A 56,307-nucleotide genomic window follows, 5' to 3' on the forward strand; every position below is an offset into this window, starting at 1 on the left:
TCGCGCGTCGGCGGCCGGTCGTTTCCCGATCAAGTACTACCTCGTGGCGATGACCTTCATCGTCTTCGACATCGAGATCATCTTCCTCGTGCCGTGGGCGATCGCGTTCGGAGAGCTCGCGATGTTCGGACTCATCGCCTCGCTCTCCTTCATCGCGATCATTCTCGTGCCGTTCGTCTACGAGTGGCGCCGCGGCGCCCTCGAGTGGGATTGAGGTGTAGACCATGGGTCTCGAAGAGAAGCTCCCCGCCGGGTTCATGCTGACGACGGTCGAGAAGGCCGTCGGGCTGGCGCGCAAGGGATCGATGTGGCCGGTGACGATGGGCCTGGCTTGCTGCGCCATCGAGATGATGGCGGCCGGCACGCCCCGGTTCGACATCTCGCGCTTCGGCATGGAGGTGTTCCGCGCCTCGCCGCGCCACGCCGACCTCATGATCGTCTCCGGACGGGTGAGCCAGAAGATGGCACCCGTCGTCCGGCAGATCTACGACCAGATGCCCGAGCCCAAGTGGGTCATCTCCATGGGTGTCTGCGCCTCGAGCGGCGGCATGTTCAACAACTACGCCATCGTCCAGGGCGTGGACCACATCGTGCCGGTGGACATCTACCTGCCGGGCTGCCCGCCGCGGCCGGAGATGCTCATCAACTCGATCATGGCGCTGCACGACCAGGTCAAGAACGCACCTCTCGGCGTCAACCGTGAGGCTGCTGCTCGCGCCGCCGAGGAGGCGGCCCTGGCCGCGACGCCGACCCACCAGATGAAGGGGCTGCTCGCGTGACCGACCGTGACGACGAGAAGCAGGCGGCCGCCGACGCCGCCACGCCCGGCGCTGCCGGCACCGGCGCGCAGGCGACCAGCGAGACGGCCCTCGAGGCCGGCTCGCAGAACCTCCCCGCCGGGCCGCTGGGCGGCCGCACGACCCTCGAGGTCGTCGACGTCCGCCGCGGCCAGTTCGGCGTGCACGGCACCGGCGACACCTCCGGCTTCGGTGGCCTGGTGACCACCGTGGCGACGCCCCCCGCGTCCGAGCGTCCCTACGGCAGCTGGTTCGACGAGGTCGTCGACGTCCTCTCCGAGCTGCTCGAGGCTGCCGGCACCACGCCGGCGGACGCCCTCGAGAAGGTCGTTGTCGACCGCGGCGAGCTGACCGTCCATGTCGCCCGCGAGCACCTGCGCGCCATCGCCACCTGGCTGCGGGACGACCAGGACCTGCGCTTCGAGCTGTGCCTCGGCGTCTCCGGCGTGCACTACCCCCACAGCACCGACCGTGAGCTGCACGCGGTCTACCACTTCCTCTCCCTCACCCACAACCGCCAGCTGCGGCTCGAGGTGTCAGTGGCCGACGGCGATCCGCACGTGCCGTCGATCGTCGACATCTACCCGGGCAACGACTGGCACGAGCGCGAGACCTGGGACCTCATGGGGATCGTGTTCGACGGGCATCCCTCCCTCGCGCGGATCGCGATGCCCGACGACTGGGTCGGCCACCCCCAGCGCAAGGACTACCCGCTCGGCGGGATCCCGGTGGAGTACAAGGGTGCCACCATCCCGCCGCCCGACACCCGGAGGTCGTACAGCTGATGTCCGCCAACCCGAACCTGCACGCCACCGGGCCCGCGCTCGACTCGCACACCGGGCCGGAGTTCACCGCCGAGGGCGGTGACTGGGCGTCCATCGCCGCCGAGGCGGAGCGCCTCGGCGAGGAGCGCATCATCGTCAACATGGGCCCCGTGCACCCCTCCACCCACGGCGTGCTGCGCCTCATCCTCGACATCGAGGGTGAGACGATCAACGAGCTGCGCGTCGGCACCGGCTACCTCCACACCGGTATCGAGAAGAACATGGAGTACCGCACCTGGACCCAGGGCGTGACGTTCTGCACCCGGATGGACTACGTCGCCCCGCTGTTCCAGGAGGCCGCCTACTGCCTCGCGGTGGAGAAGCTCCTCGGTATCACCGACGACATCCCCGAGCGCGCCTCGATCATCCGGGTGCTCGTCATGGAGCTCAACCGGATCGCGTCGCACATCGTGGCGATCGCCACCGCCGGTAACGAGCTCGGCGCGACGACCATGATGACCATCGGTTTCCGTGCTCGCGAGGAGATCCTGCGGATCCTCGAGCACATCACCGGGCTGCGGATGAACCACGCCTACATCCGGCCCGGCGGCGTCGTCCAGGACCTGCCCGCCGACACCGTCGCGATGATCCGCGAGCTGCTGCCCAAGGTCCGCCGCGACATCGGCGAGCTGCAGGACCTGACGATGGCCAACCCGATCTACAAGATGCGCCACGTCGACGTCGGCTACATCTCGCTGTCGGCAGCCATGGCGCTGGGACTCACCGGGCCCTCGGTCCGGGCGGCCGGCTACCCGCTGGACATCCGCAAGAGCAACCCCTACTGCGGCTACGAGACCTACGACTTCGAGGTCCCCACGACCGACGAGTCCGACGCCTTCAACCGCGTCGTCGTCCGTTGGGCGGAGTGCTACGAGTCGATGAAGATCGTCGACCAGGCGCTCGAGCGCCTCGAGCGCACCCCCGGCCCGGTGATGGTCGAGGACAAGAAGATCGCCTGGCCCGCGCAGCTGTCGATCGGCAGCGACGGCCAGGGCAACTCCCTCGACCACATCCGCGAGATCATGGGCACCTCGATGGAGGCGCTCATCCACCACTTCAAGCTGGTGACCGAGGGTTTCCGGGTGCCGGCCGGCCAGGTGTACCAGACCATCGAGCACCCCAAGGGCGTCATGGGCGTCCATCTCGTCTCCGACGGCGGGACGCGCCCCTACCGGGCGCACTTCCGTGACCCGTCGTTCTCCAACCTGCAGTCAACCTCGATGATCTGCGAGGGCGGGCAGCTGGCCGATGTCGTCGTGTCACTGGCGTCGCTGGACCCGGTGCTGGGAGGGGTGGACCGCTGATGAGCGTCATCGGATACGAGCCGCAGGTCGAGGAGCGCCTGCGCGGCGAGGCCGCGCAGATCATCTCCCGCTACCCGCAGGCACGCTCGGCGCTGCTGCCCATGCTGCACCTCGTGCAGTCCCAGGACGGCTACGTCAGTGCCTCGGGGATCGCGCTGTGCGCCGACGTCCTAGGCATCACCCGGGCCGAGGTGTCGGCGGTCGCGACCTTCTACACCCAGTACAAGCGCCACCCCAACGGTGAGTACACCGTGGGCGTGTGCACCAACGCGCTGTGCGCGGTCATGGGTGGCGACATCATCTTCGACCAGGTCTCCGAGCACCTCGGCGTCGGCCACGACGAGACCACCGACGACGGCAAGATCACCCTCGAGCGGGTCGAGTGCAACGCGGCGTGCGACTACGCGCCCGTCGTCGTCGTCAACTGGGAGTTCTTCGACAACCAGACCCCGGGCTCGACCATCGAGCTCGTCGACCAGATCCGGGCGGGCCGGCCGGTGGCTCCCACGCGTGGGGCCTCGAGCGTCGGCACGTTCAAGGAGATCGCTCACGTGCTCGCCGGGTTCGAGGACGGCCGGGCGGACGAGGGCGTGGCCGCCGGCCCCGCCACGCTCGTCGGCCTCGAGCTGGCCCGCGAGAAGGGGTGGCGGGCCCCGTCGGGCTCCGACCGGTCGCACGACGACGACGGCGCCGCGCCGCAGGCGGGCACCGAGGCCGTGGGCCACAAGCAGTCGAGCGCCGAGCGCAAGCCGGCGACACCGGACGACACCGACCCGGCGGGCAAGCGAGGCCCTGCCGGCGAGGGCGCCACCGCGGAGAAGGGCAAGGACGCATGAGCACGCAGCTGACGCCGGTCCTCTCGGACAACTGGGACGCCGACCGACCCTGGACGCTGGACAGCTACCGCGCGGGCGGCGGCTACCAGGCGCTGTCCCGGGCGCTGACCATGGCCCCGGCCGACATCATCGAGACCGTCAAGGCCTCCGGGCTGCGCGGCCGCGGTGGTGCCGGCTTCCCCACCGGGCTCAAGTGGTCGTTCCTGCCCGCTCCCGACGGCGGGCCGCGGTACCTCGTGGTCAACGCCGACGAGTCCGAGCCGGGAGCCTGCAAGGACATCCCGATGATGATGGCCAACCCGCACGTGCTCATCGAGGGCGTGGCCATCACCTCCTACGCCATCGGCGGCCACCACGCCTTCATCTACCTGCGCGGCGAGACGGTGCACGTCTACCGCCGCCTGCTGGCGGCGGTCCGCGACGCGCGCGAGGCCGGGCTCATCGGCACCGGCGTCGGTCCGGACGGGGACTTCGACCTCGAGATCACCGTCCACGCCGGCGCCGGCGCCTACATCTGCGGGGAGGAGACCGCGCTGCTGGACTCCCTCGAGGGCCTGCGTGGCCAGCCCCGCCTCAAGCCGCCGTTCCCCGCCGTCGCCGGGCTGTACGCCCGCCCGACCGTGGTGAACAACGTCGAGTCGATCGCCTCGGTCCCCGGGATCCTGCGCGACGGAGCGGACTGGTTCACCTCGATGGGGACCGAGAAGTCCGCTGGCCACGGCCTGTTCTCGCTGTCTGGGCACGTGACCCGACCGGGCCAGTACGAGGCGCCGCTCGGTGTGACGATGCGTGAGCTCATCGACATGGCCGGCGGGATGCGCGCCGGTCACCGGTTGAAGTTCTGGACCCCGGGTGGCTCCTCGAGCCCCATCCTCACCGAGGAGCACCTCGACGTGCCGCTCGACTACGACTCGGTGGGTGCCGCCGGCTCGATGCTCGGCACCCGCTCGCTCATGGTGTTCGACGAGACCGTCTCGGTCGTGCGGGTGGTCTCCCGGTGGACCGACTTCTACCAGCACGAGTCCTGCGGCAAGTGCACCCCCTGCCGCGAGGGCACGTACTGGATGAAGCAGGTCATGCACCGGCTCGAGGCCGGCAAGGGCATGCCCTCGGACATCGACCTGCTGCTCGACGTGTCCGCCAACATCGCCGGCCGGTCGTTCTGTGCGCTCGGTGACGCCTCGGCGGTCCCGGTCCAGAGCGGCATCAAGTATTTCCGTGCCGAGTTCGAGGCCGGCACCCATACCCCGGCCGCCGAGCTCTTCCCCTACGAGGCCTCCGCCCTGTTCTCCGAAGTAGGTGCCCGATGACGACGACCACGCCCGACACGAGCAAGGTTGCCGAGGACCTCCTCACCGTCAGCATCGACGGCCTCGAGGTGGACGTGCCCAAGGGCACCCTCGTCATCCGCGCCGCCGAGCGCGCCGGGATCAACATCCCGCGGTTCTGCGACCACCCGCTGCTCAAGCCGGCCGGCGCCTGCCGGCAGTGCCTCGTCGAGGTCTCCACCCCGGACCGCGAGGGCAACCTGCGGGCGATGCCCAAGCCGCAGACCTCCTGCACGCTCGAGGCGACGCCGGGGATGGTGGTGGGCACCCAGCACACCTCCGCCGTGGCGGACAAGGCCCAGCACGGGATGATCGAGTTCCTGCTCATCAACCACCCGCTGGACTGCCCGACCTGCGACAAGGGTGGCGAGTGCCCGCTGCAGAACCAGGCGATGAGCAACGGCAACGCCACCAGCCGCTTCGTCGACGTCAAGCGGACCTTCCCCAAGCCGCTGAAGATCTCGAGCGAGATCATGCTCGACCGCGACCGCTGCATCCTGTGCCAGCGCTGCACCCGCTTCTCCGACGAGATCGCCGGCGACGCGTTCATCGCGCTGCAGGGCCGCGGTGGCGGTAGCCCGGGCCGCGAGGTCCACGGCACCCACGGCTCGCAGGTCGGCACCTTCGACGCCGACGTCCTCGACTTCGCCTACGACGACGACGGTGCCCCGCTCGCGGTCGACGCGACCGTCAGCGGCCCGCTCGAGGGCGAGCCCGGCATCCGGGTGGGTCTGGCTGCCGGCCCGATGGGCGCGGCGGAGACCGACACCTCCGGGCGGCCGTTCTCCTCCTACTTCTCGGGCAACACCATCCAGATCTGCCCGGTCGGGGCGCTCACCTCGGCGACCTACCGGTTCCGGGCGCGGCCCTTCGACCTCGTCTCGACCGAGTCGGTCGCCGAGCACGACGCCGGTGGCTCCGCCATCCGCGTGGACCACCGCCGTGGCGTCGTGCTGCGCCGGCTGGCCGGTGACGACCCCGAGGTCAACGAGGAGTGGATCACCGACAAGGACCGCTTCGCGTTCACCTGGCAGAGCGGTAGCGACCGCCTCGAGCTGCCGCTCGTGCGCGACGAGGACACCGGCGAGCTCGTCGAGACCAGCTGGTCCGAGGCGCTCCACCTGGCGGCCCGGGGCCTGACCGCGGCGCGCGACGCCGGCGGCGTCGGCGTGCTGCCCGGCGGCCGGCTCACCGTCGAGGACAGCTATGCGTGGTCCCGGTTCGCCCGCACCGCGCTGGGCACCAACGACGTCGACCACCGCGCCCGGCCCTCCTCCGACGAGGAGGCGTCCTTCCTCGCCCGCCGGGTCGCCGGCCGTGGCATCGAGGTCAGCTACACCGACCTCGAGCACGCCCCGCACGTCCTGCTCGTGGCACTCGAGCCCGAGGACGAGTGCGGCACGATGTTCCTGCGGCTGCGCAAGGGCATGCTCGCCGGCCGGGTGAAGGTCACCACCGTCGCCCCGTTCGCGAGCCGTGGCACCACCAAGATGCGCGCCCAGCTGCTCACCGCCGCCCCCGGCGCGGAGCCGGGCGTCCTCGACTCGATCGTCGCGGACTCCGACGACGACGCCGCCGCCGCGGTCGCGACCGCGCTGGCACAGCCCGGCGCCGTCGTCCTCGTCGGCGAGCGGGCCGGGGCACTGCCTGGCCTGCTCGGCGCCGTCGAGCGGCTGGTCGACCGGACCTCGGCACGCCTCGCCTGGGTGCCGCGCCGCGCCGGTGAGCGCGGCGCCGTCGAGGCCGGGCTGCTGCCGGGCCTGCTGCCCGGCGCCCGGCCCGTTGGCGACGCCGAGGCACGCGTCGACCTCGCCGCGGTGTGGGGCGTCGACCGGCTGCCCGACGCCGCGGGACGCGACCTCACCGCCATCCTCGAGGCCGCCCGCGACGGCGACCTCGCCGGCCTGCTCGTCGGCGGCGTCGACCTGCGCGACCTTCCCGAGCCCGACCTCGCACGCGAGGCGCTCACCGCCGACACCTTCGTGGTCCAGCTCGAGGTCCGACGCAGCGAGGTCACCGAGCACGCCGACGTCGTGCTGCCGGTCGCCCCGCCCGTCGAGCGCGGCGGCACGTATCTCAACTGGGAGGGGCGCCCCCGGCCGTTCGGCCAGGTGCTCGTCTCGCACTTCCAGCCCGACCACGAGGTGCTCGACGCCCTCGCCGCGGAGATGGGCGTGACGCTGGACGCCGGCTCGCTCACCGCGATCCACGGCCAGCTCGACGAGCTCGCCGGCTGGCAGGGCGCCAGCGCAGCACCGGTGACCGTGCCGACGCCCACCGCGCCGCAGCCGACCGCCTCGCAGGCGGTGCTCGCCACCTGGAAGCCCCAGCTCGACGACGGCCGCGGCCAGCACGGCGAGCCGCACCTCGCGGGCACCGCGCACCGTCCGGTCGCACGACTCTCGGCCACCGGGGCGGCCCGGCTGGGCCTCGCCGACGGCGCGCCGCTCACCGTGCGCGGCCCGGCCGGTACCATCACCCTGCCGCTCGCGATCGCGACGATGCCCGATGGTGTCGTCTGGCTCCCGGAGAACTCTCCGGGATCGCACGTGCACGAGATGCTCGGCGTCAGCGCCGGTGTCGTCGTCGACCTGGAGGTTCCGTGATGCTGTCCGTGCCCATGCTGACCGGTACGCCGGCCGGGCCGAGCGCCGACTTCAGCAACGACACCTGGTGGATCTGGGTGATCAAGGCGGTCGCGATCGTCGTCATGCTGCTGGTCTTCGTGCTCATCGCCATCTGGGCGGAGCGCAAGATCCTCGCGCGCATGCAGACCCGGCCCGGACCCAACGTCCACGGCCCGATGGGGCTGCTGCAGTCGACCGCCGACGCGATCAAGCTGCTGCTCAAGGAGGACATCAACCTCAAGGGCGCCGACCGCTTCGTCTACCTGCTGGCGCCCTTCATCGCGGCGCTGTGCGCGTTCCTCATCTACGCGGTCATCCCGTTCGGCCCCGAGGTGACGATCTTCGGCGTCGAGACCCCGCTGCAGCTCGCGGACACCTCCGTAGCGGTGCTGTACATCCTCGGCATCACCGCGCTGGGCGTCTACGGCATCGTGCTCGGTGGCTGGTCCTCGAACTCGACCTTCCCGCTGCTCGGCGCGGTGCGCTCGTCGGCGCAGGTCATCTCCTACGAGCTGGCCATGGGCATCGCCCTGGTCACCGTGTTCCTCGTCTCCGGCTCCGCCTCGACCTCCCAGATCGTGGACTCCCAGGAACGGATGTGGTGGGCGATCGTGCTCGCCCCGGCCTTCCTCGTCTACCTGGTCTCGATGGTCGGTGAGGTCAACCGGCTGCCGTTCGACCTGCCCGAGGCCGAGGGCGAGCTCGTCGCCGGCCACATGGTCGAGTACTCCTCGATGAAGTTCGCCTGGTTCTTCCTCGCCGAGTACGTCAACATGCTCAACGTCTCCGCCGTCGCCGCCACGCTCTTCCTCGGCGGCTGGCGAGCACCCTGGGGCATCGAGCTCATCAACGACGGCATGTTCAACGAGGGCTGGTGGCCGCTGCTGTGGATGGTCGCCAAGATCTGGCTCGTCATGCTGTTCATGTTCTGGCTGCGGGCGACGCTGCTGCGGTTCCGCTACGACCAGTTCATGAACCTCGGCTGGAAGATCCTCATCCCGGTCGCGCTCGGCTGGCTCGTCGCCGTCGCCGTCGTCCAGGGCCTGCTGCAGTTCACCGACGTCGACCTGCGCTCCCTGCTGTTCGTGCTCGCCGGGGTGTTCGTCGTCGTCCTGCTCGCCACGCTGTTCCTGCCGGAGAAGAAGCAGCCGGCCGAGGAGGAGGACGACGCGACCGCAGCGCCTCGCGGGGAGGGCGGCGAGCTCGTCATCGAGCCCGAGCACTTCGACGCCCTGGCGGGCGGCTTCCCGGTCCCGCCACTACCCGGCCAGCAGCTGCCGCCGTCGCCGCGCAAGCGGCTGCGGGAGACCCAGGCCGCAACCGGCACCCAGACCATTTCGGCACCGTCACAGGAGGCCACCGATGACTAAGCGTCAGGACCACGAGCCCGGCAAGGAGCGGCTGCGCAAGCAGCTGGCGAAGCCGGACCAGGGCCGGGCCGCGGTCGGCAAGCCGCTGCCGATGGCCTACGAGCCGGACAAGAAGGGACCGATCGGCGAGCTGCTCGCCCCGATCGCCGGTTTCGGCGTCACGCTGTCCTCGTTCTTCCGCCCGGACGTCACCGAGCAGTACCCGTTCGAGAAGGTGCCGACCGAGCCGCGCTACCACGGCCGCCACCAGCTCAACCGGTACGCCGACGGCCTGGAGAAGTGCATCGGCTGCGAGCTGTGCGCGTGGGCCTGCCCCGCGGACGCCATCTACGTCGAGGGCGGCGACAACTCGGCCGACGAGCGGTACGCCCCCGGCGAGCGGTACGGCCGCGTCTACCAGATCAACTACCTGCGGTGCATCTTCTGCGCGCTGTGCATCGAGGCGTGCCCCACCCGGGCGTTGACGATGACCAACGAGTACGAGCTCACCGGCCCCACCCGCGAGGGGCAGATCTACGAGAAGCAGGACCTCCTCGCACCGATGGCCGACGGCATGCTCGCCGCCCCTCACCCGATGGTCGAGGGCACCACCGACGTCGAGTACTACCGCGGCGAGGTCACCGGACCCACCGACGCGCAGGTCGACTGGGTGCGCGAGAACCGTCCGGACGAGCCGACGTTGGCAACCGTGCGGACCGTGGCCGCCAAGGGGGCAGGGGCATGATGCTGCCGATGACCCTCGCCGAGACCGGTGTCACCAGCACCGGCGAGGCGGTGTTCTTCTGGATCGCCGGGCCGCTGGCGGTGCTCGCCGCGCTCAGCCTGCTGTTCGCCCGCAAGGCGGTCTACGCCGCCATGGGCGTGGTGTTCGTGATGATCGCGCTGGCCGGGTTCTACATCGCGCAGGAGGCACTGTTCCTCGGCGTCGCGCAGATCATCGTCTACACCGGCGCGATCATGATGCTGTTCCTCTTCGTGCTCATGCTCGTGGGCGTGGACGCCGCCGACTCGGTCGTCGAGACCCTCAAGGGGCAGCGGTGGATCGCCGTGCTCTTCGGCCTCGCGCTCGTCGTTGCGCTGGCCGGCATCATCCGCAGCGCCACCATGCCCGCCCCGCAGGGGCTGGCGGGCGCGAACGCCGACAGCAACCCGGTGGGCGTGGCCCGACTGCTGTTCTCCGACTACGTCTTCACGATGGAAGTCACCGCGATCATGCTCGTCACGGCCGCGGTCGGCGCCGTCGTCCTCACCCGTGGCGAGCGGCTGCACGCCAAGCTCAGCCAGCGCGACGTCGTCGAGGCCAAGATGGCCGGCTTCGCCGCCGGTGGCCGCGTGCGCGGCCTGCCCGCCCCCGGTGTCTACGCGCGCCACAACGCCGCCGACGTCCCGGCGCTGGGTGCCGACGGCAAGGCGATCGACGAGTCCGTGCCCCGCGTGCTGCGCATCCGTGGCCAGCAGCGGTCGATCGAGTCGGTCAGCCCCGAGCTCGTCGCGGCGCTCAGCGCCCCTGAGACCCGCCACCCCGGCGACCTCGGCGCGCGTACAGTGCAGCAGTCCGGCGAGCCCGGCATGCCCGGCACCGAGCCCGCGCCCGGCGGGCAGCGGTCCGTCACCGGCGAGAAGCCGACGAGCACGAGCACCGAGGACACCCCGGACGCCCCGCGCGAGGAGCCGCAGTCGTGAGCCTGACCAACTACATCGTGCTGTCGGGGATCCTGTTCTCCATCGGCGCCGTCGCGGTCCTGCTGCGACGCAACAGCATCATCGCCCTCATGGGCGTCGAGCTCATGCTCAACGCCGCCAACCTCACCTTCATCACCTTCGCGCGCTGGCACGGCAACCTCCACGGTGAGGTCTTCGCGTTCTTCGTCATGGTGGTGGCGGCCGCTGAGGTCGTCGTCGGGCTGGCGATCGTCATTTCCATCTTCCGAACCCGCAGGTCGGCGTCTATCGACGACGTCAACCTGCTCAAGAACTGACGGGGGGTCCGCGTGCTCGCCTCTGTGCTGGGAACGCCGGCGCTGACCGTGCCCACCGCGGTAGCCGACGCCACCGCTGCTAGCGGTGCGGCCGGCTACGCCTGGTTGCTCGTCGCCATTCCACTGCTCGGTGCCGGCATCCTGCTGGTCGCCGGCCGTCGCTCGAACGCCTGGGGCCACTGGCTCGGCGTGCTCGCCTCGGTCGGCGCCTTCGCCGTCGCGGTCGCGGTGCTGATCGAGATGGTCGGGCGCGAGGCCGGGGACCGGGTGATGGACATCCACCTCTACTCCTGGCTGCCCGCCGGTGAGCTCTCGGTGGACGCCGGGCTGCGGGTGGACCCGTTGTCGATGTCGTTCGTGCTGCTGGTGACCTTCGTCGGTTCCCTCATCCACATCTACTCCGTGGCCTACATGGACAAGGACGTCGACCGGCGCAGGTTCTTCGCCTACCTCAACCTGTTCATCGCCGCGATGCTGCTGCTCGTGCTCGCCGACTCCTACCTCCTGCTGTTCGTCGGCTGGGAAGGTGTGGGACTGGCGTCCTACCTGCTCATCGGCTTCTGGAACCACGTGCCGCAGTACGCGACCGCCGCCAAGAAGGCGTTCGTGATGAACCGCGTCGGTGACGTCGGCCTGCTCCTCGCGATGATGGCGATGTTCGCGGCGTTCGGCGCCGTCGACTTCGACACCGTGTTCGCCGGGGCGGGGGGCGCCAGCACCGGTGTGCTCACCGCGATCGGGCTGTTCCTGCTGCTCGCGGCCTGCGGAAAGTCCGCGCAGTTCCCGCTGCAGGCCTGGCTCGGTGACGCGATGGCCGGCCCCACGCCGGTCTCCGCGCTCATCCACGCGGCCACCATGGTCACCGCCGGGGTCTACCTCATCGTGCGGTCCGGCCCGCTCTTCGACCTCGCGCCCGCCGCGCAGCTCGTCGTCGCCATCGTCGGTGCGGTGACGCTGATCTTCGGTGCCGTCGTCGGGATGGCCAAGGACGACATCAAGAAGGTGCTCGCCGCCTCGACGATGTCCCAGATCGGCTACATGATGCTCGCCGCCGGGCTCGGCCCGGTCGGGTACGCGTTCGCGATCTTCCACCTCATCACCCACGGCTTCTTCAAGGCCGGGATGTTCCTCGGCGCCGGGTCGGTCATGCACGGCATGGACGACCAGGTCGACATGCGCCGCTTCGGCGGGCTGTCGAAGTACATGAAGATCACCTGGGTCACGTTCGCCGCCGGCTGGCTGGCGATCCTCGGGATCCCGCCGTTCTCCGGCTTCTGGAGCAAGGACAAGATCATCGAGGCAGCGTTCGTCGGAGACGGCTGGCAGCCCTGGGTGTTCGGCTCGGTGGCGCTCATCGGCGCCGGGCTCACCTCCTTCTACATGTCGCGGCTGTTCTTCATGACCTTCCACGGCAAGAAGCGCTGGGCGCCCACCTCTGAGGGCAAGGCGCAGACGCCGCACGAGTCGCCGGCGCTGATGACGATCCCGATGATCATCCTCGCGGTCGGGTCGGTGGCACTCGGTGGCCTGATGGCCCTCGGCGGTGGCTTCGCCGCCTGGCTCGAGCCGGTCACCGGCCACGTCGAGCACCACGAGCCGGTCATCGCCATCCCGGTGATCATGGGCCTGACCATCGCGCTCGTGCTCATCGGCGCGGTCCTCGCCTGGCGCCAGTACGGCGCCGCCGCGGTGCCGGTCACCGCGCCGCGGGGCTCGGTCCTCACCCGGGCGGCTCGCGCCGACCTCCACCAGGACGCCGTCAACGAAGGAGTGTTCATGCGGCCGGGGCAGTACCTCACCCGGGCACTGGTCTACAGCGACTCCGCCGTCGTCGACGGCGCGGTCATGGGCCTGGCCCGGGGGACGTCCGGATCGGGGAGCTGGCTGCGACGGTTGCAGACCGGGTACATCCGTTCCTACGCCGCCGTCATGCTCGTCGGTGTTGTAGTTGCCCTTGTCGTCGTCCTCGCCTCGCGCGCGTAAGAGGAAGAGGTAGCGAACATGAATGCTCTGAGCAACCTGCCCTGGCTGACGATCCTCATCGTCGTGCCCCTCGTGGCAGCAGCCGTCATCTGGCTGGTGCCGCCGCTGCACCGCATCGCGCGGCCGCTCGGCCTGGCGGTGTCCCTCATCGTCCTCGTCGGGTTCGTCGTCATGGCGTCCGGCTTCGACATGGGCGCGGCCGGCGAGCAGCAGCTCGTCGAGCAGGCCGCATGGATCCCGCAGCTGGGAGTCTCCTACGCGCTCGGCGTCAACGGGCTCGGCCTGGCGATGGTGGGCCTGGCGGTCTTCCTCGTCCCGCTGGCCCTGCTGGCCGGCTGGCGCGAGCAGCTCGTCGTGCCCGACGGCGCCGACATCGCGCGCCGGCAGATGGGCTTCGTCGCCCTCGTGCTGGTGCTGGAGGCACTCATGGTGGCGGTCTTCGCCGCCCGTGACGTGTTCTTGTTCTACGTGGTGTTCGAGGCGATGCTCGTCCCGGTGTACTTCCTCATCGGGAACTACGGCGGGCCCAAGCGTCGTCACGCCGCGGTGAAGTTCCTCATCTACTCGCTGGCGTCGGGCCTGATCATGCTCGTCGGCGTCATCGCCGTCGGCATCTTCGGCCCCGGCGGCTCCGAGGGCTACCTCATCGACACGCTCGCCGGCGCCGACTTCGGGGTGTGGGCCGAGCGCTGGATCTTCATCTCGTTCTTCATCGCGTTCGCGGTGAAGGCGCCGATGTGGCCGGTGCACACCTGGCTGCCCGACGCCGCCCAGCAGGGCTCACCGGGCACCTCCACCCTGCTGGTCAGCGTGCTGGACAAGGTGGGCACCTTCGGCATGATCGCGCTGTGCCTGCCGCTGTTCCCGGCGGCCTCGCAGTGGGCCGCGCCGGTGATCATCGTGCTCGCCGTCATCTCGATCCTCTACGGTGCCCTGCTCGCCCTCGGGCAGCGCGACATCATGCGGCTCATCGCCTTCACCTCGGTCTCCCACTTCGGCTTCATCGTGCTGGGGATCTTCGTCCGCGAGGAGCTCGCGCTCACCGGCGCGATGCTCTACATGGTCGCGCACGGCGTCTCGACCGCCGCGCTGTTCCTCATCACCGGGTTCCTCACCCAGCGCGGCGGGAGCCAGGAGATCCCGGCCTACGGCGGGATGCAGCGGGTCACCCCGGTGCTCGCCGGCACCTGGCTCGTCGCCGGGCTGGCGACCATCGCGCTGCCCGGCCTCTCCGGCTTCCTGCCGGAGTACCTCGTGCTGCTGGGCACCTTCCGGGTGAACATCGTCGCCGCGTCCTTCGCGGTGATCGCGGTGATCATCGCCGCCATCTACATCTTGCTGCCGTACCAGCGGATGTTCACCGGCGCCCCCAACCCCGCCCTCGCGAAGCTGCCGGACCTCGACGCCCGCGAGAGGTGGGTCGTGGCGCCGCTCGTCGTCGCGATGCTCGCGCTGGGCCTCGTCCCGGGCCCGGTGCTCGACGTCGTGCGCCCGGTCGCCGAGCAGGCGGCCATCGAGCAACCGAGCTCCCTGGGCTCGGCCGCCTCCGATGACAGCAACGACGCCGGCACGCAGGGCGGTGCCGACTCCGGCACCGGCACCGCGTCCGGACCCGCCGATTGGAGCAACGTGACGGCAGCGACCGTGCTGGCAGAGGGGAGCGCGAAGTGACCTTCACGCCACCGATCATCGACTGGGGGGCACTGACCCCCGTCCTCATCGTGCTCGGCGCCGGGCTGCTCGGCGTTCTCGTCGCCGCCTTCGTGCCTCGCCCGGCCCGCCGACCCACCCAGGTGGTGCTGGCGTTGCTCGCCGTCGCCGCCTCGCTCGTCGCCATCGTGTGGCGGTGGACGGTGCTCGAGGCCAACGGCCCCAGCGTGCTCGTCGGCGGCGCCCTCATCGAGGACGGCCCAGCGCTGCTCGCGCAGGGCCTGATCGCGCTCGTCTCGCTCATCGGCCTGCTCGTCATCGCCGACCGCTCCGAGTGGGGCGAGGACGCCTTCGCCTCCCAGGTGGCCAACCGCCCCGGCAGCCCCGAGGAGGCCGAGTCGGACCGCGCCGGCCAGTCGCAGACCGAGGTGTTCCCGCTCGTGCTGTTCGCGATCGGCGGCATGCTGCTGTTCCCGGCGTCCGGCGATCTCCTCATGATGTTCATCGCCCTCGAGGTGCTGTCGCTGCCGCTGTACCTGCTTTCCGGCATGGCACGCCGTCGTCGGCTGCTGTCGCAGGAGGCCGCGCTGAAGTACTTCGTGCTCGGCGCGTTCTCCTCGGCGTTCTTCCTCATGGGTGCCGCGCTGCTCTACGGCTTCTCGGGCAGCGTCCGGCTCTCCGAGCTCGCCACCGCGGTGCCCGCCACCGTGGGCATGGACGGGTTGCTGCTCGCCGGCAGCGTGCTGGTGATCATCGGCCTGCTGTTCAAGGTCGGCGCCGTGCCGTTCCACATGTGGACCCCCGACGTCTACCAGGGCGCGCCGACCCCGATCACCGGGTTCATGGCGGCCGCCACCAAGATCGCCGCTTTCGGCGCGCTGCTGCGCTTCGTCTACGTCGTGACGCCGGGCCTCGAGTGGGACCTGGAGCCGCTGCTGTGGGGGATCGCGCTGGTGACCATGATCGTCGGCACCGCGATCGCCATCGTGCAGACCGACATGAAGCGGATGCTCGCGTACTCCTCGATCGCGCACGCGGGTTTCGTCCTCGTCGGCGTCATCTCCTTCGAGCAGGACGGCATCTCCTCGGTGCTCTTCTACCTGCTCGCCTACGGCCTGGCGACCGTCGGTGCCTTCGCGATCGTGTCCGTCGTGCGGGAGCGAGCCGCGGACGGCACCGTGACCGCCGAGGCCTCGCACCTGTCGCAGTGGGCGGGCCTCGGTCGGCGCAGCCCCGCGCTGGCACTGGCGATGACGGTCTTCCTGCTGTCCTTCGCCGGGATCCCGCTCACCGCGGGCTTCGTCGGGAAGTTTGCGGTGTTCGCCGCCGCGGTCCAGGGCGGCGCCGTCGTGCTCGTCGTGCTCGCCGTGCTGGCCAGCGCGGCGGCGGCGTTCGTCTACATCCGGATCATCGTGCTCATGTTCTTCACCGAGCCGGACGGGGAGTCGACCACCGTGGTCCGCACCGAGGGCCTGACGACGATCGCGGTGGCGCTCTGCGCTGCCGGCACCGTGCTGCTGGGGGTGCTGCCCGGGCCGGTGCTCGACCTCGTCGCCCAGGCGGCCGTCTTCCTGCCATGACCTCCACCATGCTGCCGCTGGGCAACGACGGGCTCGTCGAACGGCTGACCCCTGCGATGGCTGAGGTCGAGGACCGGCTGATGGTCGCCGTCGCAGGCGCCGACGAGCTCGTCGACGGCCCGTCCCGGCACCTCGCCGCCGCTGGCGGCAAGCGGCTCCGCCCGGCGCTGACGTTGCTGGCGGCCGAGCTCGGCGACCCGGCGGGCCGTGAGGACGTGCTGCGCGCGGCGGTGGCCGTCGAGCTCACCCACCTGGCGACGCTCTACCACGACGACGTCATGGATTCCGCGCCGCTGCGCCGCGGAGCTCCCAGCGCCCACGCGGTGTGGGACAACTCTGTCGCCATCCTCACCGGTGACCTGCTGTTCGCCCGGGCCTCGCGCCTGGTCGCCTCGCTCGGCGCGGACGCGGTCCGGGTGCACGCGGAGACCTTCGAGCGGCTCTGCCTCGGCCAGCTCCACGAGACGCTGGGGCCGCGTGACGGTGAGGACGCCATCGAGCACTACCTCCAGGTGCTCGCGGACAAGACCGGGTCCCTCATCGCGACCTCGGCGCTCTACGGCGCGCGGTTCAGCGGTGCCCCCGAGTCGGTGGGGGAGGTGCTCCAGCGCTACGGCGAGAAGGTCGGCGTCGCCTTCCAGCTCGCCGACGACGTCATCGACCTCTCCTCCGACGCCGAGACCACTGGCAAGACCCCCGGCACCGACCTGCGCGAGGGCGTGGCGACCATGCCGGTGCTGCTGCTGCGCCGCCGGGCCGCCGAGGGCCGGCTGGACGACGCCGGCGCCGCGGTGCTCGACCAGCTGGCCGCGGACCTGGGCCCGGACGACGCGCTGCGGCGGGTGGTCGAGCTGTTGAGCGGTCACGACGTCGTCGAGGAGGCCCGCGAGCTCGCCAACGCCTGGGCTCGCGACGCCGTCGCCGAGCTGGACGCGCTGCCCGACGGCGAGGTGAAGGAGGCGCTGCGCGCCTTCGCCACCATCATGGTCGACCGCCTCGCCTAACCCCTCGTCCCCGACAGCACACTTCTCGCCGACAGCAGACTGGTCAGCGAGAGCAGGATTGTCGCCGACAGCAGACTTCTCGCCGAGAGCGGGATTGTCGCCGACAGCAGACTTCTCGCCGAGAGCGGGATTGTCGACGGCGCCGGCAGGGTGGCGCGGGCCACAGCCGAGGTGCGCACCGGGCACAGCAACTAGACTGGTTCGCGGACATCCCACCCGCACCTGACCAGACGAGGCTTTGTGACCAGCTCCTCCCCGCTGCGCGTCGCGATCATCGGCGCCGGCCCCGCCGGCATCTACGCCGCCGACATCCTGTCGAAGACCGACCTCGACGTGTCGATCGACCTCATCGAGCGTCTCCCGGTGCCGTTCGGCCTGGTGCGCTACGGCGTCGCCCCGGACCACCCGCGGATCAAGCAGATCATCGTCGCGCTGCAGAAGATCCTCGCGCGCGGTGACATCCGCTTCGTCGGCAACGTCGACGTCGGTACCGACGTGACCATCGAGGAGATGCGCGAGCACTACGACGCCGTCGTCATCTCCACCGGCGCGGACACCGACGCGCCGCTGCCGATCCCGGGCATCGACCTGCCCGGCAGCTACGGCGCGGCCGACTTCGTCTCGTGGTACGACGGCCACCCCGATGTACCGCGGAGCTGGCCGCTGGAGGCCAGCAGCGTCGCGGTGCTCGGCGTCGGCAACGTCGCCCTGGACGTCGCGCGCATCCTGGCCAAGCACGTCGAGGACCTGCTGCCCACCGACGTCCCCGCCAACGTCGTCGAAGGCCTGCGGCAGAGCCCGGTGACCGACGTCCACATCTTCGGCCGGCGTGGCCCCGCGCAGGTGAAGTTCACCCCGCTGGAGCTGCGTGAGCTCGGCAAGGTGCCCGACGTCGACGTCGTCGTCTACCCGGAGGACTTCGAGTTCGACGAGGGCTCGATGGCGGCCATCCGGTCGACCAACCAGACCAAGCAGGTCGTCAAGACCCTCACCGACTGGACGCTGCGCGATCCCGAGGAGCTGACCGCCTCCCGCCGCATCCACCTGCACTTCCTCCACCGGCCGGTGGAGATCGTCGGGGACGACGCCGTCACGGCCATCCGTACCGAGCGCACCGAGCTCGTCGGCGACGGCACGGCACGGGGGACCGGGGAGATCGTGGAGACGCCGGTGCAGGCCGTCTACCGCGCCGTCGGCTACTTCAGCTCGCCGATCCCCGGCGTGCCGTTCGACGCCGTCGGCGGGGTCGTGCCCAACGACGAGGGCCGGGTGCTGGACGAGGACGGCGAGCGGATCCCCGGGCTGTACGCGACCGGCTGGATCAAGCGCGGGCCCGTCGGCCTCATCGGCTCGACCAAGTCCGACGCCCAGCAGACCATCGGCCACCTCGTGACAGACGTCGCCGAAGGCCTCGTCGCCGGCCGGGTGCCTGGGTCCCCGGACGGGCTGCTCGCCGCGCTCGAGGAGCGCCACTCGCGGCTGACGTCCTGGTCCGGCTGGGAACTGCTGGACGCCTACGAGCGTTCACTGGGTGAGGCCGAGGGACGCGAGCGCGTCAAGGTCGTCCCCCGCGAGGAGATGACCTCGGTGAGTCGAGGCGAGGAGCAGTAACCGGTGGGCGCTGGTAGACGACACTTCAACGGGGTGAAGACGGCGGCACTCTTCGGGGTGCTGTGGGTCGTCCTGCTCGGTATCGGCGCCCTCATCGCCAACAGCACCGGCTCCGGTGGGTTCATCTGGGTGTTCGCCCTCATCGGGCTCGCCACGACCGCTTACAGCTACTGGAACTCGGACAAGATCGCGATCCGTGCGATGGGCGCCCGGCCGGTGTCCGAGGCGGAGGCCCCGGCGATGTACCGGATCGTCCGCGAGCTGTCGACGACGGCGCACCAGCCGATGCCGCGCCTGTACATCTCCCCGACGGCGCAGCCGAACGCCTTCGCCACCGGCCGCAACCCGCGCAACGCCGCGGTGTGCTGCACCGCCGGCATCCTGCAGATCCTCGACGAGCGTGAGCTGCGCGGGGTCCTGGGTCACGAGCTCATGCACGTGTACAACCGCGACATCCTCACGTCGTCGGTGGCCGCGGCGGTCGCCGGCCTCATCACATCGGTGGCGCAGTTCCTGCTGTTCTTCGGCGGCGGCCGAGGCCGTCAGGGCAACCCGCTGGCGATGATCGCGGTCGCGCTGCTGGCGCCGATCGCGGCCTCGCTCATCCAGGTGGCGATCTCCCGGACCCGGGAGTACGACGCCGACGAGGACGGCGCGCTGCTCACCGGCGACCCGATGGCGCTGGCCTCGGCACTGGCGAAGCTCGAGCGCGGCACCGTCGCGGCGCCGCTCGCCCCGGAGCCGAAGCTCGAGGGCGTCTCGCACATGATGATCGCCAACCCGTTCCGCGGCTCGAAGGTGGCACGGATGTTCGCCACCCACCCGCCGATGGCCGACCGCATCGCCCGCCTCGAGACGATGGCTGGCTACCGCCGCTGAGCGGCCGGCCCCGCAGCCTCAGCGGTAGTTGATGAACTGCAGGGCGGCGTCGATGTCCTCGGCGCCCTTGAGCAGCGCGATGATCTCCTGGAGGTCGTCGCGCTTCTTGGAGGACACGCGCACCTCGTCCCCGGTGATCTGGGTCTTGACGCCCTTGGGGCCTTCGTCGCGGATGAGCTTGGTGATCTTCTTCGCGTTCTCCGAGCTCAGGCCCTCCTTGAGGGTCCCCACGAGCCGGTACTCCTTGCCCGAGGCCTGCGGCTCGTTCTCGCCGGTGTCCAGCGCCTTGAGGGACACACCCCGGCGGATGAGCTTGGTCTGCAGCACGTCGAGGATCGCCAGTACCCGCTCGTCGGAGTTGGCCGTCATGACGATGGCGTCCTCGCCGCTCCACTCGATCGACCCGCCGACCCCCTTGAAGTCGTAGCGCTGGGCGATCTCCTTGGAGGCCTGGTTGAGGGCGTTGTCGACTTCCTGCCGGTCGATCTTGCTCACGACGTCGAAGGACGAGTCGGCTGCCATGGGTGCTCCTAGGGTCGGGGTGCGGGGCCGGTCGGCCGGTGTGAGAATGCCGACAGTGCCCGGTTAGGTCCACTCGCGTCTGGTTGGTATTCTTCCATCCGCGTCCTTCATGGACCATACGGCGGGTTGCCCGAGCGGCCAAAGGGAGCTGACTGTAAATCAGCCGCGCAAGCTACGAAGGTTCGAATCCTTCACTCGCCACGGACCGGCCCGTCACCTGAGGTGGCGGGCCGCTCGTGTCTCCGGCCTCCGGCACGCCGCTGCGCGCAGTGGTGACGAAGGCCACGTCGGACCGATTTCCTCCGGGCGGCCAGGAGCGGGTAGGCTCGTCGGCGTTGCCCCGATAGCTCAGTCGGCAGAGCGTCTCCATGGTAAGGAGAAGGTCAAGGGTTCGATTCCCTTTCGGGGCTCAGATCGACGTCGCGTCGTCCGTCACGGTAGTGTGGCGAGCCGTCCATGGCGGAGGATCATGGCGGGGTAGCTCAGGTGGTTAGAGCACACGGCTCATAATCGTGGTGTCGCGGGTTCAAGTCCCGCCCCCGCTACTGAACGACTACGGCTCCGGGTTCCGGTGCCCCGATGAACGCGAGGAAACACGTGGCCAGCAAGTCAAGCGACGTTCGCCCCAAGATCACGCTCGCCTGCGAGCAGTGCAAGGAGCGCAACTACATCACCAAGAAGAACCGTCGGAACAACCCCGACCGGCTCGAGATGAAGAAGTTCTGCCCGCGCGACAACGCTCACACGGTCCACCGCGAGACCCGCTGATCGGTCTCCTGGCCTAGGCTTGTCAGGTGACTGACAACGCCCCCCGCCCCACCAGCGTCAACCTGACGCTCGTGGGGCGTGTTTTTTCCCCGAGCGAGACCTACCGGGTCAGCGCCGCGAAGATCGCCGAGATGGCCGCGGCGACCGGCAGCGAGCATCCCGCGCACACCGACCCCGCCGCGGCGAGGGCGTTGGGCTACGACGACGTCGTCGCGCCCCCGACCTTCGCGGTGGTGCTGGCGCAGCGGGCTGAGCAGGCCTACATCGCCGACCCGGAGTCGGGTATCGACTTCTCTCGCGTCGTCCACGCCGAGGAGCGGTTCACCCACCACCGCCCGATCATCGCGGGGGACCGGCTGCGCACCACGGTGCACGTCGACTCGTTGACCGAGCGGGCCGGGATCGCGATGGTTGCCACCCGCGCCGAGATCGCCGACGAGGCCGGTGAGCCGGTCGCCACCGTCCGGTCCACGCTGGCCGTACGCGGAGAGGGACGCTGATGGCCCGCGACGAGCTCACCGTGGGTGAGGAGCTGTTCGCCCGGACCTACCCGATCGACCGTGCCCGGCTGGTCCGCTACGCGGGCGCCTCCGGGGACTTCAACCCGATCCACTACAACGAGCGCTTCGCCCGCGAGGTCGGCCTCGACGGGGTCATCGCCCACGGCATGGCCACCATGGGGCTTGCGGCGGCCGCTGTCGCCGACTGGGCGGGCGACCCGGGCGCCGTCGTCGACTACGGCGTGCGCTTCACCCGCCCGATCGTCGTGCCCGACCCGGGCAGCGTCGATGTCGAGGTCCGGGGCAAGGTCGGCGCGCTCGACGACGACGGCGTGGTGCGGGTAGACCTGACCGTCACCGTGGCGGGCAAGAGCGTGCTGGCCAAGGCGCAGGCCCGGGTCCGACGGCGGTGACCGGGGCGCGAGCCCCGGGTATCGGCCGCCGCGCGACGGTCGCGGTCCTGGTCACCTTCGCGCTCAACGGCTTCCTCTTCGCCAACTGGGTCTCCCGGCTGCCGGCCGTACGAGACCTGCTCGGGCTGGGGCCGGGCCAGATGGGGCTGCTGCTGCTCATCGGCTCCGCCGGCTCGCTGCTCGCGCTGCCGCTCACCGGCGGCGTCGCCCAGCGGTTCGGCACCGCCCGCACGGTGCTCGGTGCGAGCACGGTGTCCGCCGCGGGCTTCGGCGTCATGGTCCTCGGGCTGCACGCCGGCATCGTGGGCGTGCTCGCTGCCGGGCTGCTCCTCGCGATGGTGGGGGTTGCCGGCTGGGACGTGGCGATGAACCTCGAGGGCGGCGCCGTCGAGCACGTCGTCGAGCGCCAGATCATGCCGCGGTTCCACGCTGCCTTCTCGATGGGCACGGTGGCCGGCGCGGGCGTGGGGGCACTGACCGCGCTCGGGCACGTACCGGTGACCGTCCACCTCGCCGTCGTCGCCCTCGTCGTCGCGCTGGGGGTGGCGGTCGCCGTCCGCGGGTTCCTGCCGTTCGCCCCGGCCACAACGGCGGCCGGCCACGGTCGGCGCCGGCAGCTCGCCGCGGCGCTCGGCGGCTGGCGGGAGGGGCGCACCGTGCTGCTCGGCGTCATGGTGCTCGCCTTCGCGCTCACCGAGGGCGCCGCCAACGACTGGCTGGCGCTGAGCGTCGTCGACGGCTTCGGTACGTCCGACGCCGTCGGTGCGGTCGGCTTCGGGGTGTTCGTGACCGCGATGACCCTCATGCGGCTGGCGGGGGAGCGGCTGCTCGCCCGGTTCGGCCGGGTGCTCGTGCTGCGGGGCACCACCGTGCTCGCCCTGTGCGGCCTGCTGCTGTTCGGGCTCTCCCCGTGGCTGTGGCTCTCGCTCGCCGGCGCGGTGCTGTGGGGCCTCGGCGCGGCCCTCGGCTTCCCGGTGGGGATGAGCGCCGCCGGCGACGAGCCGCTCAAGGCGGCGATGCGGGTCTCGGTGGTCTCGACCGTCGGGTACACCGCGTTCCTCACCGGACCGCCGCTGCTCGGGCTGCTCGCCGACCACGTGGGGTATCGCCACGCGCTGCTGGCGATCGCCGTCCCGCTCGTCGTCGGCTTCTGCCTCAGCGGCGTGGCACGGCCGGCGGCAGCGCGACCGGCGCGACCGGCGGGCTGACCCAGCGCGGTGCCGGCCGGCGCGCACCCAGGTCGTCGCCGCCCGGTTAGATTGGTCCGGTGAGCACGCCCCCCACCGACGCCCGCGACCCGCGGCCCGCTGCCGCCGTCGACGCCACGACGCTGGCTCAGCTGACCACCCTGCGCGTCGGAGGGCCGACGGCGAGCCTCGTCGAGGCCGAGACCGAGCAGGACCTGATCGACGCCGTCGCGGCGGCCGACGCCGATGGCGCGCCGCTGCTGGTGCTCGGGGGCGGCTCCAACCTGCTCGCCTCGGACGACGCCTTCGACGGCGTCGTCCTGCGGGACCTGCGGCGCGGGATCAGCGGCGGCTCGGAGGGGGCGTGCGCCGGTGCCTCCATCACAGTGCCCGCCGGGCAGCCGTGGGACGAGGTGGTCGCCACCGCGGTGGCCGAGGACTGGACGGGCCTGGAGGCGCTGTCGGGCATCCCCGGCTCGACCGGGGCCACACCCGTGCAGAACGTCGGCGCCTACGGCCAGGAGGTGGCCGAGACGCTGGCCATGGTCCGGCTCTACGACCGGCTGGACCGCCGGGTGCGGACGCTGGCCGTCGGTGAGCTCGGTCTGGGCTATCGCACGAGCATCCTCAAGCGCTCCCGCACGGAGACGACCGACGCTCATGGCCGCCCCTGGGGCCCCACCGGCCGGTACGTCGTGCTGGCGGTGACCTTCCAGCTGCGGCTGGCCTCGCTGTCCGCACCGGTGCGCTACGCCGAGCTGGCGCGGGTGCTCGACGTCGAGCTGGGGACCCGCGTGCCGCAGCGAGAGGTGCGCGAGGCGGTGCTCGGGCTGCGCGGCGGCAAGGGCATGGTGCTCGACGACGCCGACCACGACACGTGGTCGGCCGGGTCGTTCTTCACCAACCCCGTGCTCACCGAGCAGCAGGCTGCCGAGCAGCTGCCCCCGGACGCCCCCCGCTTCCCGGTCGAGGACCACACCAAGATCGGCCAGATCGGGGGCGCCGCGCCGGTAGTGCCCGGCCTGGTGAAGACCTCCGCGGCGTGGCTCATCTCCCAGGCCGGCTTCGAGCGTGGCCACGGCGACCCGCGGCGGGCGTCGCTGTCGACGAAGCACGTGCTGGCGCTGACGAACCGCGGCGCCGCCTCGGCCGCGGACCTGCTGGCGCTGGCCCGCACTGTCCGCGACGGGGTCCGCGACCGGTTCGGGGTCGAGCTCGTCCCCGAACCCGTCCTCGTCGGCCTCGAGCTCTAGCGACCTCGAGCTCGAGCGACGCCGACGCTCAGCCGGTCCGGTCAGCCGGCCCGGCGGCCGGCACAGTCAGCCGGGAGCCGCGAGCCAGGCGTCGATCTCGCCGAGCCACTGGCGCTTCGACCCGTCGCCGGCGAGGCTCGCCCGGACCGAGCCACGCGCCAGCTCCGCCAGGGCGGCGTCGTCGAGCCCGTGCTCGTCACGCGCGATGGCGTACTGGTCGACGAGGCGGTCGACGAACAGCAGCGGGTCGTCGGCGCTGAGCGCGATCTGCGCCCCGGAGTCGACCAGGGCACGCAGCGGCACGTCAGCGGCGGTGGGGTACACCCCGAGCGCGACGTTGCTCGCCGGTGCCACCTCCAACGAGATGCCGGCGTCGACCACCTTCGCGAGCAGGTCGAGGTCCTCCGCGAGCCTGACGCCGTGGCCGAGCCGGGTAGGACCGAGGTGGGCGAGGACGTCACGGACGTGGTCGGGCCCCAGCAGCTCGCCGCCGTGCGGCACGCTCGCCAGGCCGGCGCGGCGGGCGATCGAGAACGCCCCGGCCCAGTCGCTGGTGGTGCCGCGCCGCTCGTCGTTGCTCAGCCCGAACCCGACGACCTCCCCGGGCCCGTCACCGGAGTGCTTGACCGCGAGCCGCGCCAGCGTGCGGGCGTCCAGCGGGTGGCGGGTGCGGGAGCCGGCGACGATGACGCCGACCTCCACGCCGGTGGCACGGCTCGACTCACGCGCCTCGTCGAGGACGATCTCCAGCGCGGGGGTGAGCCCACCGACGAAGGGGGCGTAGGAGGTCGGATCGACCTGGATCTCCAGCCGGCGGGAGCCTTCGGCCGCGTCGTCCTCGGCGGCCTCCCGCACGATGCGGCGCATCGCGGACTCGCCGCGGACGACGGCGCGCGCCGAGTCGTACAGCCGCTGGAACCGGAACCAGCCGCGCTCACTGGCCGGCACCCGCAACGCCACGCCGTCGAGCAGCGCCGGTGGCAGCCGGACCCCGGCCTCGTCGGCGAGGTCGGCGAGCGTGCTCGGGCGCATCGACCCCGTGAAGTGAAGATGCAGATGGGTCTTGGGCAGTGTTGAGAGGTCCCGCACGCCGCGAGTCTGCCATGCCTTCGGCGGTCGGTCGCCGCGCAGACGTGATGGACTGGGGCCATGGACGAGGCGCTGTCGCAGATCGAGCGGGCCGATGTCGGCCTGCTCACCGGCCCGGAGGCGGGTGAGATCCTGCAGGCGGCGCTCGCGGTCGACGGTCACGAGCTGGGGCAGTGGCGGGTGCACACCGTCCACCACCGCCCCGGTGCGGGCGTCACCGTCGGCTACACGGTGCGCGCGGCGCCCGACGGCCCGGAGGACTACCTCTGCGCGACGACGGCGCGGCTCACCGCCGCTGCCGGCGCCGGGCTGGTGCGCCTGGAGAGCGGCTCGACGGTCATCCACGTGTGGCGCCACCCGGCCGACCCGGAGCTGCCGGCGCTCGGCGCCGCGTGCTCCCCGGACCAGCTGGCCGACCGGCTCGGGCTGTCGACGAGGCCGGAGGTGGACCTGCTGGCCTACCGGCCGCTGCGCCGTGCCGTGCTGCGGGTGCGCGGCGAGCAGGTGCCCGACGGCGAGGTGTTCGTCAAGGTGGTGCGGCCGCGGGTGTTCGACGACTTCGTCGCCAGGCACCGGGTCCTCACCGACGCCGGGGTGCCCGCGCCCCGGGTGCTGCACGCCGAGGAGGGCGGGCTCGTCGTCCTCGGGGCGGGGCGCGGCACCTCGCTGGCGAACCTCCTCGCGGCGGGGCTGGACGAGCAGCAGGCCACCCAAGTGCTGGAGAACGTCGTCGCCGCGCTGGACCAGCTGCCGGCGGCGGTGCTCGACCTGCCGCGTCGGCAGGCCTGGTCCGAGCGGGCCGGCCACTACGGGCACGCCGCCAGCGTGGTGCTGCCCGAGCACGGCGAGCGGATCGCCCGGCTCGCTGAGGGAGTCACCGCGGCGCTCGAGGCCACCGACCCTGGGCCGCTGGTGCCCAGCCACGGTGACCTCTACGAGGCGAACCTGCTGATGACCGACCTCGACGTCAGTGCCGTGCTCGACGTCGACGCCGTCGGGCCGGGACGCCGCGTCGACGATCTCGCGTGCCTGCTCGCCCACGTGAGCGTGCTGCCCCACCTGGCACCGTCGACCTACCCCGGGGTGCCGGCGACCCTCGCCACCTGGACCGCGCTGTGCGAGCGGCTCGTCGACCCCGGCGCGCTGCGGGCCCGCGCCGCCGGGGTGGTGCTGTCGCTCGTCGCCGGCGCCAAGCGTGGTGGCGGTGACGGCTGGCGGCGTGACGCCGAGGGACGGCTGGCCGAGGCCGAGCGGTGGCTGCGGGCGGTCGGCAGCTGACCAGCGCAGATGAGAGGCCTCTCATCTGACCCTCCTGGTCGTCTCATCTGCCAGTGATGGCATGAGGGTTGATGCCGGCACGATGCGCGGCACACCGATACTGGAGGACAGATGAACCCGCGACGTACGTGGATCGCCACCGGGGTGCTCGGTGTCATGGGCCTGGCCGGTGCCGGCATGGCAACCGCCGCTCTCTCCCAGCCGCCGTCGGCGCAGGAGCAGCCGGGCGTCATCGTCGAGAGCGCTGCCGCAAGCACGGGGTCGGGTGTCACCACCATCGACTCGGGCGACGGCGAGAGTCCCTCGCCGAGCCCCGCGGCCACCGAGGCACCGGTCCCGCCGACGGCGCCCAGCGCGCCGACGGCGAGCCCGAGCGCCGCCCCGCAGCCCTCGCCGAGCGCCGAGGCGCCGGCGCCGGCGCCGGCACGCACCCAGCAGGCGGCGCCCCGCGCCCAGCAGACGGCCAAGCCCGCACCGAAGCAGTCCGCGAGCACCACCACCCGAGTCTCTGCGCCGAGCCCGGTGAGCGCGCAGACCCCGGTGTCCGCGGACTCACCCGACTCGCCCGACTCGCCGGAGTCCGCCGACTCCGCCGACTGACGATGAGACCGCCCTCATCACCGACTCCTCGCCGTCTCACCTGCAGCGGGTTGACTCAAGGGTATTGACGAGGTCCGCAGGAGCGGGCAGCAGACGAGGGAGAAACTGATGAGCGTTCGTAAGTCGTGGGTCGTGACCGGTGCACTGGGCGTGGCGGCGATCGCTGCCGGCTCGCTGACGTCGGCGATGGCCGGGGACGACAGCACCAGCGGTGGCCCCGGGGTGAACATCGACGCCCACGCGCAGCAGGCGGCCACGGAGAGCGAGCGCACCGCTGCCAGCGCCACGCCGACCGCCGATGCCCGGGCAACTGACCCCGCCTCGATCAGTGCGGGATCGTCGGTCACCGCGCAGACGGCGATGTCGGCGAAGAGTGCGATCTCGGCGAAGACGGCGGTCTCGCCCAACACCCCCAACAGCCCGGCCAGCGCGCAGAGCCCGCAGAGCCCGAACAGCCCGAACAGCCCCGCGAGCCCGGCCTCGCCGGCCAGCCCGAACACCCCCGACAGCCCCGCCTCGCCGGCCAGCCCGCCGAGCCCGCCGTCGCCGGCCAGCCCGAACACCCCTGACAGCCCCAACACGCCGAACAGCCCGAACAGCCCGGCCTCCGCCGACTCGGCGGACTGACCGGCAGAGCCCGCGGCACCGGGCGCTTTCGAGCATGACGCGACGACCGGCACGTGGACACACCGCGTGCCGGTCGTCGCGTCGTGCCGCACCGGGGCGCGAGGGCGGTGCTGCGTCAGCGGGTGGTGTCGACCAGCCGGTAGCCCATGCCGCGGACCGTGACGATCCGTTCGGCGCCGATCTTTTTGCGCAGGTAGCGCACGTAGACGTCGACGACGTTCGAGCCGGGGTCGAAGTCGTAGCCCCACACCCGGTCGAGCAGCTGTTCGCGGCTGAGGACCTGCCCGGGGTGGGCCAGGAAGGTCTCCGCCAGCCCGAACTCCCGGGACGAGAGCTCGACCTCGACGCCGGCGACGGTGGCGTGGCGGGTGCGCAGGTCGAGGCTGAGGTCGCCGTGCGAGAGCACCGTGGTGGCGGTGCCGCTGCTCTCCACGCGCAGCCGCAGCCGGATGCGGGCGAGCAGCTCCTCGAAGCGGAACGGTTTGGGCATGTAGTCGTCGGCGCCGCCCTCGAGGCCGGCGACGGTGTCGTCGACCGAGCTGCGGGCGGTGAGGATGATGACCGGCATGGTGGACCCGATCTCCCGGAGCCGGCGCAGTACCGAGAAGCCGTCGATGTCGGGCAAGCCGATGTCGAGCACGAGCAGCTGGAAGTCGCCGCCCTGGGCGAGGACCAGTGCCTCGCGCCCGGTGGTCACCGCGGTGGACGCGTAGCCGGCGGCTCGCAGCCCCTTGGTGATGAACGAGGAGATGCCGATCTCGTCCTCGGCGATAAGAATTTGCGACATGCCTAGGGGGCTCCCTCGTCGGTTCGGTGGGCGCCACGGGCGGCGCCGGTGTGCGGGGCGGAGCCGGCGTCGACGGCAGGCGTGGTCCCGGCGATCTCGAGGTTATCGTCGTCGACGACGATCTCGTCGTCGGGGGACTCGTCCAGCTCGGCGTCGCTGGCCGGCAGCCACAGCGTGAACCGCGCGCCGAGCCCCGGCGCGGAGTCGACCCGGACCTGCCCGCCGTGGCTCTCGGTGATGGCGGCCACGATGGACAGCCCGAGGCCGGAGCCCTCGATCTGCGACCCGGACGCCGTGGTGCCGCGGGTGAACCGCTCGAAGATGGTTGCCTGCTCGTCGACCGGGATCCCGGTGCCCTCGTCACGGACCCACAGGGCGAGCGTGCCGTCCTCGATCCGGGAGCCGATGGTGACGGTTGAGCCGGCCGGGGAGAACTTCACTGCGTTGGCGGCGAGCTGGAGCATCGCCTGGGTGATGCGCTGCGGGTCGAGGTTCGCGGTGGCCTCCACCCGCTCGTTGATCCGCCAGCGCCGCGGCCCGAGCCGGCGGGCCTGGTCGAGCACGTTGTCGAGGAGGGTCCCCACCTCGGTGCGCACCGGCTGCACGAAGCCGGGGGCATCGGCCTTGGCGAGCATGACGAGGTCGTCGGCGAGCCGGTGCATCCGGTCCAGCTCGCTCAGCGTCAGCTCCCGGGTGGCGGCCGCGTCCTGCGGGTCGCTGGGGTCCATCAGCTCGAGGTGGCCGCGGACGATGGTGATGGGGGTGCGCAGCTCGTGGCCGGCGTCGTCCAGCAGCCGGCGCTGGGAGCTGAAGGAGATCTCCAGCCGGGTGAGCATGTCGTTGAAGGTGCGCGCGAGGTCGGAGATGTCGTCGTCGCCGTCGGCCGGGATCCGGCGCGACAGGTCCGAGTCGGTGATCTGCTCGGCGGTCTCCCGCAGCGCGCGCAGCGGCCGCAGCAACCGGCCGGCGATCACCCACCCGACGACGGCCAGCACCAGCAGCGCACCGCCGGCGACGATGCCGTAGGTGACGAAGGTGCTGGTCAGCGCGCCCTGCTCCAGGCCGCGGTCGTGAGCAACGACGAGCGCGCCCGGGGGCGTGTCGCCCACCTGCACGGGGATGGCGGCGTACCGGTACTCCGCCACCGGCGTGGTGACCGACTTGAGCCAGCTCCGGTCCTGTTGCCAGGTACCGGCTACCTCGGCGACGAACTCAGGGTCGTCGGCGAGCGGCAGGCCGATATCCGCCGTCTCGAAGCGCAGGTGATCGCCGACGAAGGCGATCATGCCCTCGGTGGTGCCAGGGGCCTTGCGGCTCATCATCGTGTGGAGCAGCCGGTCGGCATCGACGAACGGCTCGCCAGTCTCGGGGTCGATACCGGTCGTCGCGAGCGTGTTGAGCTCGGCGATGGTCTGCCGCAGCTCGACGTCGATCGAGTTGTCCACCCGTTCCCGCTGGAAGTACCAGGCGGTGCCGCCGGAGGCGATCAGCGCCAGCGCCGTCATGACGAGCACGGCCGCGAGGATGCGGTCGCGGACCGTCAGTCGAAAGCGTCGCCGTGTACTCACGCCAACCAGTATCGACGCCGATCATGACAGCAGCATGAGAACGCGGACGACGACGGCGCCCGGGTGGCGCCGTCGTCGTCCGCGTTTGGTCGTGACCTCAGCCGAGGAGGCGCTGGATCCGGCCGAGCCCCTCGACGAGGTCGTCCATGCCCAGCGCGTAGCTCAGTCGCAGGTAGCCGCTGGGGCCGAAGGCCTCACCGGGCACCACCGCGACCTCCGCCTCCTCGAGGATGAGTGCCGCCAGCTCGGCCGACGTCGTCGGCGTCCGGCCGGCGAAGGTCCGGCCGAGCAGACCCTCGACGTTCGGGTAGGCGTAGAACGCCCCCCGCGGGGTCGGGACGCTGACGCCGTCGATCTCCCGCAGCATCGCGACCATGGTCTGCCGGCGCTCGTCGAAGGCGGCGCGCATGGTGTCCACCGCGGAGAGGTCACCGGCGACCGCGGCGAGCGCCGCCCGCTGGGAGACGTTCGCGACGTTCGAGGTCAGGTGGGACTGCAGGTTGGTGGCGGCCTTGATGACGTCGGCGGGGCCGATCATCCAGCCGACCCGCCAGCCGGTCATCGCATAGGTCTTGGCCACGCCGTTGAGCACGATCGAGGTGTCGACGAGCTCGGGCACGACGCGCTGGATCGGGGTGAACACGGCGTCGTCGTAGACGAGGTGCTCGTAGATCTCGTCGGTGATGACCCAGATGCCGTGCTCCAGCGCCCAACGGCCGATCGCCTCGGTCTGCTCGGCGGAGTAGACGGCGCCGGTGGGGTTGGACGGCGAGCAGAACAGCAGCACCTTGGTCCGCGGCGTGCGGGCCGCCTCGAGCTGCTCGACCGTCACGAGGTAGTCCTGGTCGCTGCCGGCGAACACCTCGACGGCGGAGCCGCCGGCCAGCGCGATGGCCTCGGGGTAGGTGGTCCAGTACGGGGCGGGCAGCAGCACCTCGTCGCCGGGGTCGATGATCGCCGCGAACGCCTGGTAGACGGCCTGCTTGCCGCCGTTGGTCACGAGCACCGCGTTCGGGTCGACGGCGTAGCCGGAGTCACGCAGCGTCTTGGCAGCGATGGCCTCGCGCAGCACCGGCAGCCCCTTGGCGGGGGAGTAGCGGTGGTTGACGGGGTCGGCGGCCGCGGCGATGGCGGCGTCGACGATGTATCCCGGCGTCGGGAAGTCGGGCTCGCCGGCGCCGAAGCCGATGACCGGGCGGCCGGCAGCCTTGAGGGCCTTGGCCTTCGCGTCCACCGCCAGCGTCGCCGACTCGGAGATCGCAGCCAGCCGGGCAGAGACCCGGGTCGCGGAGGGATTGGGGCGGGGAGTCGTTGATTCGCTCACAGGGCCTATGGTGTCACGGTGCACCGTGGCCGAACAGCGACGGTGCACCCGTGTGGACCGCCACAGGCCGCCGAGTTCGACCCAGCGCGCGCTGAGGCGTACACTCGACGACTGGTGGTTGACATCCGCCAGGCTCGACCGTGCTCTCCCGCTCATCCAGGGGTGGCGCACGTGGGCCAGGCGGGCAAGATCCCCGAAGGGCAGTGGCGCAATTGGTAGCGCACCGGTCTCCAAAACCGGCGGTTGTGGGTTCGAGTCCCTCCTGCCCTGCAGAACGGCGTCGAATCTCGACGCCCGTGATCACCCGAGAGCAGTGAGGAAAACCTAGTGAGCGAGTCCGCGAGCGCGACATCGGGCAGCCCCGAGCGCGCAGGCCGGTCGGCCAAGTCCGGCGGGACCAAGAAGCGTGGCCTCTTCGCGAGGATCGTGCTGTTCGTCAAGCAGGTGATCGGCGAGCTGAAGAAGGTCGTTCGCCCGACCCGCTCCGAGCTGTTCACGTTCTTTGTCGTGGTCATTGTGTTCGTGCTCGCGATCATGGCCTATGTCGGGGTCATCGACCTCGGCATCAAGGCGCTCGTGGACCTCGTCTTCGGCGCCTGAGCCCTCGCACGCACTGAACACTGAATTACGACCCAGAAAGTTGGTGACCCGTGGCTGAGGAGACTGACCAGCCCACGGTCTCGGAAGAGGCCATCGAGCAGACCGATGAGACGCAGGCGGCCGAGCAGGCCGCCGCCGAGGCTGCCGAGGTCGAGCAGACCGACGAGGTCGAGGTCGAGGAGACCGTCGAGGAGCCCGTCGACCCGGAGGAGGAGTTCCGGCGCGAGCTGCGGGTCCTGCCGGGCGAGTGGTACGTCATCCACTCCTACGCGGGCTACGAGAAGCGTGTGAAGGCCAACCTGGAGAACCGCATCCAGAGCCTGAACATGGAGGACTACATCTACGGCGTCGAGGTCCCGATGGAGGACGTCGTCGAGATCAAGAACGCTCAGCGCAAGGTCGTCAACCGGGTCCGTATCCCGGGCTACGTGCTCGTGCGGATGGACCTGACCGACGAGTCGTGGGGCGCCGTGCGCCACACCCCCGGGGTCACCGGGTTCGTCGGCCACACCCACTCCCCGGTGCCGCTGACGGAGGACGAGGTCTTCTCGATGCTCGCGCCGACGCTCGCCGTCAAGGAGACTCCCGGGTCCGAGAGCCGCGGTGGCGCCGCACCGGCCACGCCGATCGAGGTCGAGTTCACCGTGGGCGAGTCGGTCACCGTCACCGACGGCCCGTTCGAGACGCTGCCGGCGACCATCTCCGAGATCACCCCCGAGTCGCAGAAGCTCCAGGTGCTCGTGTCGATCTTCGGCCGGGAGACCCCGGTCGAGCTGTCGTTCTCGCAGGTCGCCAAGATCTGAGGAACGCACCACCGGCGCACGCCATCGCTGCGCCGGCCCGTTAGTCGGGTGCCGGCGGTCACCGGTGCCCAGGAACCGAAGGACCCGATATGCCCCCCAAGAAGAAGGTCGCAGGCCTGATCAAGCTCCAGATCCAGGCCGGTGCCGCGACCCCCGCGCCGCCGATCGGCCCCGCGCTCGGTCAGCACGGCGTCAACATCATGGAGTTCTGCAAGGCGTACAACGCCGCGACCGAGTCGCAGCGCGGCAACGTCGTGCCGGTGGAGATCACGGTCTACGAGGACCGCTCCTTCACCTTCATCACCAAGACCCCGCCCGCCGCTGAGCTGATCAAGAAGGCCGCCGGCGTCGCCAAGGGGTCCGGCACCCCGCACACCGACAAGGTCGCGTCGCTCACCGGGGCTCAGGTCCGCGAGATCGCCGAGTCCAAGATGGTCGACCTCAACGCCAACGATGTCGACGCCGCGGCGAAGATCATCGCCGGCACCGCCCGCTCGATGGGCATCACGGTCTCTGACTGACCCCGGGCGCCACCCGGCGTCCACCCGTTCCCGGCACCCAGGTGCCAGTGGCAGGGTCCGCGCGGACCCGCAGACCACAACTGCTCTACTCGAGGAGAAGCAGCATGACCACGCGTAGCAAGAACTACAACAAGGCCGACGAGCAGATCGACCGCTCGGAGGTTTACGCCCCGCTCGCCGCGGTGCAGCTGGCCAAGTCCGGCGCGTCGACCAAGTTCGACTCGACCGTCGAGGTCGCGTTCCGGCTCGGCGTCGACCCCCGCAAGGCCGACCAGATGGTGCGCGGCACCGTCAGCCTGCCGCACGGCACCGGCAAGACCGCCCGTGTGCTCGTCTTCGCCACTGGTGACCGGGCCGCCCAGGCCGAGGCCGCTGGCGCCGACGAGGTCGGTGGCGACGAGCTCATCGAGAAGGTCGCCGCGGGCTACACCGACTTCGATGCCGCTGTCGCCACGCCGGACCTCATGGGCAAGGTCGGCCGCCTCGGCCGCGTGCTCGGTCCCCGTGGCCTCATGCCGAACCCGAAGACCGGCACCGTGACCATGGATGTCGCGAAGGCCGTCTCGGAGATCAAGGGCGGGCGGATCGAGTTTCGCGTCGACAAGAACTCCAACCTGCACTTCATCATCGGCAAGGTCTCGTTCACCGACGAGCAGCTGGTCGAGAACTACGCCGCCGCGCTGGACGAGGTGCTGCGGCTCAAGCCGGCCTCTTCCAAGGGGCGCTACATCTCCAAGGCCACCATGGCCACGACGATGGGCCCGGGCGTCCCGCTGGACGCCTCGTTGACCCGGAACTTCCTCGGCGAGAGCTGAGCCCCGCGGCCCAGCCGCAACCCACGTCCTGATCGCCCCCGGCCACCACGGCCGGGGGCGATCGGCATCTCCCGGCGGAGTGAGCCTCGGCACAGAGCGGCCGGAGCGGCCCTGCGGGTTTGGTGCTGGGCCACGTCACCCGCTATCCTGGCTGCTGCCCAAGACCGCAGGTCGCCCGTCGCCATGACGGGGCCAAGTCCGCGAACAGCGGAGCCAGCGCAGGTGAGTGACGAGTTCTCGATCTGATCGTGAGCCCCGTGCTTCCTGCGCGGGGCTCTTTTTGTTGCTCACGGCGGAGGAATCGACCGGCGGCACGATCGGAAGGAGGGCCATGGCGAGGCCTGACAAGGTGGCAACGGTCGCCGAGCTCACGAAGCAGCTTCGTGAGTCGAGCGCCGTCATGCTCACCGAGTACCGCGGGCTCAGCGTCGGTCAGCTCAAGGAGCTGCGACGCTCGCTCGCTGCGAACGCCAGCTATGCCGTGGTGAAGAACACGCTGACCACCATCGCGGCCAGGGAGGCGGGCCTCGACATCGAGGATCAGCTCTCCGGCCCGACGGCGATCGCCTTCGTGACGGGTGAACCGTCCGAGGCGGCCAAGGGTCTTCGCGACTTCGCCAAGGCCAACCCGCAGCTCATCATCAAGGGCGGTGTCCTCGAGGGGGCCACGCTCTCGGCCTCGGACGTCGGCAAGCTCGCCGACATCGAGAGCCGCGAGGTGCTGCTGGGCAAGGCTGCTGGCGCGTTCAAGGCAGCGCTGTTCCAGGCTGCGTACATGTTCACCGCGCCGGCCACCCAGGCTGCGCGCACCATCGAGGCCCTGCGCGAGAAGCAGGCCGCCGACGCCTGAGGCGCCGGAACGGATCCCCACCCCCTGCTCTCTGCGTAGGTAACGCAGGGCAGACCAACGTAGGAAGGAACGCCACCATGGCGAAGCTCACCACCGCCGAGCTGATCGAGGCTTTCAAGGAGCTCACCCTCATCGAGCTCTCCGAGTTCGTGAAGGAGTTCGAGGAGACCTTCGAGGTCACCGCCGCCGCTCCGGTCGCCGCTGCTGCACCGGCTGCTGCCGGTGGCGGCGCCGCTGAGGCCGAGGAGGAGAAGTCGGAGTTCGACGTCGTCCTCGCGGCCATCGGTGACAAGAAGATCCAGGTCATCAAGGAGGTCCGTGCGCTCACCAGCCTGGGCCTCAAGGAGGCCAAGGACCTCGTTGACTCGGCCCCCAAGGCCGTGCTCGAGGGTGTCGACAAGGACGCGGCCGACAAGGCCAAGGAGGCCCTCGAGGGCGCCGGCGCCACCGTCGAGATCAAGTAGTACCGCCCACTGCGGCAACGGCGGCACTGCCCGCTCACTCGGCCCGGACGCTCCTCGGAGCGTCCGGGGCGAGCTGTGNGCGTCGCCGGTGCGGCCGCGCCGGCGCCACGTGCGCGAGATCCGCGCCACACCACCGGATCGGGCCCTCGTGGCGGCTGCGCCGGTGAAGCACGCCGAAGACGTTGGTGGCGCCTGCTTCCACCGCCCGCCGTCTATGACGTATGGTGGGCCGCGAGCCGCCCGCCACAGCGCGTGCGGTGGTTGCCCACGCGACGGTGCGTTGGACTTGTCCCAGGCGCCTGTGTATGCTCATTCTTTGCGCTGACTCCTGCCTGCCCGACGCCAGATCACCCGCCTGCCTGCGTGGGTGCCCCACCGGCGTCGCGTCTCGTACCGGAAGCGCAGTGTGCAACCCATTCGCAGGGAAGGACCCCCTTTGGCTGCCTCGCGCACCCCGCTAGTTCCCACCGCTGAAGACATCGCCACCCGGATCGCGTCACGCCGGGTCTCGTTCGCCAAGATCCATGAGCCGCTCCAGGCCCCGGACCTGCTCGGTCTGCAGACCGACAACTTCGACTGGCTGCTCGGCAACCCCAAGTGGCGCGAGCGCGTCGCAGCTGCCGTGGAGGCCGGCGACACGAACGTGCCGCAGGTCTCCGGCCTCGAGGAGATCTTCGCCGAGATCTCGCCCATCGAGGACTTCGGCCAGTCGATGTCGCTCTCCTTCAAGGACCACCGCTTCGAGCCGCCGAAGTACACGGCCGAGGAGTGCAAGGAGAAGGACTTCACCTACGCGGCGCCGCTGTTCGTCACCGCGGAGTTCATCAACTACGAGACCGGCGAGATCAAGTCGCAGACGGTCTTCATGGGTGACTTCCCGCTGATGACCGAGCGCGGCACGTTCATCGTCAACGGCACCGAGCGCGTCGTCGTCTCCCAGCTGGTGCGCTCCCCGGGCGTCTACTTCGAGCAGACGCCGGACAAGACCTCCGACAAGGACGTCTTCACCACGAAGATCATCCCGTCGCGCGGCGCCTGGCTCGAGTTCGAGATCGACAAGCGCGACGCCGTCGGCATCCGTATCGACCGCAAGCGCAAGCAGTCGATCACTGTCTTCCTGCGCGCGCTGGGGATGACCGAGTCGGAGATCCGCGAGGAGTACGCGGACTACCCGGTGCTGCTCGAGACCCTCGAGAAGGACACCGTCACCACGCAGGACGAGGCGCTGCTCGACATCTACCGCAAGGTGCGCCCGGGCGAGCCGCCGACGGTCGAGGCCGGTCGTAACCTCCTCGACAACTACTACTTCAACGCCAAGCGGTACGACCTCGCGAAGGTCGGTCGCTACAAGATCAACAAGAAGCTCGGCACCACGGGTGACCTGAGCGACTCGGTGCTCGGCGTCGACGACATCAAGGCCGCGGTCCGCTACATCCTCGCGCTCCACAAGGGCGAGACGGAGTACACCTTCGAGCGTGACGGCGAGCAGGTCACCGTGCGCGTCGAGGTCGACGACATCGACCACTTCGGCAACCGCCGCATCCGTGCGGTCGGCGAGCTCATCCAGAACCAGGTCCGTACCGGCCTGTCCCGGATGGAGCGGGTCGTGCGCGAGCGGATGACCACGCAGGACGTCGAGGCGATCACGCCGCAGACGCTGATCAACATCCGCCCGGTCGTCGCCTCCATCAAGGAGTTCTTCGGCACCTCCCAGCTGTCGCAGTTCATGGACCAGAACAACCCGCTGGCCGGACTGACGCACAAGCGCCGCCTCTCGGCCCTCGGCCCGGGCGGGCTCTCCCGTGACCGGGCGAGCATGGAGGTCCGCGACGTCCACCCGTCGCACTACGGCCGGATGTGCCCGATCGAGACCCCTGAGGGCCCGAACATCGGCCTCATCGGCTCGCTCGCCACCTTCGCGCGGATCAACCCGTTCGGCTTCATCGAGACCCCCTACCGTCGCGTCGTCGACGGCCAGGTGACCGACGAGGTCGACTACCTCACCGCTGACGACGAGGACCGCCACACCATCGCCCAGGCGAACGCCAAGCTGGCCGATGACGGCAGCTTCGCCGAGACCACGGTGCTCGTCCGCACCCGCGGCGGCGGCGGCGAGGTCGCGCAGGTCGCGCACGAGGACATCGACTACATGGACGTCTCGGCCCGGCAGATGGTCTCCGTCGCCACCGCGATGATCCCGTTCCTCGAGCACGACGACGCCAACCGTGCGCTCATGGGCGCCAACATGCAGCGCCAGGCGGTCCCGCTGGTGCGCAGCGAGGCCCCGCTCGTGGGCACCGGGATGGAGCGGCGCGCTGCCGTCGACGCCGGCGACGTCATCACGGCCGACAAGGCCGGTGTCGTCTCCGAGGTCTCGGCCGACGCCATCCACGTCGTGGCCGACGACGGCTCGAACCAGCTCTACCGCGTCGCGAAGTTCCGCCGCTCCAACCAGGGCACCGCCTACAACCAGCGCGTGCTGGTCGACGAGGGCGATCGCGTCGAGATCGGCTCTGCACTGGCTGACGGTCCGGCGACCGACGAGGGCGAGCTCGCGCTCGGCAAGAACCTGCTCGTCGCGTTCATGTCGTGGGAGGGCTACAACTACGAGGACGCGATGATCCTGTCGCAGCGCCTCGTGGCCGACGACGTCCTCACCTCGATCCACGTCGAGGAGCACGAGGTCGACGCCCGCGACACCAAGCTGGGCGCCGAGGAGATCACCCGGGACATCCCGAACGTCTCCGAAGAGGTCCTCGCGGACCTCGACGAGCGCGGCATCATCCGGATCGGCGCCGAGGTCACTGCCGGCGACATCCTCGTGGGCAAGGTCACTCCGAAGGGGGAGACCGAGCTCACCAGCGAGGAGCGCCTGCTGCGTGCGATCTTCGGTGAGAAGGCCCGTGAGGTGCGCGACACCTCGCTCAAGGTTCCTCACGGTGAGTCGGGCACGGTCATCGGCGTGCAGGAGTTCAACGCCGACGAGGACGACGAGCTGCCCGCCGGCGTCAACCAGATGGTTCGGGTGTACATCGCCCAGCGACGCAAGATCACCGACGGTGACAAGCTCGCCGGCCGTCACGGCAACAAGGGCGTCATCGCCAAGATCCTGCCGGTCGAGGACATGCCGTTCCTCGAGGACGGCACTGCGGTCGACATCATTCTCAACCCGCTGGGCGTGCCCGGCCGGATGAACGTCGGTCAGGTGCTCGAGACCCACCTCGGTTGGGTCGCCAAGCAGGGCTGGGACGCCACCGAGGCCGTGTCGGGTCCGGGGGAGTGGACCGACAACCTGCCCGAGGGTTCCCTCAAGGGAGAGCCGGGCACACCGGTCGCCACGCCGGTCTTCGACGGCATCCACGAGCAGGAGCTCACCGGGCTGCTGGGGACCACCATCCCCAACCGCGACGGCGAGCGGATGGTCGGCACCGACGGCAAGGCGCGCCTGTTCGACGGCCGCTCCGGCGAGCCGTTCCCCGAGGACGTCGCGGTCGGCTACATGTACATCCTCAAGCTCCACCACCTCGTGGACGACAAGATCCACGCGCGCTCCACCGGCCCGTACTCGATGATCACCCAGCAGCCGCTGGGTGGTAAGGCACAGTTCGGTGGCCAGCGCTTCGGTGAGATGGAGGTGTGGGCCCTGGAGGCCTACGGCGCCGCGTACGCGCTGCAGGAGCTGCTGACCATCAAGTCGGACGACATCCCCGGGCGCGTGAAGGTCTACGAGGCCATCGTCAAGGGCGAGAACATCCCCGAGCCCGGCATCCCCGAGTCCTTCAAGGTGCTCATCAAGGAGATGCAGTCGCTGTGCCTGAACGTCGAGGCGCTCGACGCGGAGGGCAACGCCATCGAGCTGCGCGACGCCGACGAGGAGGTCTACCGAGCTGCTGACGAGCTCGGCATCGACCTCTCCCGCCGTCCTGACGCGAGCAGCGTCGACGACATCTAGCGGCCGCGGCTGCCGTGGCCCCGGCCACGGCAGCCCCGCCGGCCCCATGTTTGGATTCCACACGGTGACACACCGAAGGAAGTAGGAAACCTTGCTCGACGTCAATGTCTTCGACCAGCTCCACATCGGACTGGCCACGGCATCAGAGATCCGTGGCTGGTCGCACGGTGAGGTCAAGAAGCCCGAGACGATCAACTACCGCACGCTCAAGCCTGAGAAGGACGGCCTGTTCTGCGAGCGGATCTTCGGCCCCACCCGGGACTGGGAGTGCAACTGCGGCAAGTACAAGCGCGTGCGCTACAAGGGCATCATCTGTGAGCGCTGTGGTGTCGAGGTCACCCGCTCCAAGGTGCGTCGCGAGCGGATGGGCCACATCGAGCTCGCCGCTCCCGTCACCCACATCTGGTACTTCAAGGGCGTCCCGTCACGCCTCGGCTACCTCCTCGACCTGGCGCCGAAGGACCTCGAGAAGGTCATCTACTTCGCCGCCTACATGATCACCGAGGTCGACGACGACGGCCGCCACGAGGACCTCAACAGCCTCCAGAACGAGATGGACCTCGAGAAGTCCGACGTCGAGCGCAAGCGCGACACTGACATCGAGGGCCGCGCGCAGCGCCTCGAGGCCGACCTCGCCGAGCTCGAGGCCGCCGGCTCAAAGGCCGACGCCCGCGACAAGGTCCGCAAGTCTGCTGAGCGCGAGATGGCGCAGCTGCGCCGTCGTGCTGACCAGGAGCTCGAGCGCCTCGCGGCGGTCTGGGACCGGTTCAAGAACCTCAAGGTCGGTGACCTCGAGGGCGACGAGCTGCTGTACCGCGAGCTGCAGGCCCGCTACGGCATCTACTTCAAGGGCTTCATGGGTGCCGAGGCGATCCAGCGTCGTCTGGAGACCTTCGACCTGCAGGCCGAGGCCGACTCGCTGCGCGAGACCATCGCCACCGGCACCGGTCAGCGCAAGACCCGCGCCCTCAAGCGGCTCAAGGTCGTCAACGCGTTCCTCACCACGGACAACTCGCCGCTCGGCATGGTCCTGGACGCCGTCCCGGTCATCCCGCCGGACCTGCGCCCGATGGTGCAGCTCGACGGTGGCCGGTTCGCCACCTCGGACCTCAACGACCTTTACCGCCGGGTGATCAACCGGAACAACCGCCTCAAGCGGCTGCTCGACCTCGGTGCGCCGGAGATCATCGTCAACAACGAGAAGCGGATGCTCCAGGAGGCCGTGGACTCGCTGTTCGACAACGGCCGCCGTGGCCGTCCGGTCACCGGACCGGGCAACCGGGCGCTGAAGTCGATCTCCGACATGCTCAAGGGCAAGCAGGGCCGGTTCCGGCAGAACCTGCTCGGCAAGCGTGTCGACTACTCCGGCCGAAGCGTCATCGTCGTCGGCCCGCAGCTCAAGCTGCACCAGTGCGGGCTGCCCAAGCCGATGGCCCTGGAGCTGTTCAAGCCCTTCGTGATGAAGCGCCTCGTCGACCTCAACCACGCCCAGAACATCCGGGCCGCCAAGCGCATGGTCGAGCGCTCCCGCACCCAGGTGTGGGACGTGCTCGAGGAGGTCATCACCGAGCACCCCGTGCTGCTCAACCGTGCACCCACGCTGCACCGCCTGGGCATCCAGGCCTTCGAGCCGCAGCTGGTCGAGGGCAAGGCCATCCAGCTCCACCCGCTCGTCTGCGGCGCGTTCAACGCCGACTTCGACGGTGACCAGATGGCCGTGCACCTGCCGCTGAGCGTCGAGGCGCAGGCCGAGGCCCGCATCCTCATGCTCTCGAGCAACAACATCCTCAAGCCGTCGGACGGCCGACCGGTGACCATGCCTACCCAGGACATGATCATCGGGCTGTATCACCTCACCGGTGAGCGGTCTGAGACGAAGGGTGCTGGTCGCTGGTTCTCCTCGCCCGCCGAGGCGCTCATGGCGTTTGACGCCGGTGCGCTGGACCTGGACGCGAGCGTCCACATCCGCTTCGAGCAGATCGTGCCGCCGCTGGGCCATGCTCTGCCGGAAGGCTGGGAGCCCGGTCAGCCGCTGGTGCTCGAGACGTCGCTGGGTCGCGCGTTGTTCAACGACGCGCTGCCGATCGACTACCCGTTCATCAACGAGGTCGTCGGCAAGCGTGAGCTGTCCCGGATCGTCAACGACCTCGCCGAGCGTTATCCCAAGGTCGAGGTCGCCGCGAGCCTGGACGCGCTCAAGGAGGCCGGTTTCTACTGGGCCACCCGCTCGGGCGTGACGATCGCGATCTCCGACGTCGTGACGCCGGACGAGAAGGCCGCGATCCTCGAGGGCTACGAGGTCAAGGCCGAGAAGGTCCAGCGCGAGTACGACCTCGGTCGTCGTAGCGAGGACGAGCGCCGCTCGGAGCTCATCGACATCTGGACCCAGGCGACCAACGAGGTCGACGAGGTCATGCGGGAGAACTTCCCGAAGGACAACAACATCCTGCGGATGGTCATGTCCGGTGCCCGTGGTAACTGGCACCAGGTGCGTCAGATCGCTGGTATGCGTGGCCTGGTGGCCGACCCCAAGGGCCAGATCATCCCGCGGCCGATCAAGTCGAACTACCGCGAGGGGCTGTCTGTCCTCGAGTACTTCATCGCCACCCACGGTGCTCGTAAGGGACTGGCGGACACCGCGCTGCGGACCGCTGACTCCGGGTACCTCACGCGTCGTCTCGTGGACGTCTCGCAGGACGTCATCGTCCGTGAGGACGACTGCGGCACGTCGCTGGGCCTGACCATGGCCATCGCTGAGCCCGACTCGACCGGGGCGCTGCAGCGGCTCGACACCGTCGAGACGAGCACCTACGCCCGCACCCTGGCGCAGGACGTCGCAGACGCGGACGGCACCGTCGTCGCCGAGGCGGGTGCGGACGTCGGTGACGTGCTCATCGCCAAGCTCATCGGCGCCGGCGTCACCCAGCTCAAGGTGCGCTCCGTGCTCACCTGCGAGTCCCGCGTCGGCACCTGTGCCCGCTGCTACGGCCGCTCGCTGGCCACCGGCAAGCTCGTCGACATCGGTGAGGCCGTCGGCATCGTCGCGGCGCAGTCGATCGGTGAGCCCGGCACGCAGCTGACCATGCGTACCTTCCACACCGGTGGTGCCGCCTCCGCGGAGGACATCACGCAGGGTCTGCCGCGTGTCCAGGAGCTGTTCGAGGCCCGTACCCCCAAGGGGGAGGCGCCGATCAGCGAGGCTGCCGGCCGCGTGAAGGTCGATGACAGCGAGCGCACGCGCAAGCTCGTCGTTACCCGCGACGACGGCGGGGAGGACCTGTCCTACCCCGTCTCCAAGCGGGTGCGGCTGCTGGTCGAGGACGGCGAGCACGTCGCCGTCGGGCGCCAGCTCGTCGCCGGTGCGGTCGACCCCAAGAAGGTGCTGCGGATCCAGGGCCCCCGCGCGGTGCAGAAGCACCTCGTGGACCAGGTCCAGGAGGTCTACCGCTCGCAGGGCGTGGACATCCACGACAAGCACATCGAGGTCATCGTCCGGCAGATGCTTCGCCGCGTGACGGTGCTCGACTCCGGTGACTCTCGGCTGCTGCCGGGTGAGCTGAGCGAGCGTGGCCGTTTCGAGGACGAGAACCGGCGCACCGTGGCCGAGGGCGGCATCCCCGCCTCCGGTCGTCCCGAGCTCATGGGTATCACCAAGGCGTCGCTCGCCACCGACTCGTGGCTCTCGGCCGCCTCCTTCCAGGAGACGACCAAGGTGCTGACCGAGGCGGCGATGAGCGGACGGCGTGACCCGCTGCTCGGCCTCAAGGAGAACGTCATCCTCGGTAAGCTCATCCCCGCCGGCACCGGGCTGCCCCGGTACGGCAACGTGGATGTCGAGCCGACGGACGAGGCGAAGGCTCAGGCCTTCTCCCGGCTCGGCTACAGCGAGCTCGACTTCGCCCCCGCAGGCTCGGACCCGCTCATGCTCGAGGAGCTGGACTTCGGTCCGGACTCCTTCGGCGTGGACTTCCGGGGCGCGTGACACCGGGTGGTGCGGCGGTACCCAGTGCGGTGCCGCCGCACCACGTCCGGCGTCGGCAACGTGACAGACGTCAAGTTGCCACGCTTTGACGTGAGAAACCGCGGCAGAGTACTCTGGTCGGCGGTGCCCGTGACATCGGGCCCTCGCGCGTGCTTCGGCACGGTCCGCTCCAACCAGCGAGAATCGGTTGGCACGGTGCCGATCCGAAGGGGTCAGTTGCCGCCCGCCGGCGACCGTGGCCCTTCCGGGTCTCGGCTGCAGGACGGATCGGGAGCGACACTCCCGAGCGCGGGGGCAAGGGGAAACAGGCTCGGTGCCCCGAGATGGACACCGGAGCCGGCCCCGCCGGTCAGCCGGACAGAACAACCACGAAGAACACTCGAGACGGAGATGTAGTGCCCACGATTCAGCAGCTGGTCCGCAAGGGCCGCAGCGTCAAGACCGCGGCGTCGAAGACGCCTGCCCTCAAGGGCAGCCCGCAGCGGCGCGGGGTGTGCACCCGCGTCTACACGACGACCCCGAAGAAGCCGAACTCGGCCCTGCGGAAGGTCGCCCGTGTCCGCCTCTCCAGTGGTATCGAGGTCACGGCCTACATCCCCGGTGTGGGTCACAACCTCCAGGAGCACTCCATCGTGCTCGTCCGCGGCGGTCGTGTGAAGGACCTGCCCGGCGTGCGCTACAAGATCGTTCGTGGCGCGCTCGACACCCAGGGTGTGCGTGGTCGCCAGCAGGCTCGGAGCCTTTACGGCGCCAAGAAGGAGAAGAAGTAATGCCTCGCAAGGGACCTATCGCCCCTCGGCCGCTGGTCGTCGACCCCGTTTACGGGTCGCCCGTGGTCACCCAGCTCGTCAACCGCATCCTGCGGGACGGCAAGAAGTCGACCGCCGAGCGGATCGTCTACGACGCCCTCGAGGGTGTCCGGGAGAAGACCGACAGCGACCCCGCCGTCGTCCTCAAGCGCGCGCTGGAGAACGTCCGCCCCTCGCTGGAGGTCCGCTCACGTCGTGTTGGTGGCGCCACCTACCAGGTGCCGGTCGAGGTGCGTACCCCTCGCCAGACCACCCTCGCGCTGCGCTGGCTGGTCGACTACTCCCGCGCCCGGCGCGAGAAGACCATGACCCAGCGTCTGATGAACGAGATCCTTGACGCCTCGAACGGCCTCGGTGCCGCGGTGAAGCGACGCGAGGACGTTCACAAGATGGCTGAGGCCAACCGGGCGTTCGCGCACTACCGCTGGTAGTCGCGGCTCCCACGCCGTCCGATCGAAATCGACTGAAGAGAGTCTGCTGTGGCACTTGACGTGCTGACCGACCTGAACAAGGTTCGCAACATCGGCATCATGGCGCACATCGACGCCGGTAAGACGACGACGACCGAGCGCATCCTGTTCTACACCGGCATCAACTACAAGATCGGTGAGACGCACGACGGCGCCTCGACGATGGACTGGATGGAGCAGGAGCAGGAGCGCGGGATCACGATCACCTCCGCCGCCACCACCTGCTACTGGCACGACAACCAGATCAACATCATCGACACCCCCGGTCACGTCGACTTCACTGTCGAGGTGGAGCGCTCGCTGCGCGTGCTCGACGGCGCGGTTGCCGTGTTCGACGGCAAGGAGGGCGTCGAGCCCCAGTCGGAGACCGTCTGGCGCCAGGCCGACAAGTACGAGGTCCCGCGGATCTGCTTCGTCAACAAGATGGACAAGATCGGCGCCGACTTCTTCTACACGGTGCAGACCATCAAGGACCGCCTCAAGGCGACCCCGCTGGTCATGCAGCTGCCGATCGGTGCGGAGTCGGACTTCACCGGCGTCGTCGACCTCGTGCGCAACCGTGCCCTCACCTGGCGCGGCAACGTGCAGATCGGTGAGGACTACGTGGTCGAGGAGATCCCCGCCGACCTCGTCGAGCAGGCCGCGGAGTACCGCGCGCTGCTCATCGAGCAGGTCGCCGAGGCCGACGAGGAGCTGCTCGAGAAGTACCTCGGTGGGGAGGAGCTGAGCGTCGAGGAGATCCAGCGCGGTGTCCGTGCGCTGACCGTCTCGAGCGCGGCCTACCCCGTTTTCTGCGGCACCGCGTTCAAGAACAAGGGCGTGCAGCCGATCCTCGACGCGGTCATCGACTACCTCCCGTCGCCGCTCGACGTGCCGCCGATGGTCGGCCACGTCCCCGGCAAGGAGGACGAGGAGCTCACCCGCGCCGCCAACGAGACCGAGCCCTTCTCGGGCCTGGCCTTCAAGGTCGCCGTGCACCCGTTCTTCGGCAAGCTCACCTACGTCCGGGTGTACTCCGGCAAGGTCTCGCAGGGAAACATGGTCCTCAACTCGACCAAGGGCAAGCGCGAGCGCGTCGGGAAGATGTTCCAGATGCACTCCAACAAGGAGAACCCGGTCGAGGAGGCCCACGCGGGCCACATCTACGCCTTCATCGGTCTCAAGGACACCACCACCGGTGACACGCTCAGCGCGCAGGACGCGCCGATCGTGCTCGAGTCGATGTCCTTCCCGGAGCCGGTCATCCACGTCGCCGTGGAGCCCAAGACCAAGAGCGACCAGGAGAAGCTGGGCACCGCGATCCAGAAGCTCGCCGAGGAGGACCCGACCTTCACCGTCCGGCTGGACGAGGAGACCGGGCAGACCGTCATCGGCGGCATGGGCGAGCTGCACCTCGACGTCCTCGTCGACCGGATGCGGCGCGAGTTCAAGGTCGAGGCGAACGTCGGCAAGCCGCAGGTGGCCTACCGGGAGACCATCCGCCGCGCGGCGGAGAAGGTCGACTACACCCACAAGAAGCAGACCGGTGGCTCCGGCCAGTTCGCCAAGGTGCTCGTGAGCTTCGAGCCCCTCGACACTGCCGAGGGCGAGCTGTACGAGTTCTCGAACAAGGTCACCGGTGGCCGGATCCCGCGGGAGTACATCCCCAGCGTGGACGCCGGCATCCAGGACGCCATGCAGAACGGTGTGCTCGCCGGCTACCCCATGGTGGGTGTCAAGGCGACGCTGCTCGATGGTGGCTTCCACGATGTCGACTCCTCGGAGATGGCCTTCAAGGTTGCTGGCTCCATGGTGTTCAAGGAGGGCATCCGCCGTGCGGACCCCGTCCTCCTCGAGCCGGTGATGGACGTCGAGGTGCGTACGCCCGAGGAGTACATGGGCGACGTCATCGGCGACCTCAACTCGCGTCGTGGAATGATTCAGTCCATGACGGACGCGACTGGTATCAAGGTCGTTCGCGCCCTGGTGCCGCTGTCGGAGATGTTCGGCTACGTCGGTGACCTGCGGTCGAAGACCCAGGGGCGCGCGGTGTACTCGATGCAGTTCGACAGCTATGCCGAGGTTCCTCGGAATGTCGCCGAGGAGATCATCAAGAAGACCCGGGGCGAGTAAGTCCCACAGGTCGACCCAGTACGACCCCACAACACAAACCGACCCGTAGGACATGCTGGCCGGCAGGCGCCGTAAGCACCTGGCGGCGAGCAGACAACTACCCGAGTCCCAGGAGGACCCAAGTGGCGAAGGCAAAGTTCGAGCGGACGAAGCCGCACGTCAACATCGGCACCATCGGTCACGTCGACCACGGAAAGACGACGCTGACCGCTGCCATCTCGAAGGTGCTGGCTGACAAGTACCCCGAGCTGAACACGTTCAGCTCGTACGACCAGGTCGACAACGCTCCCGAGGAGCGTCAGCGCGGCATCACGATCAACGTCTCGCACGTCGAGTACCAGACCGAGGCGCGCCACTACGCGCACGTCGACGCCCCTGGTCACGCTGACTACATCAAGAACATGATCACCGGCGCGGCCCAGATGGACGGCGCGATCCTCGTGGTCGCCGCCACCGACGGCCCGATGGCCCAGACCCGTGAGCACGTGCTGCTCGCCCGCCAGGTCGGCGTTCCGTACATCCTCGTCGCGCTGAACAAGTCCGACATGGTCGACGACGAGGAGATCCTCGAGCTCGTCGAGGTCGAGGTCCGCGAGCTGCTCAGCAGCCAGGGCTTCGCCGGCGACGACGTCCCGGTCATCCAGGTCTCGGGCCTCAAGGCCCTCGAGGGCGACGCCAAGTGGGTCGAGTCCATCGAGAAGCTCATGGACGCCGTCGACGAGAGCGTCCCGCAGCCGGAGCGCGACGTCGACAAGCCGTTCCTCATGCCGGTCGAGGACGTCTTCACCATCACCGGGCGCGGGACGGTCGTCACCGGCCGTGTCGAGCGCGGGATCCTCAAGGTCAACGAGGAGGTGGAGATTATCGGCATCAAGGAGAAGTCGACCAAGACGATCGTCACCGGCGTCGAGATGTTCCGCAAGCTCCTCGACACCGCCGAGGCCGGCGAGAACGTCGGACTGCTCCTGCGTGGCACCAAGCGCGAGGAGGTCGAGCGCGGCCAGGTCGTCGCCAAGGTGGGTTCGATCACCCCCCACACCGACTTCGAGGCTCAGGTCTACATCCTCAACAAGGACGAGGGCGGGCGTCACAACCCGTTCTACTCGAACTACCGTCCGCAGTTCTACTTCCGTACCACGGACGTCACCGGCATCGTCACGCTGCCCGAGGGCGTCGAGATGGTCATGCCCGGTGACAACACCGAGATGACCGTGAACCTCATCCAGCCCATCGCGATGGAGGACGGCCTCGGCTTCGCCATCCGCGAGGGTGGCCGCACCGTCGGCTCCGGCCGGGTCACCAAGATCATCAAGTGATCCACCGCCGGACGCGAGTCCGGCACCGGCTGCCCGCGAGGCAGCCACCAGCTTCACGCTCAGGGCCTGGCGGCCATGCCGCCAGGCCCTCAGTCGTTCCCACCCCGCCCCACCCCCATTTCCGCCCCGCCCCCCACATCCGCGAGAGCGGGATTGTCCACGCTGCCGCTCCCCGCCCCCGTGCGTGCGTCTCGCCCTGGTGCGCGAGAGCGGGATTGTGCGCGAGAGCGGGATTTTCGACGGCGCCGGGTCTCGCCCTCGTGCGTGTGTCTCGCCCCCGTGCGCGAGAGCAGGATTGTCGTCGGAGATGCCCAATACGCAGCTCGCAGTAGCCGTGGCCGGTGAGGTGCGCCCTCGTGGACAATCCCGCTGTGGGTGACAATCCTGCTGTCGGGGACAAGTCTGCTGTGGGTGACAATCCTGCTGTCGGGGACAAGTCGGCGGTGGGGACAAGTCTGCTGTGGGTGACAAGTCGGCTGTGGGTGACAACCCTGCTCTCGCGGCGAGGGGGTGGCTCTTGCGGGGTGGGGGATGGCTGGTAGGGTGGTGCAGCCGGGAACGTGTCCCGGAACGTCTCTCGTGCCGCCAGGATCGGGGCAGTGTGGGACGTTGCCGATGTTGTCGCCCGTACCTGTACCGGTGATGACCAAGACCACACCGGTGAGCGCCGGATCGATTCGCCATGAGGGGGATCGGTCTGGCAGACTGTACCGGTTGCCTGGGGTCAAGTGCCCCAGGAGTCAAACTGCCGAGTCGGGCCCCGCGCCCAGGCTCCACATGCAAGTACAGGCCCCGCATCCGCAGGATGCACCGCGGCCGGGATGTTCGCCCAGCGCGACACGCCCGAGTGCGGGGGTCGGTAGTCAGAAGCGGTACGAGAGAGGTTAGACGACGCCATGGCGGGACAGAAGATCCGCATCCGGCTCAAGTCCTACGACCACGAAGTCATCGACAGCTCGGCGCGCAAGATCGTCGACACGGTGACTCGCGCTGGTGCGACGGTCGTGGGTCCGGTGCCGCTGCCGACGGAGAAGAACGTCTTCGTCGTCATTCGTTCACCGCACAAGTACAAGGACAGCCGCGAGCAGTTCGAGATGCGGACGCACAAGCGGCTGATCGACATCATCGACCCGACGCCCAAGGCGGTTGACTCGCTCATGCGTCTCGACCTCCCGGCCGATGTCAACATCGAGATCAAGCTCTGAGGATTCCCGCGATGACAAAGTTTTCCAAGCAGGCTGCTAGCGCGCCCGTCACGGCGCTGCTCGGCACGAAGCTCGGCATGACCCAGGTCTGGGATGACGCCGGGCGACTGGTCCCGGTGACCGTCGTACAGGTGGGCACCAACGTGGTGACCCAGCTGCGCGACGAGTCCACCGACGGCTACAGCGCGGTTCAGCTCGCCTTTGGCGAGATCGACCCGCGCAAGGTCACCCAGCCCCTCAAGGGCCACTTCGAGAAGGCCGGCACCACGCCGCGTCGTTTCGTTGCCGAGATCCGCACCTCCGAGAACGACGGATTCACCGTCGGTCAGGAGCTGCGCGCCGATGCCTTCGAGGCCGGCGCCAAGGTCGACGTCGTCGGCACCACCCGCGGCAAGGGCTTCGCCGGCACCATGAAGCGTCACGGCTTCGGCGGCGCCCCCGCGTCGCACGGTGCGCACCGTAACCACCGCAAGCCCGGTTCCATCGGTGGCGCCGCGACCCCCGGTCGCGTGTTCCGCGGAAAAAAGATGTCCGGCCGGATGGGCGTCGACCGCCAGACCACCCAGAACCTCACGATCCACGCCGTCGACGCCGAGCGGGGACTCCTCCTCGTCGCGGGTGCCGTTCCTGGCCCCAAGTACGGTGTCGTCGTGGTCCGTACCGCTGTGAAGGGGGCCTGACATGGCTGACACGCAGACCGTCGACATCGTCGACGCCGCCGGGAAGTCCACCGGGACGACCGAGCTGCCCGCGGAGATCTTCGACGTCGCGACCAACGTGCCCCTGATCCACCAGGTCGTCGTCGCCCAGCGCGCCGCTGCCCGGCAGGGCACCGCGTCCACCAAGACGCGTGCCGAGGTCCGCGGCGGTGGCAAGAAGCCGTACCGCCAGAAGGGCACCGGTCGCGCCCGCCAGGGTTCGATCCGCGCCCCGCAGTACGCCGGCGGTGGCGTCGTCCACGGCCCGCAGCCGCGCGACTACAGCCAGCGGACGCCGAAGAAGATGAAGGCGGCCGCCCTGCGCGGTGCGCTCTCCGACCGCGCTCGTGCCGGCCGCGTCCACGTGGTCTCCGAGCTCGTCACCGGCGAGACGCCCTCGACCGCCTCGGCACTGGCAGCGCTCAACAACGTCATCGCCGATCGCCGCGTCCTCGTCGTCGTCCAGCGCGACGACGAGCTGACCGTCAAGTCGCTGCGCAACGTGGTTCGTGTGCACCTCATCTGGTCCGACCAGCTGAACACCTACGACGTCCTCGTCAACGACGACGTCGTCTTCACGGCCGCGGCGCTCGAGGAGTTCCTCGGCACCACCACGCCGCGCGAGGAGGAAGCCAAGTGAGCGTCGAGCACAACAAGAACCCGCGGGACATCATTCTCGCCCCGGTGGTCTCCGAGAAGAGCTACAACCTGATCGACGAGGGCAAGTACACCTTCCTCGTGGACCCCCGGTCGAACAAGACCGAGATCAAGAACGCCATCGAGGCGATCTTCGACGTCAAGGTCACGTCGGTGAACACTGCCAACCGCCAGGGCAAGATTCGTCGAACCCGCACCGGTCTGGGCAAGCGTAAGGACACCAAGCGCGCGATCGTCACGCTGCGCGACGGCACCATCGACATCTTTGGCGAAGTGGCCGGCTGACCGCCGCTCGCTGGGCAGATTGAGGATCGAAACCCATGGCAATCCGTAAGTACAAGCCGACAACGCCGGGCCGTCGCGGCTCCAGCGTGGCCGACTTCGTCGAGGTCACCCGCTCGCAGCCGGAGAAGTCGCTGGTCCGCCCGCTCAGCAAGAGCGGTGGCCGCAACAGCACCGGCCGTATCACCACCCGTCACAAGGGTGGCGGTCACAAGCGTGCGTACCGTGTCATCGACTTCCGTCGCCACGACAAGGACGGCGTTCCCGCCAAGGTCGCTCACATCGAGTACGACCCCAACCGCACGGCGCGCATCGCGCTGCTGCACTACGCCGACGGCGAGAAGCGCTACATCATCGCGCCGAACAAGCTGAAGCAGGGTGCGCTCATCGAGAACGGTGCCGGCGCGGACATCAAGCCGGGCAACAACCTTCCGCTGCGCAACATCCCGGTCGGTACCGTCCTCCACGCCATCGAGCTGCGGCCCGGTGGCGGAGCGAAGATCGCCCGCTCGGCCGGCACCTCGGTGCAGCTCGTGGCCAAGGAAGGCACCATGGCTCAGCTGCGGATGCCCTCGGGTGAGATCCGCAACGTCGACGCCCGCTGCCGCGCCACCATCGGCGAGGTCGGCAACGCCGAGCAGTCGAACATCAACTGGGGCAAGGCCGGCCGCATGCGCTGGAAGGGCAAGCGCCCGAGTGTCCGCGGTGTCGTGATGAACCCCGTCGACCACCCTCACGGTGGTGGCGAGGGCAAGACCTCCGGTGGACGCCACCCGGTCAGCCCGTGGGGTCAGCTCGAGGGCCGTACCCGCCGTCCGAACAAGCCGAGCGACAAGCTCATCGTGCGCCGCCGGCGTACCGGCAAGAAGCGCTGAGAGTAGGAGAGCGACGAGATGCCTCGCAGCCTGAAGAAGGGTCCGTTCGTCGACGACCACCTGCTCAAGAAGGTGGACGCCGCCAACGAGTCCGGTTCCAAGAACGTCATCAAGACCTGGTCCCGTCGGTCGGTTATTACCCCCGACTTCCTGGGTCACACCTTCGCCGTCCACGACGGCCGCAAGCACGTGCCGGTTTTCGTCACCGAGTCGATGGTCGGCCACAAGCTGGGGGAGTTCGCCCCGACCCGCACTTACCGCGGGCACGACAAGGACGACCGCAAGGGCCGCCGTCGCTGACGCGACCGGCCAACCCAGCACCCCGAACATCCGACAAGTAAGGCAGGAATCGATGGAAGCCAAGGCGCAGGCGCGATATGTGCGCGTCACGCCCCTCAAGGCTCGCCGCGTCGTGGACACCATCCGCGGACAGCGCGCCACCGAGGCCGTGACCGTACTGCGGTTCGCCCCGCAGGCGGCAGCCGAGACGGTGCGCAAGCTCGTCGAGAGCGCGATCGCTAACGCACGTGTGAAGGCCGACCAGGCCGGCGAGGCGTTCGACGAGAACAAGCTCGTCGTCCTCGAGGCGTTCGTTGACGAGGGCCCCACGCTCAAGCGGTTCCGACCGCGGGCCAAGGGCAGCGCGAACCGCATCCTCAAGCGGACGAGCCACATCACCGTCCGCGTGGGCGAACTCACCAAGAACGGCACGGTCTCCGTTGCCGCTGGAACGAAGGGGAGGACCCGATAGTGGGTCAGAAGGTCAACCCGACCGGGTTCCGGCTCGGCATCACCACAGACCACCGCTCGCGCTGGTTCGCCGACAGCACCAAGCCTGGGCAGCGGTACCGCGACTACGTCCGCGAGGACGTCGCCATCCGCAAGCTCATGGCCTCGGGCCTCGAGCGTGCCGGTATCTCCAAGGTCGACATCGAGCGCACGCGTGACCGCGTCCGCGTCGACCTGCACACCGCCCGGCCGGGCATCGTCATCGGCCGCCGTGGTGCGGAGGCCGACCGCCTGCGCAGCGAGCTGGAGAAGCTCACCGGCAAGCAGGTGCAGCTGAACATCCTCGAGGTCAAGAACCCCGAGATCGACGCTCAGCTCGTCGCTCAGGGCATCGCCGAGCAGCTCGCCAGCCGTGTCTCCTTCCGTCGTGCGATGCGCAAGGGCATGCAGTCCGCCCAGCGCGCCGGCGCCAAGGGCATCCGGGTGCAGTGCTCGGGCCGTCTCGGCGGCGCCGAGATGTCCCGCTCGGAGTTCTACCGCGAGGGACGAGTTCCCCTGCACACGCTGCGCGCGAACATCGACTACGGCTTCTTCGAGGCCCGCACCACCTTCGGGCGCATCGGCGTCAAGGTGTGGATCTACAAGGGTGACCAGACCGAGCGCGAGTTCGCCCGCGAGCAGGCCGACGCCACCCCTCGTGGCCGTGGTCGCGCCGCCGGCGCCGAGCGCCCCCGCGGTCGCCGCGGCGACGGTCGTGGCCCCCGTCAGGGCGAGCAGTCCGAGACCGGCGGCGCTCCTGCCGCCGAGGCTCCGGCCGCAGCGCCCGCCGAATCAGGAACGGAGGCCTGAGTCATGCTCATCCCTCGGCGGACCAAGTTCCGCAAGCAGCACCACCCGCGCCGTTCCGGCGTGGCCAAGGGCGGCACCGAGATCTCGTTCGGCGACTTCGCGATCCAGGCTCTCGAGCCCGCGTACGTCACCAACCGGCAGATCGAGGCCGCGCGTATCGCCATGACCCGGCACATCAAGCGTGGCGGGAAGGTGTGGATCAACATCTACCCCGACCGCCCGCTGACCAAGAAGCCCGCCGAGACCCGCATGGGTTCGGGCAAGGGCTCACCCGAGTGGTGGGTCGCTAACGTCAAGCCCGGCCGCGTGCTCTTCGAGCTGGCCGGTGTCGACGAGGAGCTCGCCCGCGAGGCCCTGTCCCGCGCGCAGCACAAGCTCCCGCTCAAGACTCGTTTCGTTCGTCGTGAAGGTGGTGAAGGCTGATGGCCATCGGTTCGAAGGGGCGCTTCGCCCACGACCTCGACGGGATGACCGACGAGAAGCTGGCCGAGGAACTCGGCAAGGCCAAGGAAGAGCTGTTCAAGCTGCGCTTCTCCTCGGCGACGGGTCAGATCGAGGACCACGGCAACCTCAAGGCCGTGCGTCGCGACATTGCCCGGATCTACACGATCGTGCACGAGCGCGAGCTCGGTATCCGCACCGCTCCCAGCAACGAGAAGTGAACGAGGCCATGAGCGAGAATTCCGCAACCACTGAGAACGCCGCGGTCGTTCGTAACGACCGCAAGATCCGCCGCGGCTATGTCGTGTCCGACAAGATGGACAAGACCGTCGTCGTCGAGGTCGAGGACCGCGTCAAGCACGCTCTCTACGGCAAGGTCATCCGCCGGACCAGCAAGGTCAAGGCGCATGACGAGTCCAACGAGGCCGGCGTGGGCGACCTGGTCCGCATCCAGGAGACCCGCCCGCTGAGTGCGACCAAGCGCTGGCGGATCCTGGAGATCGTCGAGAAGGCCAAGTAGCCACCTCAAGTCCATCATCCGTTCGGCAAGGCTCGGCGCGAGCCGAGAACCAGCACGACGACAGGAGTACATCGAATGATCCAGCAGGAGTCGCGACTTAAGATCGCCGACAACACGGGGGCCAAGGAGATCTTGTGCATCCGTGTGCTCGGAGGCTCCGGCCGGCGTTACGCCGGTATCGGCGACGTCATTGTCGCCGCCGTCAAGGACGCCATCCCCGGCGGCAACGTCAAGAAGGGCGACGTCGTCAAGGCGGTCATCGTCCGTGCCGCCAAGGAGCGTCGTCGTCCTGACGGTTCCTACATCCGCTTCGACGAGAACGCCGCCGTCATCCTCAAGGCTGACGGCGAGCCGCGCGGAACCCGCATCTTCGGCCCGGTGGGCCGCGAGCTGCGCGACAAGAAGTTCATGCGCATCGTCTCCCTGGCTCCGGAGGTGATCTGAGATGGCTCGGATCAAGAAGGGCGACCTCGTCGTCGTCATTGCAGGTCGTGACAAGGGCAAGCAGGGTCGGGTGCTCGAGATTGACATCGAGCGCGACCGTCTTGTCGTCGAGGGTGTCCAGCGCGCCAAGCGCCACACCAAGGTCGGTCAGTCCGGCCGCGGCGCCAAGACCGGTGGCATCGAGACGATCGAGGCCCCGATCCACGCCAGCAACGTCATGGTCGTCGACCCGGAGTCCAAGAAGGGCACCCGGGTCGGGATCCGCACCGAGACGGTCGAGCGCGACGGACGCACCCGCACCCAGCGGATCCGGGTTGCCAAGCGCTCCGGTAAGGACATCTGAGCATGAGCGAGAACACCGCAACCGCGACGCAGCTGCCGCGTCTGAAGCAGCGCTACCGCGAGGAGATCATCGCCGGGCTGCGCGAGGAGTTTGCCCACCCCAACATCAACGAGGTCGCAACGCTGACCAAGATCGTTGTGAACATGGGTGTCGGCGACGCCGCGCGTGACTCCAAGCTCATCGAGGGCGCCATCCGTGACCTCTCGGTGATCACCGGCCAGAAGCCGCAGGTGACCAAGGCCCGCAAGTCCATCGCCCAGTTCAAGCTGCGTGAGGGCCAGCCGATCGGCGCCCACGTGACGCTGCGCGGCGACCGCATGTGGGAGTTCCTGGACCGTCTGCTGTCCACCGCCCTGCCGCGCATCCGCGACTTCCGTGGGCTGTCGCCCAAGCAGTTCGACGGCAACGGCAACTACACCTTCGGTCTCACTGAGCAGTCGATGTTCCACGAGATCGACCAGGACAAGATCGACCGGGTGCGTGGCATGGACATCACAGTCGTCACCACGGCCACTACCGACGAAGAGGGGCGCTCGTTGCTCAAGCACCTCGGCTTCCCGTTCAAGGAGAACTGACGTGGCCAAGACTGCGCTGATCCAGAAGGCGAACCGCAAGCCGAAGTTCAAGGTTCGCGGCTACACCAGGTGCCAGAAGTGCGGACGTCCGCACTCGGTGTACCGCAAGTTCGGACTGTGCCGCATCTGCCTGCGGGAGATGGCCCTGGCGGGCCAGCTCCCCGGCGTGACCAAGAGCAGCTGGTAAACGACTACGTCGTAGGTCCGGATAGGAAACCCCGACGAGGAAGGGCTGACGCCCGATGACAATGACAGACCCCATCGCAGACATGCTCACGCGTCTGCGTAACGCCAACTCGGCGTACCA

59 protein-coding genes and 4 tRNA genes (2 of these 63 running past the window's edge) are annotated in these 56,307 nt (G+C 69.6%); 57 read left to right on the forward strand and 6 right to left on the reverse strand.

The window, feature by feature from the left end; genetic code table 11:
• The 17 genes from V2J52_RS07245 to htpX all read left to right on the forward strand — a co-directional run.
• Nucleotides 1–214, forward strand: the 3' portion of a protein-coding gene (locus V2J52_RS07245) for an NADH-quinone oxidoreductase subunit A (RefSeq protein WP_331226997.1). It extends 149 nt beyond the left edge of the window; the window shows 214 of its 363 coding nt (coding positions 150–363); its start codon lies off the left edge, out of view; the stop codon is at nt 212–214.
• 10 nt (nt 215–224) lie between these two features.
• Nucleotides 225–779: a NuoB/complex I 20 kDa subunit family protein gene (locus V2J52_RS07250; RefSeq protein WP_331226998.1), complete on the forward strand. Its 555-nt coding sequence runs from the start codon at nt 225–227 to the stop codon at nt 777–779.
• Nucleotides 776–1,582 carry an NADH-quinone oxidoreductase subunit C gene (locus V2J52_RS07255; RefSeq protein ID WP_331226999.1) on the forward strand — a complete coding sequence of 269 codons (807 nt, stop codon included), beginning with the start codon at nt 776–778 and terminating at the stop codon, nt 1,580–1,582. Before V2J52_RS07250 ends, V2J52_RS07255 begins: the two co-directional genes overlap by 4 nt.
• Nucleotides 1,582–2,925: an NADH-quinone oxidoreductase subunit D gene (locus V2J52_RS07260; protein WP_331227000.1), complete on the forward strand. Its 1,344-nt coding sequence runs from the start codon at nt 1,582–1,584 to the stop codon at nt 2,923–2,925. The genes V2J52_RS07255 and V2J52_RS07260 overlap by 1 nt, the downstream gene beginning before the upstream one ends.
• Entirely contained in the window at nt 2,925–3,761 is an 837-nt protein-coding gene (gene nuoE / locus V2J52_RS07265) for an NADH-quinone oxidoreductase subunit NuoE (RefSeq protein ID WP_331227001.1), read from the forward strand. The genes V2J52_RS07260 and nuoE overlap by 1 nt, the downstream gene beginning before the upstream one ends.
• Nucleotides 3,758–5,071 carry an NADH-quinone oxidoreductase subunit NuoF gene (gene nuoF / locus V2J52_RS07270; RefSeq protein WP_331227002.1) on the forward strand — a complete coding sequence of 438 codons (1,314 nt, stop codon included), beginning with the start codon at nt 3,758–3,760 and terminating at the stop codon, nt 5,069–5,071. Before nuoE ends, nuoF begins: the two co-directional genes overlap by 4 nt.
• Nucleotides 5,068–7,695 (forward strand): NADH-quinone oxidoreductase subunit G, encoded by a 2,628-nt coding sequence (locus V2J52_RS07275; protein ID WP_331227003.1) that lies wholly within the window; start codon nt 5,068–5,070, stop codon nt 7,693–7,695. The genes nuoF and V2J52_RS07275 overlap by 4 nt, the downstream gene beginning before the upstream one ends.
• Nucleotides 7,695–9,086 (forward strand): NADH-quinone oxidoreductase subunit NuoH, encoded by a 1,392-nt coding sequence (nuoH, locus tag V2J52_RS07280; RefSeq protein WP_331227004.1) that lies wholly within the window; start codon nt 7,695–7,697, stop codon nt 9,084–9,086. The genes V2J52_RS07275 and nuoH overlap by 1 nt, the downstream gene beginning before the upstream one ends.
• A gap of 91 nt (nt 9,087–9,177) precedes the next feature.
• Complete coding sequence (gene nuoI / locus V2J52_RS07285; RefSeq protein ID WP_331227135.1) at nt 9,178–9,810, forward strand: NADH-quinone oxidoreductase subunit NuoI; 633 nt, start codon at nt 9,178–9,180, stop codon at nt 9,808–9,810.
• Nucleotides 9,807–10,769 carry an NADH-quinone oxidoreductase subunit J gene (locus tag V2J52_RS07290; RefSeq protein ID WP_331227005.1) on the forward strand — a complete coding sequence of 321 codons (963 nt, stop codon included), beginning with the start codon at nt 9,807–9,809 and terminating at the stop codon, nt 10,767–10,769. Before nuoI ends, V2J52_RS07290 begins: the two co-directional genes overlap by 4 nt.
• Nucleotides 10,766–11,065 (forward strand): NADH-quinone oxidoreductase subunit NuoK, encoded by a 300-nt coding sequence (gene nuoK / locus V2J52_RS07295; RefSeq protein WP_331227006.1) that lies wholly within the window; start codon nt 10,766–10,768, stop codon nt 11,063–11,065. Before V2J52_RS07290 ends, nuoK begins: the two co-directional genes overlap by 4 nt.
• 48 nt (nt 11,066–11,113) lie before the next feature.
• Nucleotides 11,114–13,048, forward strand: coding sequence for an NADH-quinone oxidoreductase subunit L (gene nuoL, locus V2J52_RS07300; protein WP_331227136.1), 1,935 nt, complete (start codon nt 11,114–11,116; stop codon nt 13,046–13,048).
• Nucleotides 13,049–13,066: 18 nt separating this feature from the next.
• Nucleotides 13,067–14,719 carry an NADH-quinone oxidoreductase subunit M gene (locus tag V2J52_RS07305; RefSeq protein WP_331227007.1) on the forward strand — a complete coding sequence of 551 codons (1,653 nt, stop codon included), beginning with the start codon at nt 13,067–13,069 and terminating at the stop codon, nt 14,717–14,719.
• Nucleotides 14,716–16,278 carry an NADH-quinone oxidoreductase subunit NuoN gene (gene nuoN, locus V2J52_RS07310; protein ID WP_331227008.1) on the forward strand — a complete coding sequence of 521 codons (1,563 nt, stop codon included), beginning with the start codon at nt 14,716–14,718 and terminating at the stop codon, nt 16,276–16,278. Before V2J52_RS07305 ends, nuoN begins: the two co-directional genes overlap by 4 nt.
• Nucleotides 16,275–17,282, forward strand: coding sequence for a polyprenyl synthetase family protein (locus V2J52_RS07315; protein WP_331227009.1), 1,008 nt, complete (start codon nt 16,275–16,277; stop codon nt 17,280–17,282). Before nuoN ends, V2J52_RS07315 begins: the two co-directional genes overlap by 4 nt.
• A gap of 240 nt (nt 17,283–17,522) precedes the next feature.
• Nucleotides 17,523–18,893 (forward strand): FAD-dependent oxidoreductase, encoded by a 1,371-nt coding sequence (locus V2J52_RS07320; RefSeq protein ID WP_331227010.1) that lies wholly within the window; start codon nt 17,523–17,525, stop codon nt 18,891–18,893.
• Between the two features lie 3 nt (nt 18,894–18,896).
• Nucleotides 18,897–19,772, forward strand: coding sequence for a zinc metalloprotease HtpX (htpX, locus tag V2J52_RS07325; protein ID WP_331227011.1), 876 nt, complete (start codon nt 18,897–18,899; stop codon nt 19,770–19,772).
• An 18-nt stretch (nt 19,773–19,790) separates the two neighbouring features.
• Here htpX and V2J52_RS07330 read toward each other — a convergent pair whose 3' ends face one another.
• Complete coding sequence (locus tag V2J52_RS07330) at nt 19,791–20,294, reverse strand: YajQ family cyclic di-GMP-binding protein (protein ID WP_331227012.1); 504 nt, start codon at nt 20,292–20,294, stop codon at nt 19,791–19,793.
• Nucleotides 20,295–20,414: 120 nt separating this feature from the next.
• On the opposite strand from V2J52_RS07330, the gene V2J52_RS07335 reads away from it, so the two are divergent.
• The 8 genes from V2J52_RS07335 to V2J52_RS07370 all read left to right on the forward strand — a co-directional run bounded on the left by V2J52_RS07335 (nt 20,415) and on the right by V2J52_RS07370 (nt 24,415).
• Nucleotides 20,415–20,495: transfer RNA gene (locus tag V2J52_RS07335), tRNA-Tyr, on the forward strand.
• A 136-nt stretch (nt 20,496–20,631) separates the two neighbouring features.
• Nucleotides 20,632–20,704: transfer RNA gene (locus V2J52_RS07340), tRNA-Thr, on the forward strand.
• A gap of 61 nt (nt 20,705–20,765) precedes the next feature.
• Nucleotides 20,766–20,839: transfer RNA gene (locus V2J52_RS07345), tRNA-Met, on the forward strand.
• 34 nt (nt 20,840–20,873) lie between these two features.
• Nucleotides 20,874–21,062, forward strand: a complete 189-nt coding sequence (rpmG, locus tag V2J52_RS07350; protein WP_331227013.1) for a 50S ribosomal protein L33 — start codon at nt 20,874–20,876, stop codon at nt 21,060–21,062.
• Between the two features lie 26 nt (nt 21,063–21,088).
• Nucleotides 21,089–21,562 (forward strand): FAS1-like dehydratase domain-containing protein, encoded by a 474-nt coding sequence (locus V2J52_RS07355; protein WP_331227014.1) that lies wholly within the window; start codon nt 21,089–21,091, stop codon nt 21,560–21,562.
• Nucleotides 21,562–21,975 (forward strand): MaoC/PaaZ C-terminal domain-containing protein, encoded by a 414-nt coding sequence (locus V2J52_RS07360; protein WP_331227015.1) that lies wholly within the window; start codon nt 21,562–21,564, stop codon nt 21,973–21,975. The genes V2J52_RS07355 and V2J52_RS07360 overlap by 1 nt, the downstream gene beginning before the upstream one ends.
• The gene (locus V2J52_RS07365) at nt 21,972–23,183 is read left to right on the forward strand and encodes an MFS transporter (RefSeq protein ID WP_331227016.1); all 1,212 of its coding nucleotides are present in this window, start codon (nt 21,972–21,974) and stop codon (nt 23,181–23,183) included. Before V2J52_RS07360 ends, V2J52_RS07365 begins: the two co-directional genes overlap by 4 nt.
• 59 nt (nt 23,184–23,242) lie before the next feature.
• Nucleotides 23,243–24,415 (forward strand): UDP-N-acetylmuramate dehydrogenase, encoded by a 1,173-nt coding sequence (locus V2J52_RS07370; protein WP_331227017.1) that lies wholly within the window; start codon nt 23,243–23,245, stop codon nt 24,413–24,415.
• A 66-nt stretch (nt 24,416–24,481) separates the two neighbouring features.
• Here the strand turns inward: V2J52_RS07370 and V2J52_RS07375 are convergent, their stop codons facing one another.
• A complete protein-coding gene (locus V2J52_RS07375; RefSeq protein ID WP_331227018.1) occupies nt 24,482–25,504 on the reverse strand; it encodes an adenosine deaminase in 1,023 nt (340 codons plus the stop codon).
• Nucleotides 25,505–25,564: 60 nt separating this feature from the next.
• Between V2J52_RS07375 and V2J52_RS07380 the strand changes: the two genes are divergently transcribed.
• A complete protein-coding gene (locus V2J52_RS07380) occupies nt 25,565–26,782 on the forward strand; it encodes an aminoglycoside phosphotransferase family protein (protein WP_331227019.1) in 1,218 nt (405 codons plus the stop codon).
• A gap of 111 nt (nt 26,783–26,893) precedes the next feature.
• Nucleotides 26,894–27,382, forward strand: a complete 489-nt coding sequence (locus V2J52_RS07385; RefSeq protein WP_331227020.1) for a hypothetical protein — start codon at nt 26,894–26,896, stop codon at nt 27,380–27,382.
• A gap of 17 nt (nt 27,383–27,399) precedes the next feature.
• Here V2J52_RS07385 and V2J52_RS07390 read toward each other — a convergent pair whose 3' ends face one another.
• The 4 genes from V2J52_RS07390 to V2J52_RS07405 all read right to left on the reverse strand — a co-directional run bounded on the left by V2J52_RS07390 (nt 27,400) and on the right by V2J52_RS07405 (nt 31,688).
• Nucleotides 27,400–28,062, reverse strand: coding sequence for a hypothetical protein (locus V2J52_RS07390; protein WP_331227021.1), 663 nt, complete (start codon nt 28,060–28,062; stop codon nt 27,400–27,402).
• A gap of 62 nt (nt 28,063–28,124) precedes the next feature.
• A complete protein-coding gene (locus V2J52_RS07395) occupies nt 28,125–28,796 on the reverse strand; it encodes a response regulator transcription factor (RefSeq protein WP_331227022.1) in 672 nt (223 codons plus the stop codon).
• A 2-nt stretch (nt 28,797–28,798) separates the two neighbouring features.
• Nucleotides 28,799–30,364, reverse strand: coding sequence for a sensor histidine kinase (locus V2J52_RS07400; protein ID WP_331227023.1), 1,566 nt, complete (start codon nt 30,362–30,364; stop codon nt 28,799–28,801).
• A gap of 97 nt (nt 30,365–30,461) precedes the next feature.
• The gene (locus V2J52_RS07405) at nt 30,462–31,688 is read right to left on the reverse strand and encodes a pyridoxal phosphate-dependent aminotransferase (protein WP_331227024.1); all 1,227 of its coding nucleotides are present in this window, start codon (nt 31,686–31,688) and stop codon (nt 30,462–30,464) included.
• Between the two features lie 197 nt (nt 31,689–31,885).
• Between V2J52_RS07405 and V2J52_RS07410 the strand changes: the two genes are divergently transcribed.
• The 30 genes from V2J52_RS07410 to rpsH all read left to right on the forward strand — a co-directional run.
• A tRNA-Trp gene (locus tag V2J52_RS07410) sits at nt 31,886–31,958 on the forward strand.
• A gap of 57 nt (nt 31,959–32,015) precedes the next feature.
• On the forward strand, nt 32,016–32,288 hold the full coding sequence (secE, locus tag V2J52_RS07415) for a preprotein translocase subunit SecE (RefSeq protein WP_331227025.1): 273 nt from the start codon (nt 32,016–32,018) through the stop codon (nt 32,286–32,288).
• Between the two features lie 50 nt (nt 32,289–32,338).
• Nucleotides 32,339–33,091: a transcription termination/antitermination protein NusG gene (nusG, locus tag V2J52_RS07420; RefSeq protein ID WP_331227026.1), complete on the forward strand. Its 753-nt coding sequence runs from the start codon at nt 32,339–32,341 to the stop codon at nt 33,089–33,091.
• 89 nt (nt 33,092–33,180) lie between these two features.
• The gene (gene rplK / locus V2J52_RS07425) at nt 33,181–33,612 is read left to right on the forward strand and encodes a 50S ribosomal protein L11 (protein WP_331227027.1); all 432 of its coding nucleotides are present in this window, start codon (nt 33,181–33,183) and stop codon (nt 33,610–33,612) included.
• A 104-nt stretch (nt 33,613–33,716) separates the two neighbouring features.
• On the forward strand, nt 33,717–34,427 hold the full coding sequence (rplA, locus tag V2J52_RS07430) for a 50S ribosomal protein L1 (RefSeq protein ID WP_331227028.1): 711 nt from the start codon (nt 33,717–33,719) through the stop codon (nt 34,425–34,427).
• Between the two features lie 331 nt (nt 34,428–34,758).
• A complete protein-coding gene (gene rplJ, locus V2J52_RS07435; RefSeq protein WP_331227029.1) occupies nt 34,759–35,277 on the forward strand; it encodes a 50S ribosomal protein L10 in 519 nt (172 codons plus the stop codon).
• 77 nt (nt 35,278–35,354) lie between these two features.
• The gene (gene rplL / locus V2J52_RS07440; protein WP_331227030.1) at nt 35,355–35,741 is read left to right on the forward strand and encodes a 50S ribosomal protein L7/L12; all 387 of its coding nucleotides are present in this window, start codon (nt 35,355–35,357) and stop codon (nt 35,739–35,741) included.
• Nucleotides 35,742–36,177: 436 nt separating this feature from the next.
• Nucleotides 36,178–39,693 (forward strand): DNA-directed RNA polymerase subunit beta, encoded by a 3,516-nt coding sequence (rpoB, locus tag V2J52_RS07445; RefSeq protein ID WP_331227031.1) that lies wholly within the window; start codon nt 36,178–36,180, stop codon nt 39,691–39,693.
• 91 nt (nt 39,694–39,784) lie between these two features.
• Nucleotides 39,785–43,675 carry a DNA-directed RNA polymerase subunit beta' gene (locus tag V2J52_RS07450; RefSeq protein WP_331227032.1) on the forward strand — a complete coding sequence of 1,297 codons (3,891 nt, stop codon included), beginning with the start codon at nt 39,785–39,787 and terminating at the stop codon, nt 43,673–43,675.
• Nucleotides 43,676–44,070: 395 nt separating this feature from the next.
• Nucleotides 44,071–44,445 (forward strand): 30S ribosomal protein S12, encoded by a 375-nt coding sequence (gene rpsL / locus V2J52_RS07455; protein ID WP_331227033.1) that lies wholly within the window; start codon nt 44,071–44,073, stop codon nt 44,443–44,445.
• Nucleotides 44,445–44,915 carry a 30S ribosomal protein S7 gene (gene rpsG / locus V2J52_RS07460; RefSeq protein WP_331227034.1) on the forward strand — a complete coding sequence of 157 codons (471 nt, stop codon included), beginning with the start codon at nt 44,445–44,447 and terminating at the stop codon, nt 44,913–44,915. The genes rpsL and rpsG overlap by 1 nt, the downstream gene beginning before the upstream one ends.
• A 48-nt stretch (nt 44,916–44,963) precedes the next feature.
• Nucleotides 44,964–47,066, forward strand: coding sequence for an elongation factor G (gene fusA, locus V2J52_RS07465; RefSeq protein WP_331227035.1), 2,103 nt, complete (start codon nt 44,964–44,966; stop codon nt 47,064–47,066).
• 122 nt (nt 47,067–47,188) lie between these two features.
• Nucleotides 47,189–48,382, forward strand: a complete 1,194-nt coding sequence (gene tuf, locus V2J52_RS07470) for an elongation factor Tu (protein ID WP_331227036.1) — start codon at nt 47,189–47,191, stop codon at nt 48,380–48,382.
• A 356-nt stretch (nt 48,383–48,738) separates the two neighbouring features.
• The gene (locus V2J52_RS07475; RefSeq protein WP_331227037.1) at nt 48,739–48,924 is read left to right on the forward strand and encodes a hypothetical protein; all 186 of its coding nucleotides are present in this window, start codon (nt 48,739–48,741) and stop codon (nt 48,922–48,924) included.
• Nucleotides 48,925–49,278: 354 nt separating this feature from the next.
• Nucleotides 49,279–49,587, forward strand: a complete 309-nt coding sequence (gene rpsJ / locus V2J52_RS07480) for a 30S ribosomal protein S10 (protein WP_110852528.1) — start codon at nt 49,279–49,281, stop codon at nt 49,585–49,587.
• Nucleotides 49,588–49,598: 11 nt separating this feature from the next.
• Nucleotides 49,599–50,267, forward strand: a complete 669-nt coding sequence (rplC, locus tag V2J52_RS07485) for a 50S ribosomal protein L3 (RefSeq protein WP_331227038.1) — start codon at nt 49,599–49,601, stop codon at nt 50,265–50,267.
• A gap of 1 nt (nt 50,268) precedes the next feature.
• Nucleotides 50,269–50,925: a 50S ribosomal protein L4 gene (rplD, locus tag V2J52_RS07490; protein ID WP_331227039.1), complete on the forward strand. Its 657-nt coding sequence runs from the start codon at nt 50,269–50,271 to the stop codon at nt 50,923–50,925.
• The gene (gene rplW / locus V2J52_RS07495; protein ID WP_331227040.1) at nt 50,922–51,227 is read left to right on the forward strand and encodes a 50S ribosomal protein L23; all 306 of its coding nucleotides are present in this window, start codon (nt 50,922–50,924) and stop codon (nt 51,225–51,227) included. The genes rplD and rplW overlap by 4 nt, the downstream gene beginning before the upstream one ends.
• A gap of 35 nt (nt 51,228–51,262) precedes the next feature.
• Nucleotides 51,263–52,099 (forward strand): 50S ribosomal protein L2, encoded by an 837-nt coding sequence (gene rplB, locus V2J52_RS07500; protein ID WP_331227041.1) that lies wholly within the window; start codon nt 51,263–51,265, stop codon nt 52,097–52,099.
• Nucleotides 52,100–52,117: 18 nt separating this feature from the next.
• Nucleotides 52,118–52,399: a 30S ribosomal protein S19 gene (rpsS, locus tag V2J52_RS07505; protein WP_331227042.1), complete on the forward strand. Its 282-nt coding sequence runs from the start codon at nt 52,118–52,120 to the stop codon at nt 52,397–52,399.
• Between the two features lie 52 nt (nt 52,400–52,451).
• A complete protein-coding gene (rplV, locus tag V2J52_RS07510) occupies nt 52,452–52,850 on the forward strand; it encodes a 50S ribosomal protein L22 (protein ID WP_331227043.1) in 399 nt (132 codons plus the stop codon).
• Nucleotides 52,850–53,677, forward strand: coding sequence for a 30S ribosomal protein S3 (gene rpsC, locus V2J52_RS07515; RefSeq protein ID WP_331227044.1), 828 nt, complete (start codon nt 52,850–52,852; stop codon nt 53,675–53,677). Before rplV ends, rpsC begins: the two co-directional genes overlap by 1 nt.
• Before the next feature lie 3 nt (nt 53,678–53,680).
• Nucleotides 53,681–54,100, forward strand: a complete 420-nt coding sequence (rplP, locus tag V2J52_RS07520) for a 50S ribosomal protein L16 (protein ID WP_331227045.1) — start codon at nt 53,681–53,683, stop codon at nt 54,098–54,100.
• A complete protein-coding gene (gene rpmC / locus V2J52_RS07525) occupies nt 54,100–54,339 on the forward strand; it encodes a 50S ribosomal protein L29 (protein WP_331227046.1) in 240 nt (79 codons plus the stop codon). The genes rplP and rpmC overlap by 1 nt, the downstream gene beginning before the upstream one ends.
• 8 nt (nt 54,340–54,347) lie before the next feature.
• On the forward strand, nt 54,348–54,638 hold the full coding sequence (gene rpsQ / locus V2J52_RS07530) for a 30S ribosomal protein S17 (protein ID WP_331227047.1): 291 nt from the start codon (nt 54,348–54,350) through the stop codon (nt 54,636–54,638).
• Nucleotides 54,639–54,713: 75 nt separating this feature from the next.
• Entirely contained in the window at nt 54,714–55,082 is a 369-nt protein-coding gene (gene rplN, locus V2J52_RS07535) for a 50S ribosomal protein L14 (protein WP_331227048.1), read from the forward strand.
• A gap of 1 nt (nt 55,083) precedes the next feature.
• The gene (rplX, locus tag V2J52_RS07540; protein ID WP_331227049.1) at nt 55,084–55,425 is read left to right on the forward strand and encodes a 50S ribosomal protein L24; all 342 of its coding nucleotides are present in this window, start codon (nt 55,084–55,086) and stop codon (nt 55,423–55,425) included.
• Between the two features lie 2 nt (nt 55,426–55,427).
• On the forward strand, nt 55,428–56,000 hold the full coding sequence (gene rplE / locus V2J52_RS07545) for a 50S ribosomal protein L5 (protein ID WP_331227050.1): 573 nt from the start codon (nt 55,428–55,430) through the stop codon (nt 55,998–56,000).
• A 1-nt stretch (nt 56,001) separates the two neighbouring features.
• Nucleotides 56,002–56,187, forward strand: a complete 186-nt coding sequence (locus tag V2J52_RS07550) for a type Z 30S ribosomal protein S14 (RefSeq protein WP_331227051.1) — start codon at nt 56,002–56,004, stop codon at nt 56,185–56,187.
• A gap of 55 nt (nt 56,188–56,242) precedes the next feature.
• A protein-coding gene (gene rpsH / locus V2J52_RS07555; RefSeq protein ID WP_331227052.1) for a 30S ribosomal protein S8 crosses the window boundary here: on the forward strand, nt 56,243–56,307 show its beginning. The gene runs 334 nt beyond the window's last position; only the first 65 of its 399 coding nucleotides appear in the window; its start codon is at nt 56,243–56,245; the stop codon falls past the right edge of the window.

Origin of the sequence: Georgenia sunbinii, assembly GCF_036421875.1 — a bacterium.
In the GTDB taxonomy this organism is placed as follows: Bacteria; Actinomycetota; Actinomycetes; order Actinomycetales; family Actinomycetaceae; genus Georgenia_B; species Georgenia_B sunbinii.

Bases quoted from the DNA above. Each gene is read 5' to 3' on its own strand.
- rpmC (WP_331227046.1), top strand. From the start codon at position 54,100: ATGGCCATCGGTTCGAAGGGGCGCTTCGCCCACGACCTCGACGGGATG.
- rplC (WP_331227038.1), top strand. From the start codon at position 49,599: ATGACAAAGTTTTCCAAGCAGGCTGCTAGCGCGCCCGTCACGGCGCTG.
- V2J52_RS07395 (WP_331227022.1), bottom strand. From the start codon at position 28,796: ATGTCGCAAATTCTTATCGCCGAGGACGAGATCGGCATCTCCTCGTTC.
- rplK (WP_331227027.1), top strand. From the start codon at position 33,181: ATGCCCCCCAAGAAGAAGGTCGCAGGCCTGATCAAGCTCCAGATCCAG.
- rpmG (WP_331227013.1), top strand. From the start codon at position 20,874: ATGAACGCGAGGAAACACGTGGCCAGCAAGTCAAGCGACGTTCGCCCC.
- rplJ (WP_331227029.1), top strand. From the start codon at position 34,759: ATGGCGAGGCCTGACAAGGTGGCAACGGTCGCCGAGCTCACGAAGCAG.
- V2J52_RS07360 (WP_331227015.1), top strand. From the start codon at position 21,562: ATGGCCCGCGACGAGCTCACCGTGGGTGAGGAGCTGTTCGCCCGGACC.
- V2J52_RS07315 (WP_331227009.1), top strand. From the start codon at position 16,275: ATGACCTCCACCATGCTGCCGCTGGGCAACGACGGGCTCGTCGAACGG.
- rplA (WP_331227028.1), top strand. From the start codon at position 33,717: ATGACCACGCGTAGCAAGAACTACAACAAGGCCGACGAGCAGATCGAC.
- rplB (WP_331227041.1), top strand. From the start codon at position 51,263: ATGGCAATCCGTAAGTACAAGCCGACAACGCCGGGCCGTCGCGGCTCC.
- rpsG (WP_331227034.1), top strand. From the start codon at position 44,445: ATGCCTCGCAAGGGACCTATCGCCCCTCGGCCGCTGGTCGTCGACCCC.
- rpsQ (WP_331227047.1), top strand. From the start codon at position 54,348: ATGAGCGAGAATTCCGCAACCACTGAGAACGCCGCGGTCGTTCGTAAC.
- rplV (WP_331227043.1), top strand. From the start codon at position 52,452: ATGGAAGCCAAGGCGCAGGCGCGATATGTGCGCGTCACGCCCCTCAAG.
- V2J52_RS07290 (WP_331227005.1), top strand. From the start codon at position 9,807: ATGATGCTGCCGATGACCCTCGCCGAGACCGGTGTCACCAGCACCGGC.
- rpsJ (WP_110852528.1), top strand. From the start codon at position 49,279: ATGGCGGGACAGAAGATCCGCATCCGGCTCAAGTCCTACGACCACGAA.
- V2J52_RS07380 (WP_331227019.1), top strand. From the start codon at position 25,565: ATGGACGAGGCGCTGTCGCAGATCGAGCGGGCCGATGTCGGCCTGCTC.
- V2J52_RS07305 (WP_331227007.1), top strand. From the start codon at position 13,067: ATGAATGCTCTGAGCAACCTGCCCTGGCTGACGATCCTCATCGTCGTG.
- rpsS (WP_331227042.1), top strand. From the start codon at position 52,118: ATGCCTCGCAGCCTGAAGAAGGGTCCGTTCGTCGACGACCACCTGCTC.
- V2J52_RS07385 (WP_331227020.1), top strand. From the start codon at position 26,894: ATGAACCCGCGACGTACGTGGATCGCCACCGGGGTGCTCGGTGTCATG.
- V2J52_RS07330 (WP_331227012.1), bottom strand. From the start codon at position 20,294: ATGGCAGCCGACTCGTCCTTCGACGTCGTGAGCAAGATCGACCGGCAG.
- rplX (WP_331227049.1), top strand. From the start codon at position 55,084: ATGGCTCGGATCAAGAAGGGCGACCTCGTCGTCGTCATTGCAGGTCGT.
- rplE (WP_331227050.1), top strand. From the start codon at position 55,428: ATGAGCGAGAACACCGCAACCGCGACGCAGCTGCCGCGTCTGAAGCAG.
- rplL (WP_331227030.1), top strand. From the start codon at position 35,355: ATGGCGAAGCTCACCACCGCCGAGCTGATCGAGGCTTTCAAGGAGCTC.
- nuoI (WP_331227135.1), top strand. From the start codon at position 9,178: ATGGCCTACGAGCCGGACAAGAAGGGACCGATCGGCGAGCTGCTCGCC.
- rplP (WP_331227045.1), top strand. From the start codon at position 53,681: ATGCTCATCCCTCGGCGGACCAAGTTCCGCAAGCAGCACCACCCGCGC.
- V2J52_RS07260 (WP_331227000.1), top strand. From the start codon at position 1,582: ATGTCCGCCAACCCGAACCTGCACGCCACCGGGCCCGCGCTCGACTCG.
- V2J52_RS07250 (WP_331226998.1), top strand. From the start codon at position 225: ATGGGTCTCGAAGAGAAGCTCCCCGCCGGGTTCATGCTGACGACGGTC.
- rplN (WP_331227048.1), top strand. From the start codon at position 54,714: ATGATCCAGCAGGAGTCGCGACTTAAGATCGCCGACAACACGGGGGCC.
- rplD (WP_331227039.1), top strand. From the start codon at position 50,269: ATGGCTGACACGCAGACCGTCGACATCGTCGACGCCGCCGGGAAGTCC.
- nuoF (WP_331227002.1), top strand. From the start codon at position 3,758: ATGAGCACGCAGCTGACGCCGGTCCTCTCGGACAACTGGGACGCCGAC.
- nuoE (WP_331227001.1), top strand. From the start codon at position 2,925: ATGAGCGTCATCGGATACGAGCCGCAGGTCGAGGAGCGCCTGCGCGGC.
- nuoH (WP_331227004.1), top strand. From the start codon at position 7,695: ATGCTGTCCGTGCCCATGCTGACCGGTACGCCGGCCGGGCCGAGCGCC.
- V2J52_RS07275 (WP_331227003.1), top strand. From the start codon at position 5,068: ATGACGACGACCACGCCCGACACGAGCAAGGTTGCCGAGGACCTCCTC.